The organism is Acidianus brierleyi (genome assembly GCF_003201835.2).
GTDB classification, from domain to species: Archaea; Thermoproteota; Thermoprotei_A; order Sulfolobales; family Sulfolobaceae; genus Aramenus; species Aramenus brierleyi.
In genome coordinates, this window is sequence record NZ_CP029289.2 from 1,725,875 (window position 1) to 1,783,545 (window position 57,671).

A 57,671-nucleotide genomic window follows, 5' to 3' on the forward strand; every position below is an offset into this window, starting at 1 on the left:
GGCTGATCGTGTGTTTGTCCTAATTGTGGTTGGACTGTTGATCGTGACTATAATGCTTCCCTCAACATACTGAAGAGATCGGGGTCGGAACGACCCTCACTGTGGAGCTCCGCCCTCTGGCAAGCCTCGGCTTTGAAGCAGGAAGCCACGTCCGTTAGGGCGTGGTAGGCTCCACATGCTTTGCCTCTAACATGGCTAGGCGATGGCTTGAAGAGCCGAAGGAACTACTTGATTGGGGTCAACTTGAGGGCCTTCACCACCTCCTCTCCTATACCTAGTCTTCTTAGTCTCACTCTTGTAAAGCTTGTCTTCATGTTTAAGAGTGTTGTTCGTGAAAATCGCCGTAGGAGTTCACATATTAGAATTTATAACAGTTAATATACGATTAAAAGCTAACTATAGGTTTGTAAAAAACGCTATAGATACTTTTATTTTAGGTTAAATTTAAATACAATTATTAAAAGGGGGTATATAAAGGGGGGTTAACTGTGATGGGGGTTAATTTAAGTTACGAACCAAAGGTTGTGGGAAAGCAAGTTTATGGAAGTCTCTATGATTGCGACGAAGATATGTTAAAGGATGTTGATAAGCTAAGAGAAATAGCTATAGAGGCTGCTAAAGAGGGAAAAATGACCTTGCTTGATGTTAAAGCATGGAAAATAGGGGAGGGAGTGAGCGTGGTTGCCATAGTCCTAGAGAGTCATATAACTATACATACTTGGCCTGAGTATAAGTTTGCTACAGTAGATGTATATTCATGCGGTTCCCATACAGATCCTAGAAAAGCGTTTGAATTCATAGCTATAAAGCTTGGTGCTAAAAGATATACAATGAAAGAGGCTGATAGATCATCGGACTTTTAATTATAGGAGGAGGAATAGCTGGTCTTTTAGCTGGGTACAAATTTAGGGATTACAATCCTTTAATTTTTGATAGGAGAAGAACACCAGGGAAGAAGTGTACTGGCATTATAAGTTACTCTACTTTTCTTAATTTAGGCGTATCTAAAGAATTCGTAGATAGATATTTCAAAGATATAGAAATTATTATAAATAATAAATATCACGTTTATATAAAAACAAATGTTCTAAGACTAAATAGAGAAAAGCTTGAAATCTGGTTATCTAACGAATTGACAGTTAAACGCCCAGTAAATGCTTCTATTAACGGGAATATTGTATACTACAATAATGAAAAATTTACTGGAGATATAATTGACGCATCTGGCTGGAAAGGAAAGGCTAAGTGGATAAGAGCAATAGAGTACGAGTTATCTCCAATAAATGAAGAAAAGATAACTGTATACATTGATAATAATAATCCAGGAGGATTCTCGTGGATAGTACCGTTACCAGAAAAAACATTGGTAGGTAGTATAAGTTATTCAGATCCTTTAAGATATATACCTAAGGTTAACTCTAAGGTATTAGGAATACATGGAGGAGCTATACCTAGGGTAAAACCGAAATTTTCTAAGAACGCCATAGGCGATTCTACTGGGTTAATAAAAACTTTTACTGGAGGAGGTATATTTGGAATTTCAGAAATACTTCAAGTTCTTCTAACTGATAAATATGATGAGAAATTTAAGAAATTATCTAAGGAAGTTAGTAAACAATATCATCTTACAAGCTTATTAGAAAAGTCTTGGAGAATATCTCTAAATATGGGCCTATTTTATAATGAAAAAACCATTTATGCAGATAAGGAATTTGATTTTCATTCACTTCTTTTCAGATTCTCTAACTAAATTATAGCATCCTTCTCCTTTGTCAATTATTCCCATTTCTAATAATTTTGCTATTATTTTTTCTGGTTCTTTTATCCCTAATCCTTTTAGATCTCTAACAGCAGCTATTTCTCCTACGGAAACATTGGTTTTAAAATATTTTATTGCAACCTCTAAATCTCTTTCCATCTTTAAGTTTATTTACTTCTAATCATTTAACGCTATCGTGAATCCATATCTTAAACTGATAAGAATCCATAACGTTATAGGGGCAGCAATAGGTGATTTTACAGGGTATGTAGTAGCATCAGAATGGAGAATATTACCGTTAAAGTTGCTAATTTCAATCTTGGTAGTTTCATTAGTAGCTGCTGGAGGTTACGCAATAAACGACGTATATGATATAGAAATAGACAAAATAAATAAACCAGATAGACCATTACCATCTGGGAGAATTACCCTAAGAAACGCCGTATTCTTATCATATGCTACAATGATTCTAGGAATATTACTTTCTGTATTTTTAGGTTATATACAAATATTCGTAGCTTTCATAACTTCATTATTACTCTATTTGTATGCAAAATCGTTAAAAAGAACTGGCCTTACGGGAAATTTCGTAGTAGCATTAACTACTGGTCTTTCGATATTTTATGGAGGTCTGGCATATTTTAAGGGAAACTGGTTAGAGATGGTGTTAATACCAACTATATACTCATTCTTCTTAACATTAACTAGAGAAATAGTGAAAGGTATAGAAGATTATGAAGGAGATAAAAAATATAGTGTCAGAACTCTAGCTACTACAATAGGAATATCAAAATCTTGGAATATAGCTAAAATTATGCTAATTATTGTGCTAATCTCTTCACCAATTCCTTTCTTTTTAGGTTTTAATTTAATTTATTTGGTTCTATTAATTCCATTTTCTTATTTTACATTACTAACCATAATTCAAAACAAGAGTATAGAAGGAGGGGCAAAAGCTAGAGCACTACTAAAAGGATCCGCTTTTGTCGGAATGCTAGCTTTTGCCCTAGGGACATTACCTCTCAATTTCCTTATCAATCACTTTCCTTAAGCCTGCTTTAACACCTACAACCCTTATATTAAGATTTCCTTTCTTCTGTAATAAAGAGCTCATAGGTATTTCATATCTTATTATACTCTTTGTTTTTACATTCTCAAATGTTTTAAAATGTACCGTTACTCCATTTAACATAATGTTTACCAGTAACTTATCTAAATCTATTTCGCCGCAGTTTTCTATGTTTAACAAAATTCCCTTATCAATTACTTTTCCATCTACAGAAATATCTATTTTAGGACTCTCTGTTTTAGCAGTATAATGAAGATATATAAAAGCAGGACATTTTACTTGTCCTTCATGAATTATATCTATTTCCTTATTTTCGTTTATTTCTATTTCTTCGCTATTTTTATTATCACCTATCTCGCTTAGTAATGTACCATCGCCGTAAATCTTTAATACTGATTTATTAGGATTTTTCAAAATAATATAGCTTTTATGAAAATTTTTTAGCATTAGTCTCTCTGAAGATTTTAGCATTAGAATTCCTGCCTTAGTAGAGAATTTTGTATAAAAATTTGATATATTATAAAAAATTAAACTATTAATAAAATTAACTGTTATTGGCTCTACTGTAACTGAATTAATTACAAATTCATTTTTACCTTTCTTAACAAAATGCGATATATCAAATACATGAATATTGAAATATTTCGAGTTATATTCAAGGTTTATATTAGGTCTAAATTCCTTCGTTAAAGAGAAATTATTTATCCAGAGTCGCCATTTAGTTAATAAATTAGGTGTTTCAGTTCCTATTATCATATAGCTTTTATAAGGCTCTTTTTCTGCAAAGAAATTGTAGGAAATCTCTTTATTGTCCATTCCTAATTTTATAGACTTTAGTGAGGACGAATAGTCTATTGTACCTTGGAAATCGCCCTCGTCAAAAGTTGCTAGTTCACCAATTGGCATATATTATAAACCGATACAAAGAAAATAAAATGAATGCTAGGAAAAATCTATTCTATAATCAAGAGATCGGATCTAGTAATAGAAGTATTAGATGCTAGAGAACCAGATTTAACTAGATCAAAATCGCTAGAAAATTATGCTAGAGATCTAAATAAAAAGATTTTAATAGTAATAAACAAGGGGGACTTGGTTCCTAAAGATATTTCAGAAAAATGGAAAAAATATTTTGAATCTAAAGGATTGAGAGCTATATATATAGCGGCAACACAGCACATGGGCACTAAAATTTTACGAGATAGCATAAGAGAGTTACTTAAGGGAAGTCAAGGAACAGTATGCTTTATAGGTTATCCTAAGACTGGAAAATCATCTATAATCAATGCATTAAAAGGAAGGCATTCAGCTACAACATCATCCCACCCAATGGAAAAAGGCTTTACTAAAAATCCACAACTATTTAAAATAGACAGTAAAATATATGCATGGGACACTCCAGGTATAATTCCGCCTGACGGCAATTATCTTGAAAAAGTAATAAGAGGAAGCTCAGTAGATGAGTTAGAAGATCCAGTAAAGGCAGCAATAATGCTTATAAAAAGAATAGAGCAGTTTGATAAATCTTCTTTAGAAAATGTATATGGAGCATATTCTGATCCAAACGATTTACTGAGAAAAATAGCCATGAAGCGCGGTTGGATCTATAAAAAAGATAAAGAACCAATAATAGACGAAGCTGCTAAGGTAATAATAAGAGATTTTCACGATGGCAAAATAATTTATTTCAGTCTTCCTCCAAAAACTAATGATGAAAATAAAAGTAGTAATATTTGATGCAGACAAAACTTTATGGGATCATTACAATATTTCCGAATTTGAGGAGCCTATAAAAATCATAAATAGAGACGAAATTGAGGATATAAAGGGAAGAAAACTAAAAGTTTTTCCTGAAGTAAGATCTACATTAGAGGAGCTAAAGAGAAATAATCTAATACTAGGAATGGCTACATGGAATTATCCTGAAAAGACCGAAAGAATGCTAGGAATATTAAACTTAAGAAGATATTTTGATGTAATTGTATCAAGAGACTTTCCTTTTAAATTCATAATGATATCTGAAATAATTAATGAATTGAAGAATAGAGGAATATCAGTAAAACCAGAGAATATAATGTTTATAGATGATAGACGTGTACATTTTGGAAATGTTTGGCTATACTTAGGAAAAGTGAAATGTGTTGAAATGTGGAAAGACATTTCTTGCCACAGTCAAATTTTAAAGTTATTGGAATTGAACAGTTAGATATTTTGAAAAGCTTATTTCGATTAAAAGTTTTAAAAATTCACTCTTAGAAATGTACAAATCTATAATAAAGCTTAAAAATCATTAATGATACTTTATTGAAGTGACAAAGATGATGGGTGGCTATACCCTCCAAATTCAATAAAGTATCTAAAAGTATTCTTAAGGTATTTCCATATATATTTGAATGTGTATTCTTTAGGGGTGAGAAGTTTTGCCAAATGGTAGCAGAATATTAGTGGATTCTCTAAAAAGAGAAGGGGTAAAGGTAATCTTCGGAATACCTGGCCTATATAACATGCCATTTTACGACGAATTATACTATGACTTAGAAAATGGGGAAATGAGACATGTGCTAATGAGACATGAACAAGCTGCAGCGCATGCTGCTGATGGCTTTGCTAGAGCATCTGGATTTCCCGGTGTATGCACTGCGACTTCCGGTCCAGGAGCTACAAATTTAGTTACTGGTGTTCTGACAGCATACTGGGATAGCTCTCCTATAATAGCATTAACGGGTCAAGTAAATAGATCATCAATAGGAAAAATGGCTTTCCAAGAATCAGATACTCCTGGAATATTTAAGGATGTATCCAAATATGTTGTTCAATTGAAGACTATCGATGAGATACCAATATGGATAAAGAATTCATTCTACATTGCGACAACTGGTAGACCTGGCCCAGTAGTAGTGGATATTCCTAGAGATGTTCAATTAGAAAAGATTGAAAACGTAGAATGGCCAGAAAAACCGATAGTAAAAGGTTACAAGCCATTTAGAACTGTTATTGATCCATTAAAAATAAAGAAAGCAGCAGAACTTTTGCTAAATGCTGAAAAGCCAATAATATTATCTGGAACTGGAGTAGTATGGTCAGGAGCTACTGAGGAAGTATTACATCTAGCCGAAACAGTAGGATCTCCAATAATATCTACGCTTCCTGGTAAATCCAGTATACCGCATGATTATCCATTATTCGTAGGACCAATGGGATACTACGGAAGAGCAGAAGCTTCAATGGCAGCTTTAGAATCAGACGTAATGCTAATAGTTGGAGCTAGATTAAGCGATAGAACTTTTACATCTTACGACGAAATGACGGAGACTAAAAAGAAATTTATAATGATAAATATAGATCCTACTGATTCTGAAAGAGCTTTCAAAGTAGATGTGGCATTGTACGGTGATGCAAAAATATTGCTAAGAGAATTATTAAACGCTGTAATAAAATTGGGATTAAAGAAAGATAGAACTGCATGGTTAAATAGAATCAAAGAATTAAAAGAGTATTATTCTCAATTTTACTTCCAAGACGAAAAAGGAAAAATGAAACCATGGAAAATAATGAAAACTATAAGAAATGCTATACCTAGGGATTCCATAGTAACTACTGGAGTAGGACAGCACCAAATGTGGGCAGAAGTATTCTGGGAATCACTTGAACCTAGAACTTTCTTGTCTTCTACAGGAATGGGACAATGGGATTTGGACTTCCAGCAGCCATGGGTGCTAAGATAGCTAGACCAGATAAGGTTGTAGTAGATCTAGACGGAGATGGATCATTTATGATGACAGGAAATAATTTGGCCACTGCAGTAGACGAACATATACCAATTATTTCAGTAATATTTGATAATAGAACATTAGGATTAGTTAGACAAGTTCAAGATTTGTTCCAAAATAAGAGAATAGTAGGTGTAGATTACGGTTCATCTCCTAACTTAGTAAAATACGCAGAATCTTTCGGAGCGCTTGCGTTTAATGCAGACAGTTACGAAGAATTGGAAAAATCTGTAAAAACCGCAATTAAAGAGAACATGCCTACAGTAATAAGAGTACCTATAGATAAAGAAGAATTAGCTTTACCTACGTTACCCCCAGGAGGAAAATTGAGCCAGGTGATAGTTCGTGATCCAAGGAAAAGTACTTAAAATAACAGGATATTATAGAGATCCAGAATTACTAGAGAGAATAATGGCTAACTTTAGAAAACTATGGGTCGATATAGACTGGATAAATGCTAGAAAAGTTTCAGATGATGGTTTATATGAAATATTTATGCAAATCAAGGATACAAAGAATACGCAGCTTGCTATACTTAATTTAAGCAAGACAGTCGATATAGAAAAAGTAGAAGTACTTGAAGATGCAAAAGTAGTACAATACAAATTTAATGAAAAAGGGGAGATAGTTGATGGCAATAATTATAGCATGGTAATTTATGTACCCATTTATTCTAAAGTAACAAGTTATAGCTGGGGTGAAATAGTTGGCCAAAATATACACTGAAAAAGACGCAAATTTTGATATAATAAAAAATAAGAAAATAGCAATATTAGGCTATGGAAGTCAAGGCAGAGCATGGGCTTTAAATCTGAGAGATTCTGGATTAAATGTTACCGTGGGATTAGAAAGAGAAGGCAATTCGTGGAATCAGGCAAAAAAGGACGGGTTTAATCCAGTACATACTGAGGAAGCTGTAAAAAATGCCGATATAGTTATATTTCTTGTTCCTGATATGGTTCAAAGATATGTATATAGAGAAAAAGTGCAGCCATATTTGAAAGATGGAATGGATCTAGTCTTTGCACACGGCTTTAATATACATTACAAGCTTATAGAGCCTCCTAATAATGTAGATGTTTACATGATAGCACCTAAAGGACCCGGTCCTACAGTTAGAGAATATTTCGTTCATGGTGGAGGAGTTCCTGCATTAGTAGCTGTGCAACAAAATTATTCAGGCAAAGCAATGGAAAAAGCATTAGCAATAGCTAAAGGTATAGGTGCAACAAGACCAGGAGTAATTGAGACTACATTCAAAGAAGAAACAGAAACAGATCTAATTGGTGAACAAACAGATCTCGTTGGAGGAATAACAGAATTAATGAGAACTGCGTTTAACACATTAGTAGAAATGGGATATCAACCAGAAGTAGCTTATTTCGAGACTATAAACGAAATGAAGATGATCGTAGATATAATTCACGATAAAGGGTTCTATGGAATGCTTAAGGCAGTTTCAGATACTGCTAAATATGGAGGCATTACTGTGGGAAAATATGTTATAAATGAGGATGTTAAAAAGAGAGTAAGAGAAGCTGCAGAGAAAGTGAGAAGCGGAAAATTTGCTGAAGAGTGGATTGAAGAGTATAATAGAGGTAGCCCAATAGTAAAACAAGCAATGGAAGAAGTTCAAAATAGTCTTGAAGAGAAAATTGGTAATGAATTAAGAGACATGATAGAAAGAGGAAAACCTAAATCTTAATTCTTTACTATTTTAATTGTGAATAAAAGGAAAGTTAAAGGAAGTAGCGTAGAAAGACTAATTCTTTCTTTGTTAAGGGATAGAGGTTTTGCTGTTATTAGAGCACCAGCAAGCGGTAGTAAAAGAAAGGATTCTATACCAGATATTATAGCATTAAAATATGGTTATATCATGCTGATAGAAGTAAAAAGTAGAAGATCTGGAAAAGTCTATATTTCAAGAGAACAAGCAGAAGGTATATTGGAATTTAGTAGAAAAAGCGGAGGAGAATTATTTATAGGTGTAAAATTGCCAAAAATATTAAAATTCGTTCCATTTTCGAAGTTAAGAAAAACTGATGGAGGAAATTATGTTATTGACGATAATATACTAGAAGAAGGATATACCATAGATGCGCTAACAAGATATGTTGAATCTAAATTTAGTAAAACATTAGATTCATTCTTGTGATCCATTTTCACCATTATCTTCTAATCTTATTCTTATTTTAGCTCCAGTCTTCTTTTCTAATTTTCTTAATTTAGAATTTACTCTTCTATTGAACTTACTTATTTGTGATTTAGGTATATTTATTACATATTCACCGTTTTCGTATTTTACAGTAGCTCCTGGCATAGAGTCTAATACTGTTCTTTCAATTCTAGACTCTACATTATCCTTAGTTATCTTAGATACCGGAACTATCATAGCTTGTTCTCCAAATACATATATTTCATATTCTACCTTATCGTTAAGGAAGTCCTTTATTTCAACTACTGGTCTAGCCAGATCGGCCTCTTTCATTCCAGAAGGAACTTTCACAGACATCTCTAGGCTATACACCTTATCTACTGCTCCATTATTTATGAAAATAACTGTATCTAAAATACTTGGTATAGTACCTAAATCAGTTCTACTCAAGAACCTATGAATAGCATCTATTGGAGTAGTTGCATGGACTACACCAATCATACCTATACCTGCTAATCTAAGATCTATATAGAGCCTGAAATCTTCATCATTTCTCATTTCATCATATACTGTATAATCTGGTCTACTTAATAGTAATATATCATGCAATTCTCCTATTTCTGCATAATTTTTTGAATATTGTGTTATTTCTGGAGGTAAATGCATGTCTCTTGGAGACTCTATGGTCTTAACAACTTTCCCAAGCTTCATGTAATATTCAGATAAGGCTTGAGCAAAAGTTGTTTTACCCATACCTGGAGATCCTGCAATTAATATACCCTCTGCCCTATCTTCAAGTCTTTGAATTAATCTTTCATCCAAATTATACTCCTCTAATTTCTTTCTAGCTACAGGCTTTGTAATTGTAACTTCCCAACCATCGCTTAATGGGGGCCTAGTTATTACAATTCTATAGTTACCTAATTGAACAATTGTTGATCCTCTTCTTTCAATTTCTATAAAAGAACCTTTAACATATTTTATAGAATTTAATATTTCAGAGACTAGTCTCTTCAAGTAAGAAGCGTCAGTAATATCATTAGATAAAGTTACAAATTGCCAATTACCTGGCCTGCCTTTTTTAGCTTTAGGCAAAGTATCTTCTTTCAAGTGAACACTCATAGTATTTTCATCAAAAAATTTTTCAATACTTAGCTCTTCAATTGGTTTTTCAAGAAATATAGTTTCTACACCTATAAAATCACAGATTTTTTTCTGTATTTCGTCCGCAGTAACTATAACGCAGCCTTGATCTGCACAATATTGTCTTATCGCTTCATCAACGTTTCCTCCATAATTTTTACCTACTATTTCAAACGAAAATAAATACTGTTCTGATAAATCTTTTAATCTATTTACTTCATCTAATGCTAGTTCTCCAGTGACTAAGCCGTCTCTAGTCTCTTTTTCAAGCTCTTCTAATAATGATCTATGAATGAGAAAATTTCCATTAATAATATTCTTCTCTACATACTTAGAAATTCCATGAAGTAAAGCACTCTTATCTGGCAAAATATTTCTAACTGACAAAAGTTTGTTCCCCACTAACGATTAATGTATAAAAATGAAGATTAAAAAATTATTTCTTTATTATTGACAGAAAGTATTCATGAACAATAGTCGTTGAAGATAATTCCGGATGAAAAGTTGTTGCTAGCATATTGTCTTCCTGAACCATTACTTTGTTGTCTCCTAAACTAAGGAGTTCTTTAGCTTTTCCCCATGTTTTTGTAATAGCTGGAGCCCTAATAAAAACAACTTTGGCAGTTGAACCTCCTATAGTCGAAAAATCTAATGTAGTCTCAAAACTTTCTCGTTGTCTACCATAATAATTTCTTATAATTGTAGTATCCATAAGTCCTATTAGAGGCTGAGATTTCTTTCCAACTTTAGCATCACTTACTTCCTTTGCCAGCATTATTGCACCTGCACATGTACCTAATACTGGAAGTCCACTAGATATCTTATCTTTTAACGTATCTAAAACTCCAAGTTTCTGTGCCATTATACCTATTGTTGTGCTCTCTCCGCCAGGTAATATTATACCATCTACAACATTGAGCTCTGAAGGTTTTTTAACTGGAACTACATCGGCATTTAAATGTAACTTGTCTATGGCCAATTTAGTTTGGAGAGCATGCTCCTCAAAACTTCCTTGATAGGCTAATATACCTACTTTCATACTCCTCTCACTTGAAGTAATTCTTCTGGTTTTAGAGTTTTTATATCAATTCCCATCATTGATTTTTCTTCGGTTATCATTTTCTGAGCCTCTAGAACTATCTCTGGATATTCCCAATTTGCCGTAGCTAATACTACAGCTTTGGCTCTTTCAGAAGGATCTTGACTCTTAAATATTCCAGAACCTACGAAAATACCATCTGAACCTAACCACATCATTAATGCAGCATCTGCTGGCGTAGCTATTCCTCCAGCAGCAAAGTTAACTATAGGCAATCTTTGTAATTTTGTTACTAATTCGACTAATTGATAAGGAACTTGATATTCTCTTGCTTTCTTTACTCTATCTTCCTCTTCCATGCCCAAAAGATTTCGTATTTCACTATTCATTATTTTCATGTGCTTTATTGCCTCACTTACATTTCCTGTACCAGGCTCACCCTTAGTTCTTATCATAGACGCACCTTCATTAATTCTTCTCAAAGCTTCTCCTAGATTTCTTGCACCATTAACAAATGGCACCTTAAATTCCCACTTATTAATATGATGTTCTTCATCAGCAGGTGTTAATACTTCACTCTCGTCTATCATATCTACTCCAAGAGACTCAAGAATTTTAGCTTCGTAATAATGTCCTATTCTAACTTTTGCCATTACAGGAATAGTTATTGAATTCATTACATCTTCTATTATTTTAGGATCTGCCATTCTGGCTACTCCTCCAGATTTTCTAACATCATAAGGTAATTTATCCAGAACCATAACAGCTGTAGCTCCTGCGTCTTCAGCTATTTGAGCCTGATTTACATTAGTTACATCCATAACAACTCCGCCTTTTTGAAAAATTGGAAAAGCGTGCTTTACTCTTGCTGTCCCTTCCTTAGTTCCTGATACTGATCTTTCTAATTCTGGTACAAAAGTTAGTAATCCTTCATCCTTTATAATATCACGAAATTCAGATAACTTATAAAAGAACTCTTCTATTTCATTGAATGTTAATTCATACAGTCTCATAAAAAATGAGAATGAATCACAAGGTTAAAAATATATATTAATATACTGCTGGCCTAGACTTCCTTTCATTTTCTGCTCTTATTTTAACTATACCAAAGTGTATAGCACAATTTATACAGTAACATTTCCTCATTGCATATCTAGGTATTATAGCGCCTTTTTTCTCTAACTCAGAAGCTAATGTAGCATCTACTGGACTATACATTCTTGTAACGCATATTGCCTTATCTTCTGGAACTCTTGCCCCACAGTTGTCACATGTTATATATCCAACGTGACCTTTATCGCCTTTCCTTCTACCTCTGTTCTCCCTCTTCTTTGGCAAATCAACACCCTATAATTCTGACTCGTTTGTTTCTAATAAGTTTTTGCTATTCTCAAAACATTAGAAGCGGGTTTTTTACATATAACGCAACTATCATTGATTTTTTTACTCTCCAATGGAATTCCCTTTACTTTAGCATTAGTTAATTCTTCTATTTTCAATCCACAACTATTATCCCCACACCAAGGTAATTCTACAACTCCTCCTTTTTCTAAGATTTTGTTTGCGTCTTCTACAGTTTTCGCGTAAAATATTTTTTTGTTAAAAGATTCCCATGCTTTAGATTTAAGATTATTTTCAATATCTTCAAGCAATTTTCTAATCTCTGTAATTAGCTCACTTAACTTTACTGCTTTTGACTCTAATGTATCTCTTCTTTTAAGAGTTACAGAAGAATTTTGAACTTCTCTAAGACCTATTTCTACTCTAATAGGAACTCCCTTTATTTCCCAGATGTAGAACTTCTCTCCAGGAGTTTTTTCTGTGTCTTTATCTATATTAGCTCTTATTCCTGCAGATATAAGTTGTGATTTTACATTTTCACTATATTCTAAGATTTTATTAGTATCATCTGTGTTTTTGGAAGGAATAGGTATAATTATTACTTGTATTGGAGCTACTAAAGGAAATAGTACAGAACCTCTATCATCTCCATGCGAAGATATTAATGATGCTATAACCCTATCTGAAATACCATAACTAGTCTGGTGAGGATAGTCTAATGTTCCATCGGCCTTCTGTACCTTAAAATCGAAAGCCTTAGTAAAATGTTGGCCTAAATGATGTACAGTACCTATCTGTAAAGTTTTTCCATCTGGCATTATAGTATCAAATGCGTACGTCTTCACAGCACCAGGGAACTTATCCCATTCTGGTCTTTGTGAAATCAAATAAGGAATTCCTAAGATATCGAAAAATTTTTTATAGATCTCTATAGCCTCTTTAACTTGATTTTCAGCATCTTCAAAGGTTGAATGTATAGTATGTGCTTCTTTAAATGTTGTAACTTCCCTAAGTCTTATCATTGGTCTTGTAGCTTTAGTTTCGTATCTAAATATGCTTACAATCTGATAATATTTCTTAGGCAATTGTTTATAACTTTTTATCCATAGAGATTCCATGAATGTTATAGCAGCTTCAGAAGTAGGTCTTAATGATAATTTAACATCTAAATCTTCACTTCCGCCTTTAGTTACCCAATAGACTTCTTCTTCGAATCCTTTTATATGTTCTGATTCTTTTTTAAGAAGGCCTTCTGGAATTAACATAGGAAATAGTACTTCTTCATGACCAGTGTTATTAAGTAATTGTCTTATTATGTCTATTATGGCCTGTCTTAACTTGAATCCATAAGGAAGCCAGATTCCTACTCCTTTTAATGGATATCTTCCATAGTCATAAAATTCTCCTTCAGATATTACCCAATCAAACCATTCACTAAAATTATTGCTCCACTTTTCTCTTTTTATATTCATAGAAGAAGGAAAAATATTGGGGTTAAAAATTCTTTTTACCTTTTAAATCTTCGCGAATAGCATTAATAGACCAAATAATATCCCATAGACCGCTAATCCTTCTCCTATAATTACGAATATTAGCACAGTGCCGAACATATCACGTCTTTCTGTAAGTACTCCTATACCAGCCGCTGCTGCCATACCTACTGCTACACCTGCACCTACTACTGCTAGTCCTATTGCTAATCCTGCTCCTATATTTATTCCTTCAAATCCTTGTGCTGTAGATGCTGGAGTTACTGCTCCGACTAAAATACTAGAAAGTATTAGTGGTAAAATTGATAACAAAACGTATTTTCTCTCCATTTGAATCTCACCACCTATTTACTTTGATAAATCCTTTAAAGCCTTTCTCTTTATATCTTCTAGTTCTTTTTCCTTATTTTTCATTATGTTATTATATTCGTTTGTGAGTTGTTCTAGTATCTCTGCTTTTTTCTGATCTAATTTTATCTTTATTATGTCTATATATTTCTCAGCTTGCATTTTCTCTCTTCCTCTGCAATATTCTTCTTGTAATCTTAAGTCTTACGAAATCATCTCTTGATCTATCACTTAATATTCCTCTAATATATTTTATAGAACTTGTGTAAAATGGCAAAATAGAAGAATCTATAGCATTAATTAGACGCTGAGTTTTCATTAATTCGGAAGTTAAAGATCTTATTGTGGACTCAAGTTCTACTAGCTTAATAACCTTTATTAATGCATCTCTCATTTCATCATATGACTTTGAAAGATAAGGAGAAACTTCTATTTCGTTAAACGGTTTTTCTGGAATTGAGTTCTTATCTAGCTCTGTAACAGGTATCTTAACTCCGAAAATTACTTTAGTTGAACTCTTGACAATAAGTTTATCAGACTGAGAATTAGCAATATTTTGAACATTCGTTATACCCTCATCAACTACTGCTTGTAAAAATGAATTGTAAACTTCTTTTAGTGTAGAGTTAACTTCTTCATATAATTTTTCGTATTCTGTTGAATATGACCTAAGATATATAAGTAGAACTTCCCTTTTACTTTCTAATAACCTTTTTATAACTCTTACTAGCTTTAATTGATTCCTTAACTGTATAAGATTTATTTTAGTTGGTAATACTTTCTGTGAGCTCATTGTTTACCACGATATATTGGAAGATATTTCTTTATATATGAGGACTTTATATTAGTCAATTCGCTTTCAGGTAAAATCGAAAGAATATCCCAACCTATATCTAAAGTAGTTTCTATACTTCTATTTTCATTAACGCCTTGGCTAACAAATTTTCTTTCAAAAGCTTCCCCAAACAATAAATACTTTTTATCTATATCTGAAAGACTATCTTCGCCTATTATAGCTGCTAAACCTCTAGTATCAACTGCTTTAGCGTAAGCAGCAAATAACTGGTTCGCTACATCTTTATGATCTTCTCTAGTTTTTCCTTCGCCTATTCCATCTTTCATAAGCCTCGAAAGACTCATAAGTACGTTTATAGGAGGATAAATTCCCTTATTATATAATGTCCTATCTAATACAATCTGTCCTTCTGTTATATACCCAGTAAGGTCAGGTATCGGATGAGTCATATCATCATTTGGCATTGTAAGTATAGGCATTTGAGTTATTGATCCTTTCTTTCCTTTTACTTTTCCAGCTCTTTCATATATTGTTGCTAAATCAGTATACATATAGCCTGGATAACCTCCTCTTCCAGGTATTTCCTCCTTTGATGCGCTGATTTCTCTTAGAGCTTCACAATAGTTTGTCATATCAATTAAAATTGCTAATATATGCATATCCTTTTCAAAAGCAAGGTATTCAGCTAAAGTTAATGCAGTTCTAGGCGTTAGGATCTTTAACATAGAAGGTTCATTAGCTAGACTCATTATCATGGCCACTCTATTTATAGCTCCAGTCTCTTCAAAGAATTGCTTGAAATATAATGCTTCATCATATCTTATTCCAATAGCACCAAACACTACGGCAAAATTACTCTCTTCACCTCTTACTGTAGCTTGCTTAGCAATCTGTGCTGCTAATGCATTTGCTGGTAGGCCGCTTCCACTGTATATAGGTAATTTTTGACCTCTAATTAACGAATTTAATCCGTCTATAGCGGAAATTCCTGTCTGAACAAATTCTTCTGGATACTCTCTTACTGCTGGATTAATAGGAGAACCGTTTATATCCCTTTTTTCTCCAGAAATTACTGGAGGACCGTTATCTAAAGGATCTCCTAGTGGATTAAATATTCTACCTAACATTTCATCAGATATCTTTACTTCTAATCCTCTCCCAAGAAATCTTATTGTTGACCCTGATGGAGATATTCCTGTAGTACCTTCGAATATTTGAACTATAGCAGAACCCATTAAACTATCTACTACTATACCTCTTCTTTTCTCTCCGTTTTCCATCTCTACCTCTACTAGCTCGTTGTACGAGGCGTCTGTTACACCTTGAACTATTACTAGAGGACCTCTAATGCTAGAAATATTTGAATATTCTCTTACGTTTAACATGTTCTCCATATCAAGCACCTTGCTTAGATATTTGATCAAACTGGCTTTTTAATATATTCTCTAATTCATCGAACTTCTTCAGATCGTCGTTTTTAATAGTAGATTTAGCTCTTATTATATCCGAAACTACTGTTACTTTTTCCGATATTTGCTTTACTGATATTCCTTTTTCTACTAAAGCCTGAGCATATTGATTATAAGTATATATAAGTTTCATTATTCTGTCTTGTTTTTGAGGAGTCGAGAATGCATCAATGTCATCAAAGGCATTCTGCTTTAAAAACGCCTCTTTTATTATTCTAGCTTCTTCTAGAACTAACTTGTCTTTCTCTGCTAAAGATTCTGGTCCTACTAATCTAACAATTTGTTTTAATTCGTCCTCTCTTATTAGAGTCTTTACAATAAAATCTCTCATTATTTTCCAATCGGGGTCCACGGTGCTATTCCACCATTTAGCAACTAAATCTACATATGCAGAAAATCCTTGAATCCAGTTTACTGCTGGAAAATGCCTTGCATGAGCTAAATTGACATCCAATGGCCAGAATACTCTAACGAATCTTAATGTATTACTAGTTACAGGTTCCGTAAAGTCACCTCCAGGTGGCGATACGGCAGAAGCTAAAGTTACTGAACCTATTCTTTCCGGATTTCCTAGTGTTTTAACTCTCCCGGCTCTCTCATAATATTCCGCTAACCTAGAAGCTAAATAACTAGGGAATCCCTCTTCAGCTGGCATTTCTTCCATTCTTCCACCAAGATCTCTTAAAGCCTCGGCCCATCTTGTGGTACTATCAGCTACTGTTAGTACATCATATCCTTGGTCTCTAAAATATTCTCCAATGTTACACCTACATAAATACTTGCCTCACGTGCAGCTACTGGCATATTACTCGTATTAGCTACTAGAATCGTTCTTTCAAGTAATGGCCTTCCAGTCCATGGATCTTTAAGTGTAGGGAAAGATCTTAATTCGTCGGTCATTTCATTTCCTCTTTCTCCACAACCTACATAGATTATTATCTTAGCTGAACTCCATTTAGCTAAACTCTGCAAAGTAACAGTTTTTCCAGCACCAAAAGGACCTGGAATCGCTGCTGTTCCACCTTTGGCTAAAGGAAATACTGTATCTAAAACTCTTACTCCTGTTAGCAAAGGTTCTGAAGGTTCTAATTTTTCTTTAAACGGCCTCGGTACTCTAACAGGCCATTTCTGTATCATATTAAGTGGCACTTCATCACCATTCATATCAAGCGTAGCAATTGTCTCCTCAACAGTATAGTCTCCCTCTGGTAATATTTCTTTAATCTTACCGTATCTATCTGGAGGTATTATTATTCTATGCTCAACTAAAGCTGTCTCTTCTACTGTTCCAATTATGTCTCCAGGAGATACCTTGTCTCCTTTATTTAGCTTTGGAACAAAGTGCCACTTCTTTTGCCTATCTATTGCTGGAATTTTTACACCTCTGGCTACAAATGCTGAATTAGTATCCTCGGCTATTTTGCCTAATGGTCTTTGTAAACCATCGTATAATTGCCCTATCAAACCTGGACCTAATTCTATTGATAAAGGAGACCCAGTACCATAAACTGGCTCTCCAGGCTTTACACCACTTGTATCTTCATAAACTTGAATATAAGCCCTATCTCCTTCTATTCTTGTTATTTCACCAGTTAATCTAAGGTCTCCTACTTCAACTACTTCATACATTTGAGAAGCTCTCATATTATCTGCTACTACTAATGGACCATTCACTCTTACAATTCTCCCTTTTTCCATCATTCCTCACCAAATAGTATCTGAGCTATTCTAGGTTTTTCTGATTCAAAAACTTGATTTAAAATAAGATCTAGTGAATAATCTCTTACTAATCCTTGATCTGGATATTCTATTCTTATGCCACCCAATAAATTCTGTTCTTTAACTTCGGCATTTATCTTAAGCTTATTCAGTATTGTTTTAACCTTGTTTACATCGCCAGAATTACAGAAAATTATTGAACCATTTTTTGATTCCCTAGAAATTATATTTTCTAATCCTTTTTGGTAGCTCTCAGAATCTATAAATAAACCGATTTTGTTTTTGACTTCATCAAAAACTTTTTGTATCCAGAAATTCTTTTCACTAGATATTAATCTTTTATTCTCTACATCTAATTTAGCCTTTTCTCCTTCTATTTCTTCTTGATACTTAGAAAGAAGTTCATTAACTTTAACAGAATATGAATTAAATGTATCATTATATGCATGCTCGACTATTTTCTTTGATTCATTAAAACTTTGATCTACATTTGATTTTATTTCTTCGAGTACTTTCTGTATTACATTATTTAATAAGTCTTCTAAGCTTGCCATTTTACTCACCCAAAACCTAAAGCCCTTAAAATCATTTTCCTTACATCCATAGGTTTAGATTCACTAAATGGAGAAGGAATTATCGTAATTAAAGGTTTTGCTTGTGTTGAAATCAACGAATCTATCTTTTCTCTTACTGGTTCATAGATATCTCTTGTTATTAGAATTAGATCAATATCTTCTCTTTTTCGAGCCTTTTCTATTTCACTATTTAAATTAAAAGGATCTTCAATAACCTCAGCTTCAGAACCCATCATTCTGAACAAAGAAGCCGTATACCTATCACCCATTAGCAAAATTTTACCCATAATTTTCAGTCTGTAATGTAGATTAAATATTTTAAAGTTTAAAGTATAGATAGAATCGAGTTCATATTGATTTTCCCAGAAACTATGTCAAAAGCAGAGATTATATCTCTCAAAGAAAACACTGACAAGATAGTAACAGAAATTCTAAAGTTCGGTATGTTTGAACCAAGAGATCCTTCTATTCCTATTTCTCAAGGTCGTATAGAAGGAGCTAGAAGACTTATCGGAGAAATCCAAGAACATATATCAAAACTGAAGATAATAATGGATTTAGCAGGACTTATTTTAGAACCTGCTGGAAAGCTAAAAATTAATGAAGACTGGATAACTACGAGTGAAAGGATATCTAAAGAGGCAGAAGACGAGGAAACTAGATACAAGGAGCTTTTAGAAGAAATAGGAAAAATAAGAGGTGAAATAGATCTTTATAAATCACAAATGGAAACACTAGCTCCATTCAGTGAGATTACAGTATCTCTAGAAAATCTAGGGAAATTAGATTATTTCGACGTTATTTTCTCCATAGTAACTATAACGCAACTTGAAGAATTAAAAAATAATAAGAACATATTTGTGGCTTATAGACTATTAAAGAACGGTAACTATGCTGCAATAATTATTTCCCTAAAAGGGACTCAAGAGGAATACTTAACAAAACTAGGAATAAGAAAATTTGAGACGCCAGCAGGAGAATCTCCTTATGATGCATATAATGAGGCATTACAAAAGGTAAAAAGTTTAGAAGAAATATTAACTACTACTAGATCTCAACTCTCACAAAAGGTTAGAGATAACTCATCTAGTTTTAGAGAATTATTAGGAAAATTAATGACTATAAGAGATGCACTAAATATATTATCTAAAGTCAGAGTATCCGATAATTTTATTCAACTAGAAGGCTATGTTCCAGAAAAGAAAGTTAAAGAACTTAAGAATAAGCTAGATAAAATAGAAGCATTTATAGATTTTGTATATCCAAAACGATATGGAGAAACGGATGAACCTCCTACATACATAAATCTACCAAAGAGAATAAAGGCTATAGAGTCAATAATAGATATTTACGGGACTCCTTCATATTGGGAAGTTTCTCCAGCTATATTCCTTATAGTTACATTTCCAATTCTTTTTGGATTAATGTTTCCAGATGCAGGAGATGCTATAGTAGTGTTTTTATTTTCTATATGGTTTTATAAATACGGCGTAAGAAAAGGTAGTTATAATATAAGAAATCTTTCACTAGTTTTAATATACTCTAGCGTAGTGGCTATTGTAACTGGATTATTGGCTAGAGAATTTTTTGGTCCATTGCTAGTAGGTGGATTAGAAGAACTAAATCCGTCAAAATTTCCAGGTAATATAGGCCCATTATACTATGTGTGGCCAGTTCCATTAAGTATATCAAAATCTCTAGCTTTTCTCTTACCGTTTGGAGAATACGCAACGGCTTCATCAATAGAAAATACTATGATATTTTCAGTGTTTATAGGAAGTTTAGCACTCTTTGTAAGCTCTTTAGTAGGTGTTATAAACGCATTAAGAAAGAAAGATATGGAATTTTTAATTTATGAAAAACTACCATTATTACTAATTTATATTGCGCCGTTCCTAATATTTGCTTATGGAATACCTGCTGGAGTTTCTAATGGAGTAGCATACTTTAATACTGAAAAAGCAATTTTAGGCTACATACTTACTGATATTACAAATCCTACTTCTCCAGTATTGTATAATTCAACTGCTATATTTAGTTATATAATGATATTATGGATAGAATTGTCGATAATATTTAACTGGATTTCTAGAGTAATCCTTTTGAAAAGATATGAGAAAGTAAGTATAGGTTCGGCAATAGGCTTAGGATTTATGGAAGGAGGATTTGAAGCAGGATTATTACTATTGTCAAACACTATATCGTTTATAAGAATTCTAGTATTTGCACTAGCACATTATTATTTACTCTATGCGTTTTCATATATGGCATATCTAGTAGTAGGAGTACCTAGTCTTTATGCAATCTTTACTAGCCCAGCGTCAATAGCTTTAATTTTAGTAGGTAACCTATTGGCAATAGGCTTAGAAGGATTAATAGTTTTCATACAAGATATGAGGCTTCACTTCTACGAAATGTTTAGCAAATTCTATGATGGAAGAGGAAAAGAATTTGAACCAGCTACTACATACGTAGAACTTATCTAAGTAAAGAAGGTCTAGTTTTTTCTAATTCTTTTCTAATTTTTTCTAGAGTCATTGGTAGATCTTTTTCAAATGTGTCAGGAAGTTTCTTAAATATTGGTATAGCTTTCTTTATTTCATGACCTGACTGTAAATTAATCTTCTTGGAATTATCCCACATCTCATTTTCTATATTACCTAGATTAAGTAAATCATATATAATTTGGGAATGCTCAGGAATAACAGGATATAAAAGAATAGCTAAAGACTTTGTTAAATTAGCTGAAAGATATAAGGTATTTATAGCGTCTCTAGGATTTTTCTTTATAGAATCCCAAGGTGCCTTAAGATTTAAGTACGAATTACCTTCTCTAGCTAACTTTATTATCTCTTCAGTTCCCGCTTTTAATTTCCCTTTTTCAAATAAGGAAGATACCATATCTGGAGTTTCTGAAATTAGCTTTATTATTTTAACATCATTTTCATCTATAATTGATTCATCGAAATTAGGAATTTTTGCAGAATTATATCTATTTATCATTGTTAAAGTTCTATTTATATAATTACCTATATCATCGTTTAATTCAGTATTGACTATTCTTATTGCCTCTTTCCATAGAAAGTTCATGTCCTTTTCTTCTGGTCTCAGTCTAATTAGGACATATCTCCAGTAATCTATATCCATTATTTTAGGTGCTTCATCAATCCATATTCCTATTCTTCTGCTCTTACTAAATTTTTGGCCCTCATACAATAAATATTCAGTAGAAGAAATTACTGTAGGTAATGTATACCCTTTACCTGATGCCATAAGCATTGCAGGAAATATTACTGCATGAAATGGAATATTGTCTTTACCTATAAAATAATAGCTTCTAGCATCATTCAACCAAAACTCTTCCCATTTCTTTGAATCCCCATTTTTTTCAAAAAACTCTATAGTAGCGGAAATATAGCCTAATAAAGCTTCGAACCAAACATATATAGTTTTACCTTCAGCTCCTTCAAAAGGTGCGGGTATTCCCCAAGAGTTATCTCTAGTAAGACTTCTAGGTTTTAGTCCTTCAGATATCCAACTTAATGCAACAGATTTGACATTATCTGGCATATCTTTAGAACTCTCTAACCATTTTCTAAGATCATCAGAAAACTTACTTAAATCAAAAAACCAATGTTTAGTCTTTTTAAAGACTGGTTTACTACCGCATATTGCACATCTAGGATTTATAAGCAATTCCGGTGAAAGAAGTCTTCCACACTTATCGCACTGATCTCCTCTTGCGTCTTCAAATCCACAATATGGACACGTACCTTTTATAAATCTATCTGGCAAGAATATCTTATCAGTTTCACAATAAGGCATTGTCTCTTCTTGAACAAAAATGTATTTTTGAATGCCTAAAATAAATTCTTTAACGAATTTTTTATGCGTTTCGGACTCTGTTCTTGAATAATTATCATAACTTATTTTCCATACATTTAAAAAGAGATCCTTTACATACTCATGAGCTTGATCTGTAAGGTTTTTAGGATTAATTTTTCTTTTTATTGCCTCTATTTCTATAGGAGTTCCGTGTTCATCGCTACCGCTTACAAATACTACATTTTCTTTTCCATATTTTAATCTAGCATATCTAGCGAAAACATCTGCAGATAATACGGAGCCTATTAAATTTCCTAAATGAGGAACAGTCTCTACGTATGGCCATGCTGAGGCAACAAATACCTTCATAAATGGTAATGATATCATCTAACTTATAAAGGCTGTTGAATAAGCTTAATTCTGAATGAGTTTAATCAGTACCGACAAATATCCGTTCTTAAAATCGTTTGATGAAGCAATAAAAGATTATGGCGGAATAAAATTCTACGATATAATAGCTACTAATGGTCAAGTATTAAATGATGCAAAAGAAAGAATTAAAAAGATTCTCGAAGATTCTCCAGTAGAGTCTTTCAAAAGATATAGGTATTCTTCACTTGTCTTCTATACTGAGTTGTTAATCCTTGCCATAATGAACGATAGGAGAATAATAGAAAAAGTGCTTAAGAGAGAAGCTGAAAATTTTAGCAAAGAGATATCAGAAGAAAGTGAAGATCAATTTAAAGAATTATTAAAAAGATTGAAAGTGCCTATAGAATACAAGAAAATCTCATATCATAATGGTAACAGAAAAATTGAATTAAGTTATGCTATAAACTTTATAAGTTATTTAACGCTTATAAGAAATTTAACAAATTCATCTCTATCCCTTTCTCAAAATATATTAAATAAAGGATATGTATATCTAGATAAAAATAAAGTATTGGAAATTTTAAAAAATACAATATATAATAAATTATATCAAAATATTAAACCAATTTCACTTTCAGAAATACCAGAAACTTTAAAGGATTTAATAATAGTTAAAAATGGCAAAACACCTCCTTGTATAGATGGACTGATAAGAAAGCAAAATAAGACTCCAGAAGAAATAAAAATTCTTATAGTGTATAAACTAGATATAAATACAGATTTAAATTCTATTATAACTTTTCTAAAAGAAAACGGTGTTCAAGAAGCAGAGAACTATATTAATGAAATACTTAGAAAGAAAGAAAAATACATTTTATACTCATGTAAACAAATGAAGGAAAAAAATTTATGTATTTCTGAATGCGGAGTAAAAAATCCATTACAGCTCTATTTCGGTAAACTAGACGATACTAAGAAAAATCTTTGAATAACCGTAATTGCAGATAATATTATAAAAATATAAAATATATATGTGGAAATCTGAAAATAAAACATTGATATTAAAAGTATTATCATAATAAATATTAATCTTTCTCCTCTCTCGATTATCCCCTTACCTTCAGCTTTTATTCCTAATGACTCAGCTTTAGCTCTTAAATATGGTATAATTAATGATAATCCTACTAGGATAGCTACTAAATAGGATTGAAAACCCAAAAAACATAATGCTGATAAGAATAATGTGTCTTCTATTCTGTCTAAGGAAGAATCAAGAAAACTACCTAAAACACCAGCCTTTCCAGTTATTCTTGCTATTTCACCGTCTAACGCATCAGCCAAAGACGAAAATATAATTAATACTAAACCATATAAAGGATTTCTAAACAGCATAATAATAATAAAATAAAGCAAAGCTAGAACTAAACCTATTATAGTCATTAAATTAGCAGATATTCCTAATTTTGATAAAGCAGAAGCTATAGGTCTTAAAATTTTTTTAGATTCTTTCCTTAGTCTAGTAATCATTCAGACCACTACTGTTTTAAACTTAAAAATTGACATGAGTCTGAGAGAGGATAATAATGAAAGCTAAAAAATTAATCCTCGTAACTTCAGATTCGCATCCTATGAATAAATCGTTTATAACTATTACTGAAGACTTGTCAAAAGAGCTAGGAATTGATAAGGAAATAAAAAATGAAGATTATAGTTTTCTATCAGATTACGGTGAGAAAGACGATTTTGGTATGAGTTGGCTTCCCCAATTATTTATAGAAACGGATGACGGAAAAATTACTCCTATACTTACACAAATGCCGTTTGGAAAAGATCTAAAGCCAGATGAAGAAGAAGCCAAAAGAGAAGCTCTTAATAAAATTAAAAATCTAATATCATAACTAATCATAAGTGAGAAAATTGAGCTATACACCTCACGTACCATACGTTCCAACACCAGATAAAGTAGTAAAGAAAATGCTAGAAATAGCAAAAGTAGGACCAGAAGACGTAGTATATGATTTAGGCTGTGGAGATGGAAGAATAGTTATAACAGCAGTTAAAGATTTTAATGCAAAAAAAGCAGTAGGCATTGATATAAACGATGAAAGAATTCAAGAAGCTACTAAAAATGTAAAAGAAAACGGCGTAGAAGGCAAAGTATTTATTAGAAAAGGCAATTTCTTCGAAGAGAATATTTCTGAAGCCACTGTAGTAACAATGTTCTTATTAACAAACGTCAACGAAATGTTAAGACCCAAGCTAGAAACGGAATTAAAACCAGGAACCAGAGTAGTTTCACATGAGTTCGAGATGAGAGGATGGACTCCAAAAGAAGTAGTTAAGGTAGAAGATGGCAACATGAACCATATAGTTTACCTTTACGTTATAGGTGAAAATAAGTGAAAGTATTAATATTAAAGAGCGAAACAGGAAAAATAACATCAGAAAAGACTATAGATGGAAATATAGGAGACGTAGTAAAGCAAGTTGCTTCAGACGCGCTCAAAGAATGGAATGAGATGACTTCAGATTTTACTATAATGAAGGATACGCAAGAAGCTAGAATACCGTTACCTCTAAAACCAGATGTATACGAAGCAGTAAAGAGCTTTCTAAGTGGGAAAGATAAAACATCGGCTATCTTAAGAATACCAATTTATATTATAAGTTTTGACAATATGTGGAAAGAAGACGATTATCAAGATAATAAGGTATATGTTGTATCTTACTATCTTGACGATAATCTAAAGAACGAACTATTAGAATATGCAAAACAAGCTACTTCTGCTCAAAAAATAGAAGAACAAGGAGAAGAAGAGGAAGAATAGTCCTAATAATATATTTCCCTAATTAAAAAATATTTGTAAGCTATTATTAACCTCCCTTAATTTTTAAAAAATGAATCTATTGAAATTGTGGACTCTATTTCATCCCAATTGATTCCTAATGATCTCAATAACTGTTCAAAGGTACTCCTTACTGCATCATAATATTTATCTATGTCGACTTCTGAAAGTTTAGCAAGTTGAACTGGTTTAACTCCTTCTTTACTTTTAACTTTTACAAATGATATTATGTCTCTGGGTAATACTTGGACTCCAAAAGCTCTTAATTGCGCTGCTGCTTTAACATGTTGTGGAGTATTTTTAGTATAGGATTCTACACTCTTAGACAACATCACCCTAAATGCTAATTGATCTAGGTTGAATCCTTTATTTCTTAACTTATCATATATATCCTTGATCTTCTCTTTAACTTCTTTCTTCGCTTCTTCTAAATCACTTGGAGAATTAATAGTCATCATAAGATCTTTAACTTCTTTAAATGATTCTTTTAGAAATTCTGGAGTATTTCTCTTTTTCACTAACATACCTTTTATGTCAACAGTAGAATCTGTAAATATTCCAAAATAGTTCTTCTTTAGTCCAGAAAATGCTACAAATTTATAACTTTTATCAAGCTCCAAATCTAGTTTAAAAGTCTGTTTTACCCAACTTACAACTTCTTGCATTTTTTCAGGAGTAGGTTGATATATAAATAAAGAATCAGTATCACCATACAAAACTCTCATACCTAAGTCTTGAGCTTTTTTAACCGTACTAGTAATAACGTATCTTCCTAAAGCTGTTACGCTCTCTGCCACTGCTGGTGCATATAATGGGAATGTCTCGGCTCCAAAAACTCCATATGTAGCATTTATAAATACTTTCATGCCTCTTTGAACAACATCGTAAAGCATCTTGTGCTCTTGATCGGCGTTAGAATGCTTTGCTTTTTTCTTATATATCTTTACTCTAAAATCTCTGAGTAATCCAGTCATTACGGCTGTGATTCCTGGTTTATCCATGCATACTACATGCAAAACTTCCCCAGTTTCGTCCTTCACTTCATATGGTTTCTTGCACTCTTCAAGATCTACAGTCTCATAACTTAAATTCCAATTCCGTATGATAGACGGGTACAGAGAAGCAAAATCAAGTACTGTTACGTTAAAGAATACGCCTACTGGAGGATTTATCACTACTGCGCCCTTGTATCCTTTACCTTTTATGACAGCAGCTGTTTTTAATCTCGATGTTCTTTCCAAAATTTCCTCTTTTAGAGGGATTAACCAATTTCTTCTCCTATGTTCCCAATAATAGAGATTCTTTACCCATGCCGATATCTCAGTTCTCGTTAGCTCCTCTATACCTAATTTAGATATTCTTGAGAATAGTACTATTAATTTCCAGACTATTTCATTATTAAATGTAGTTAATTTTAATGTTATTTCAGAATCTCTAAAGTTATACTGAATTAATTTAGTTAAATTCAGATCGCTTATATTAGAATCTATTTTAACTTTAGATAAACCTAATAAAGCTGATGCAACTGCGTCTAAACTATATTCACTGTATTTTCCTTCAAATGCATAATTCCTTACAGCTTTATTGAAGAAAAATCTATAAAGATCTATATGAAAGCCTGCCAAAAATTTGGTTTCTCTATTTCCTATTTCAAAAGGTATCTCTTCAGGGAAGAAACCCAATTTCAATGCTCTAAAATATATATATGGAATATCGAAGTCGTCCCCATTAAATGTTAAAATCAATGGAAAATCCACTATAATATCAAAAAATCGTTTAAGTAATTCTTCTTCAGTTTTAAAATACTCTACAGATATGCCTTCGTTAGAAGTATTTCCTTGCTCAACATCTGGTCTCTCTATTAATAAGACTTTCTTAGTCCCATCAGTACCTGCAATAGAGATGCTTATAATAGGAAATTCTGCCTTGATTGGATCTGGTACTCTACCCTTCATTGGTGTAAAAACTTCTATATCTATAGCTGCACGCTTAATAGAAGGCACGTCAGATTCAAAAAGTGGTGCCCACGTTAATGCTGTTTCTTTAGTCATCTCATCGGAATCAGCAAATGCTTGTTTAACTTCCTCTACATCAACACTTGGAGAAAGAGCGTTTAATTTACCTTTATTTATAGCATATGGCATCCCTGGAATAAGGTTCAGATCATAGATATAGTTATTATAATATTTTATATGGGCTTCATAAGCTCTAGGCACATGATTCCTCATTCTTTTTACTGCTAGAGGATCTTTAACTACTATTTTTGTGAGCCTTACTTTCTTTCCAGTATATGGATCTATCTTATATACAACTTCTAAATGATCAAACGATGAATCTTTTACTATCTTAGCGATCTTTCTTACTTGTTCTGGATCTAAATCTACTAAAAAGTAAGATTTATGTCCAGTATTATCGTAAAAACTATGCACATCCTTTTTTTCAGGATCATATAATTTACAGAAAGCTTTCCCTTTTTTTCCATCATAATCTACAGCCAACAAGTAATATGTTCTCCCATCCTCTGCTTCAGGCAACCAAACTTTTCCTTTCTGTCTATAGTTTTCTACATTCTCAGTATCTTCATTAGATTTAACAGACTTAGCATTTCCTTTTTCAGCACTTTGCATTGAAAAATCAAAGAGAGTTATCTGTTTAGCCACAATATAACTATTATACTAAAAAACTCTATAAGCGTTAATGCGCGTTTGCTTTAATAATTTAGTATTCAAATATTGAAATAATGGACCCATAGCTCAGCCAGGATAGAGTGTCGGCCTGCGAAGCCGATGGTCCCGGGTTCGAATCCCGGTGGGTCCGTGACTATTACTTAAATTGAAAGAATTTCTCTATTTATGCAATGACAACGTTGGTAACGAGTAAAAAGCGCAAAAATATTTCTACTACATATATGGAAAAATGACTATGAAAGTAGAATTAACAATAAATCTTATAATACTAATAAAAGCAATAGAATTATATGGTAATTTTTAGTTTCGATATAGACCTAGAATCCATTTTTCGATATTATATAGATACTAAATGAACCCTATTGGAACGTATTAGCAATATAGTATCGAATTTTCATTTCATAGTTAATATTTTTATATTATATATTTTCCTATTAAAAATATTTGAAACTAAATTTGGGTAAATGCTTATAAATACTTCATCCCTTACAAACTTGAGAAAAAATGGCAGATACAAAAATTATAGGTTTCGCAGTAGTTATTATAATATTGTTAATAGCTGCATCAATAGGTTTTTATGAATATTCTTCTGTTTCTTCAAAATATGCTAGTCTACAGAGCTCATATACATCATTAAGTTCTAGTCTTTCGGCTGCTCAGGCTAATGCTACTTATTATAAAACACTAGCAAAAGATAACTATACCCAATACCTAAGAATAATGTCTAACTATACAAGCTTGAAAAGTATGTATGCAGCTCTTGAACATAACTACACTATGCTTCAAGAGATGTACAAGCAACTTGAAGCTAACTACTCTAAATTAATCTCAGAAAAAGTATCTCAAGAATATCTTCAAGGCGCAGCGTTAGATACTGCATTTGAGTTCTGGGATGGAATAGCTATAGAATCTCCGTCTGATGTTTTACCTTTCCTAGCCTCTAACTTTACTGCGACGATTACAGGTGTACCATTTTCAGGAACTTACAATCTTCAATCATTTAACTCAACGTGGCTATCTAATTTCTTCAGTAATTATGAAACTGTATACTTCTACACTACAGCCTTACCTACAATAACTATGATAAATAATACTACATATGAAATAACAGCTGTAGCACAATATTTTGTAGCACCTACAAATGATCCAGTCTATCTTCAAGTATTTAACGCATCAATATCTCTATATATTCAAATAATAAGTGGAAAGCCAGAAATAACTAGTATGAATTGGACAGGAAATGAAGTAGCCCCATCAGAAGTAATAGCAGGATATCCATCTCAGCATTTAATGCAAGCTAATCAAGTTACTGATGAAGTTCTATCAGAAGTAAATGGACTTGGAGCTGAATTTGCTCCGTCTACAATAGCTATGTACTTTAGTCCTAATGCTGAATTAAAGATACAAGGAACTTTACCTCCTGGTCTAAAGAATGGAACATATACTGGTATATCAAATATTGAAGGATTCTTTAGTAACTGGGATAGCTACTTTATATTCGCAGCAGAGTACGCTCAGAATTTATTACCAAATGGGACAGCCATACCTCCATCAGTAAATGTAACGTTATCGCCAACTGGGACTAGTGCAGTAGTAGTTGCAAATGTAACACCATTCATAGGTTTTGTGAATCAAGGAGAACCAGGTTTTCCAGGAATATATGACATTCATGTAGATCTTATAGCATATTTACAATATAATTCAACTACAGCATCATGGCAAATAACTAACGAAACATGGAACGTTATGAATATCCCAATATCCCAAGATACAATATATTATAATCTTAATCAACCAATATTTAAGGTAATTAAAGAAGATACTACTCTAGTTAATGCAACCCAAGGAGCTATACTACAAGCAGGTAACATTATAACTATAATTCAGCCAGGAACTTATGCCGCATTGCCTAACGGGACTATGCTATCTGAATACAATTTCTCATTGATAATATTTAGTCTACAAGCAGTATATCCACCTGCGTTAGATTTCTTCAATTTGACACCTACATATGCGTTCGCATTTGCAATAAATGGACACATATCCCCACAATATTCTTTAGTGACTCCTTCTAAACTAGCTTCTCCTGCAATAACTATAGTATATGGCTCAGATACCTGGACAAGCTGGACATGGTTTGGCGGAACATTCAATGGTACTGCATACATAGGTGGAAGCTATAAGTTTGCAGACAACTGGATATATGGAGATAATGTATTAGTAAATATTCAGTTCTTTAAGCCAGTATTATGGATATTCGAGGCATCACAGACACCTATAAAGACTCCACCAATGCCAGTAAATGTTTCTGTATCTCAAGCATACGGATTAACTCCAATAAACGCATATTCCTATGAAATAAACGCAACACAGGGAGGAGTAGTAACTGCAGGAAATACTTTAGTAGTAATCAAACCAGGAACAATAATAAAGACTCCAACAGCAAATCTTACTGAATATAACTTCTCAATAGTATATTATGCTACAAGTAACTTACCAAGCCCTGGTGATAATCAAGAACCTTTCATAGCTTTTGCATATGCTATAAATGGAAACGTAACATTTAGTTATACTGCAACTCAACCATTCATTACAGTTATAACTACACCAAGCCATAATGCCGAAATGTGGACATGGAACTCTAAAGGATATATCTTTAGAGACCCCATTATAATAGGCAACGGAATATTAGTAAATCTAACATTTATTAAACCAGTACCATGGATAATAACATTGCCTGAGATCACAACATCAACTACTTCTACTACGTCAACTACTTCAACAACTTCTTCAGCCTATTGGGCATAAAAATACAATTTATTTTTTTATCTCTCTTTTTTATTTAAAATAATTTCCTTTCAGTTCTCACACGGAAAGCATCACAGCTCAGTCCGGGGTTCAGTCATCATTTCAATTTAATTAAAAAAGTTTTCTTATAAAATCTGTAAGATCCTTTTTAACTTCTTCTATACTACCGTATTTATATGAGTTCTTAAAATAATATCCACATATTGACTGTATAGGACCTCCAATTCCTTTATTTCTAGTTAGTTTAGCTAATCTTATTAAGTCTATGAGCGGCTGAACCGCGTTTGGTGCATCATGAGTCTTTAGAGAAATATCTACTCTAATAGTCTCGCCTAATGCATATTCTCCTTCAATGACCATGTAACTAACTCTTCTATCCCCCAAAAATTCTACATAATCAGAAGTCCCTGCTACGACCTGGGCACCGTTAGTTTTTGAGGATATGTATGAGGACTTAATATCTTTTTTAAGGTCTTTTCTCCAATCTTCTAGAGTTATTAAAGTCTCTGTATTTCCTGCTATGTCTATTTGATAAGACCTATTTATTTTCACTCCTCTATTTTTTAAAAATTCAATAATTCCAGTATGGAATATTGTTCCTCCTATTTGACTTATTAAATCATCTCCAAATAAAGGAACTTTTTTACTTTCAAAGTCTTTACCTAATTGTCTAACTACTTCTGTCGGTGAAGCGTTAATAAAAGCTGTAGAAGACTCTAAAGACGATTTTGCGTAGAATAGTGTAGCTTCATTAACTCCAGTAGGAAGAAGATTAACGACCACATCTATTCTTTCTTCTCTAAGAATAGAAGAAACGTCTACTGGAAGTTCCTCAGATTCTTCTATTATGTTAGATAGGCTGCCTTTATTTCCATCTAATGTAGGTCCTCTTAAAACAGTAACATCATTAAAAACCTTAGTATATTGTGGAACTACGTTAGGTTTTGCAAATATTGCCTCAGATAAAGTTTTGCCTACTTTTCTCCTATCTATATCAAACGCTGCAGATATTTCTATATCTTGTGGAGAAAAAGGTAGATCTAAAATTCCAGGTATTTCTTTACCATGTTTTACCTCTTCTAATGATTGGACTAATGCAGAAGCTACGTTACCTACTCCAACTAAGGCTACTCTTATCATATGACCACCAACAATAATGGGGCTATTAAACCCACTGCTATACTTATAGCTGACGCAAATATAACACTGTCTCTTTCGTCACTTCTTACATATGTGAAATTACCTTCTCTGTACATTTCTCGTATTAAGGGAACATAATACCCCGCAGATATTGCGCTATTTATCACACCTATAACTATAAGCCATGGTATATAGAATGCAGATTCAAATAAGAACAACTTACCCCAAAATCCTAAGATAGGGGGTATACCCAGTAAACTTAATAAAAGTATAGTAGATGCTACGGCCAAACCCCTATCGGAGGATGCTAAACCCCTTAATCCTCTAATATCAGTTGTACCAGAAACTTTCTCGACATGGTTAGCAAAGTTAAAAAGTCCTGCTTGTGCTATTACATATGCCATCATCTGTATTATTATCCCAGCCTCCGCTATAGTTTGACTTAAAAATATAGTAGTAAATCCTATGAGTACAAATCCCATTTGTGCTATACTACTGAACGAGAAAATAGAAGTAATGTCTTTCCTGGAGAATGCCACTATATTTCCTATAGTCATACTTAATATTGAAATAGTAGCAAAAATAGCTAAGACAGATATTTCCTCTACACCCGTTGGATCTCCAGATATCAATATCTTTAGCAATGGAACTATGCCTACCATTTTCCCTACGCTTGAAACAAAAGATACGGATATTCTGTCTGCATCGATATAAACGTCTGGTAACCATCCTTGGAATGGAAAAGCTCCTATCTTGAAAAGAAAAGCTACTGAAACAAATACAATACCTAATGTAAATAGATCGGGATATTGTATATTTTGAAATGAAAAATATAGTGTACCTATTCCTAATGCATATAATGCAAATCCAAATATCATGAAAGAAGATGAGATTAATCCCATAACTAAATATTTCATACCTGAAATAACTGAACCAAAATCTTTTCTAAGCATTGTTATAGCATAAGAAGCAGCAGATGATATTCCCCAACCCGTTAGAATTACAATTATATTATTAGAGAATGCCATATAGATAATTCCTAACATAGTCAACATCATTAAGGATAACATTGAAGATCTTGTTCTCCATATTTCCATATGATCTTTAGCACCTAGTAACGCTACAAGTCCTCCTAACACGGCTACAATAGATAATAGATAACCTATATTACTTATGTACAGCGAATACGAGAAAATGTAGTAATTATCTGGACCAATAGTCAGAAAATAAAGCAATACAATTAAAACTACTATAAATGAGGATAATGTCAAGAAATATCCTGTAGAATATCCTTTCTTTTCTCCTTTATCTATAAAAAGTACACTTATTGAAGAAAAAAGTAATAATACAGATATTAAAACTATAGGTATATAATCTATATACATCTAAATCACCCCAAATATTATTAGTACTATAATTAAAAATAGGATTATTCCACCAATATAATAACCAATATAACTTCTTAATACACCATTTTGTATCCTTAAAAATAATAAAGAACCGTATTTTAATACGCCTTGAGGTATTCTTACATTTAATGTCGTATCAATAATGCGTGTCTCTACTTTTTCGAAAATTTCGTTATAAAACTTGAAAGAATATAATCCTAATTTATCTAATAAAGGATATATGTACCAGCCGTAATATAAGAAGTCTATAAATGGCCTTAACATACTATATTTGTAAAAATCTAGGTTCGAAGTATATAATGTGAATGCAATAAATACACCAACAAGAGATGCTACAAAGTCTATAGCATTAAAATAAAATTCGTTTCTAGGAACTAGTATATAATTTGAGAAGAATGTAGTAATATTAGGTATTAAGATTCCTAATATTATAGTAGCTAGAACTAAGATAAATGGTGAAATTAATAAACTAGAGTCTTTATGATGTTCGACTTCTTTCTCTCCCTTACCCCACAAGAAAGTTTTTGAAACATATCTAATTATATAGATAGAACCTATAAATTCCAATATGATATAAATATAAGATAAATATCCTCCTGTTAAACTCGAAATAAAGGAATGTGCCCAGAATCCTATTAATGGTGGTATATTAGCTAAATTCAAAGCTGCTATTAATTGAAGATAAAATACTGTCTTTAAATTCTTATACAAATTAGGAAATTCTCCAATATATCTTGAATTTATGGCATGAATGACCGCTCCTGCATTCATAAATAATGATGCCTTATATAAGCCATGTGCTATCATCTGAATTATTCCTATGCCTATTCCTGCATACAGGAATAACGGATTTTTGTATACTATGGAGAGTAAGGCACCTAAAGACGATGCAAATATCATCAATGAAATCTGATCTGCAGTAGAATTTGCTAAAATTACTTTTTGCTCATTCGATACAAGTGCATTAAGGCTAGTATATATGGCAGTGAATAGGGAGATACCAGTAATTATAGATAGGAATTCAACTATAGTTGGATTTGAAGCTGTTACCAAAAATGGATAAGTTAGAAAAGTAAACATTGCTCCAAGATTAACCATGGTAGCTGCATGTATTAGTGCACTAACTGGAGTAGGCCCAGTCATTGCAGTAACTAACCACTGAGTAAATGGAAATTGTGCACTTTTGGATAATCCTCCTAAGTACAAGAAAATAAGTAGTATTAAAGCCAAAGGTACTGTTGAAATGAGATGTAAATATGAGAATATACCATTATTATAGATTATGGTATTTGCTCTATATGTAGAATAAGAAGTTATATACAGCAAGTAACCTAAGCCTAAAAATAGACCTACATCTCCTATTCTAGTGAATATCATAGCTCGTATTCCGCTTGTTGTCGGCCTACTTAGAAATTGTAATCCCATTACATACCTTTTGAAATCTCCTACAACATTCCTTTCATTGTCGTCTAACCAATATCCTATTAAACCATAAGATGCTAAACTAGTACCTTCCCAACCTGCCATAAATAAAATAATATTATCTGAAAGAACTACGGCTAGCATGGAAGTAACGAAAAATCCAAAAAATCCCCAGTATCTTCTTAGCACATTATCTTCCTTCATATATCCTATACTATATAATGCGATAAAGAAAGAAAGAGTTGAAACGAAAATCGCTAATATAGCTTGTAATAAAGAAGAACTAAACTGAAAATATCCAAATAACTGATAATGCAAAACTGGCTCATAAAATATTTTATTTAAAGATAATGCATTAATTAAATTAAAAACTGATAATATCATGGAAAGAGCTATAGTCGATACTACAATAGAGCCTCTAATATTTTGATTTAATGATTTGGGAAGTATTATTGCCAATAATGAGCCTAGGATAGGAAATATGACTATAAGGAAAATACTATAATCATTTCCAGAAATTTGAGGGATGAAATTATTTAAAGCACTTACAAAGTATTGTGGAACAAAAAATAATATTATGCTAATACCTGCTAGTACTCCCATCGGAATACTATATTCTAATATTCTATCTATTGACTGTCTAGTAGAGGTTCCAGCGAATACTTTCTTATAAAGATAAGTTACATATCCAGAAGATATGCCTATACCCAAAAATATAGCAAGCGCAATTATTATCCAATATGCTCCTAAATAGTTTACTAACTGCCCAGCAGAAAATAACAACAGAGCTTCACTTATTAACCCTATAGATGGTGGCAATCCTAATATATTCAAAATTCCAAAAAAAGCTAATGTAGAATGCAAAGGAGAGGATAAATAGATTCCGCCTAAATTGTAAATATTCCTCTCTTTAAATTCTGTTATAGAAGCACCTGCACTCATAAACAGTATAGCTTTTCCAAATCCATGAGATACATAAACTAAAATTGATGCTATCATACCTAATGGTAATTCGTATACGGAAGAACCTAATCCTAAAAGATAGGCAATTGAAGCCCCTAATAACATGTAACCCATTTGCGAAACGCTAGAATATGCTAGAAACCTCTTAAAATCCTTTTGAGCTATTGCGTTTATTCCTCCATATATCATTGTAATTAAAGACCATCCTATGAAAATAACGGCTAAATAGCTAAATGAAGGAAAGAGATAATAATATAGAATTATAACAAAAACCCCTAAACCAACCATATTTGGGCTTAATAATACAGATATTGGAGTAGGAGCTTCACCATGAGCATATGGTAACCATATATTGAATCCGGCTTGCGCGCTTTTGACCATCATACCTATAATTGCTAGGAAGAATACAAGAATTGCATAACTAACAGTAGAATAATTAGCAAAAACACCGTAAGAGCTATATATATCCATTGATCCTGTACTTATCCCAATTATTATTATAGATGATAATAATATTATAGTGCCTATATGAGTCCAAATAAAGTATAATAAACTTATTCTTCTTCTGTCTCCATATCCATATAGCATTATAAGTAAAAATGATGTAATCAAAGCTATTTCGAGAAATATGTATAATTCCAATAAGTTTACTGATATTACAACATATAGCATAGATATTGCAAATAAAGAAAATAACCCAAAGTATAGTCCCCAATTTTCTCCTACTTCTTCAAATCTATCTTTCATATAATGTAAAGAATATACTAGCGAAGATAATGATACGGCTAATATAGTAAAGATAAATGCTAAATTAAGGTCATTAACAGTAAATCCAAAATATCCGATAGAATTGCTAACATAGAAATTATCGAAAAGTCCTATTTTTGCTATAAAATAGGAATTTAAACCTATTGATATAAATGAAATTATAGATGCTAAGGTTTTTCTCTTTGTTAAAAAAACTAATGAAGCTAAGACAAACGATACAATAAATACTATATATGTTATCATTTCATTCCACCTCCAAAGATCCCTTCTGCCTAAAATACAATATTATTGCAGCAAACGCTACTATTACTTCAGTTAACGCCATACCTATGGCGAAAATGGAAAATATTATTGGTAGATATGTTCTACCCATTATACTAGATACCGCGAAAACAAACAATATGGACGCGTTGAGTATAATTTCAGATGATAATAGAATTCTTATTATATTTTTACTATTAGTTAGTCCATATATGCCAATCCCTACAAGAATTATTGATAGAGTTATGCCAAGATATGATACCAACATATCTAATCCCTCCTAGCTAGAGAAATTGCCTCTATCATGGTTGTTAAAAGCCCTATAATAAGGATTACTGCTGGGAACCAGTACTTTTGCAGAATATCTAGTCCAAGTTGCTCTAAATTTATTGGAGAAGGAAGTTTAGATGGAATATTATTAATTGAAATAAGCACAACTGAAAAAATTACTACAGACACTAACATAGCGATAACTGGAGCCCATGATATTTTTATCTCCTTTACGCCTATGCCTCTAAACATAACTAAGGAGATTGACATAAAAACTACTGTAGCTCCCACATATAACAATAAATGAAAAGCAGAATACAAGGAGTAAGCTACTGGCGAAATATCGGCTATAAGTACAGCAATACTTATTCCTAAAAATGCCAAAGATATTGCAGAATAGAATACATTCTTAGATTTTACGATAAAAATGGAAAAAGCAATAGTAATTATTGAGAAGAATATAAAAATTCCAATCTGAAAGTCAGCTGTCAGAGACATATTTAATCCCTCTATTTTCGTCTATTACAGCCTTTACTTTCCTTACTACCTTCCCTACTGGAGGAGCTTCATCAAAATCTTTATTGAATTTATCTGGCATGAATACTAAATCTCTTCTATTAGTGAACGCAGCATCATGAACACTGGTTTCCTTCAATGCATCAACTGGGCATATATCTACACAAAAAGCACAGAAAACACATCTTCCATAATTTATAGTAGGCAATTTCTTACCTTCCTGAGTTACCATCTTCATAGCATCTGCAGGACATACCATTGCACATAAAGTACATCCTATACATACATCCTTATAGAGTCTTATCATTCCCCTATATCCTACTGGCAACGACAAAGCTTCTTCAGGATACTTTAATGTAACTCTTTGAGGCTCTACAAAATATTTTATACCCGTACCTACTGCTTCTAAGTGTTCTGCAAATAATCTAAATGGATTCGATTTTTTATATTCTTTTACTTTATCCATAAGTAACCCACCACCATTCCTAAAAATATAGAAACTAGAGCTAGCGGAAATAAATATTTCCAGCTACCTCTTAAAGCTTGATCTATTCTATACCTACCATATACTCCCCTTAAAAATACTGAGAAAAATAGTACTATAACTGCTTTGAACACTGTTAGAACTGCACCTGGAAATCCGGATAAAGGATACCAACCAGATAAGAAGACGTCCGAGAAAACTAGTGCGTAAACAAAATTACCTAAATAAGAGCCTGCCATTGTAAGGACAAATAAAAATCCACTATATTCTGTATAAGGACCAATAACTAACTCAGTATCTGCCTCAGTTATATCAAAAGGAAATCTAGAGGTACCTAAAAGCATTGCGACAAAAAATAGAAAACCTGCTATTGGATTAACTACAAATCCCGGAATACCGTAAGAAACTATCTTTGCAATATCAAGCGTATGAAATTCTATAGCCATAGCTAATGTAGACATTAACAATATTACATCATAACTTACTGAAAGATAAGTTTCTCTAACTGCCCCTACTAATGCAAACCTATTATTAGTAACCCATGCAAGAAATATTATGAAAATAGGGTAAATGGACTCGAGAGCTAAAATCAGCAAAATATTATAATTAACAAAAATTCCAGTTAAAACACCTTGTGAGATATTGGGATCATAAAAATCTTTGAAATATATGGAAAATACAGAACCTGATGCTGGAATACTAGATATAGGGATAACTGCTATAGGAATAAAGGAAACGGCTAACATTAAAACAGGAGCCAAAGTATAGAGAGTCTGATTAACTTCTGATGGTATTATCATCTCAGAAAAAACAAATTTAATAGCATCTGCTACTAATTGCAGAAAACCGCCTATTCTCTTCGAAGCATAATATGGGCCAATTCTCATTTGAAGTCTGGCTGCAGATTTTCTTTCAAACCAAATTGTAGTTAGCAATAAAATTGAAGCAAATATTAATCCAGGGAAAATTATTGTAACAAAAAATGAAGGATAGAGAATATAGAATCTTAAAATACCTAGCGCGTCCATTATCTATCAGCCTCTGGTGGAAAATAATCTAAACTTCCATATATAGAGACTAAGTCTGCAAATCTGCTTCCTATAGATAAATTTTTCAATACATTTATTAATCTATAAGATGGCGTAATCATTCTTAACCTATAAGGCTTTGCTGATCCATCACTCACTACATAGTATACTAATTCCCCTCTTCCAGCTTCTACTCTAGATATTGCTTCCCCTTTGGGAGGCCTAAATGAAGCATAATAACCTGGCATAACTATTCTATGTTGACCTTCCCACCATTTCTTTAGCCTTGTAGGTGGAATTTGTTTAAGAAATCTATCACTTAAAATATTTCCTTGTGGTATTTCCTTTATTATCTGTTCAAGTATTCTAAGACTCTGTTCTACTTCGTCAAATCTTACCATAGTTCTAGCATATCCGTCTCCTTCTTTATATACTGGAATATCAAAATCCAATTTAGAATATGCTGCATATGGTTCTATTTTTCTTACATCGTAATATACTCCTGAAGCTCTTAAATTAGGACCTACAGCTCCCCATTTTATAGCGTTTTCTTTTGACATTACACCTACATTCTCTAATCTGGCTCTAATTGTTGGATTATTCAAAAATATTCTTTTCCAATCAATTAATTTCTTTCTCATATAAACTATAGCTTTTTTTGTCATTTCAGCTATTTCTGGCGTTAGATCTCTCCTTACTCCTCCAGGTATTATATAAGAATTAGTAACTCTTGCCCCAGTAAGTGACTCAAGAATATGAACCCAAACTTCTCTATCACCAAATCCCCACATGAATGCAGTAGAATGACCTAAAAATATCCCTAGTATGCCTAAACCATACAAATGGCTTGCTATTCTATTTATTTCTGCAGAGAAACTTCGTAAATAAAGCGCTCTTTCGGGAACGTCTACATTTAGTATTTTCTCTACTGCCATTATATATCCTAGATTCATATGTATTGAATCCAAGATAGCAGGGCGTTCAACTAAAGGAATCAAATGTATATAGTTTCTATTTTCGCTAAGTTTTTCGACTGCTCTATGAACATAACCTACATCTAAATCTACATCCTCTATTATGTCACCGTTTAATTTAACCAAAAGGCGCATGTGGCCTGAGCCTGGGTGTTGAGGACCTACGTTTAATTCTCCTTGAACAGGCACAATTTCAACTTCCATCCCTGAACTTGCTAATACTTCATTAGCTTGATTTATCAACAAACAACCCCTCCAATTTTATTTTATAGTTCTTTCTTAATGGATATACATCTTCAAAATCCTCAGGTAAAAACAGTCTTCTTAAATCTGGATGCCCATCAAAATATACACCTAGCATTTCAAATGTTTCTCTTTCTCCAGTCCATACGCTATTCCATATTGGATATAAACTCGTAATATGAGGATCTTTATATGTTACAAAACTTTTTAGAGCTAAAATGATTTTCGCCAGCTCCTCATTAGAATATGAAGATATATGATACACTATTTGTATTTTCTCTTGATCTGGATAGTCTATTCCAGTTACAGACTTAACATGATCAAATCCTTGCTCTTTAAGGAAATTGGCTACATCAAATAACTTGTTTTTATCGACTTCAATATATCCTCTATTATCACTCTCAGCTTTTACATTAACATTAAATTTAGATTTGATAGTTGTTAATATATTATCAATTTGGCGCTGCATTTTTATCTCCTCAACTCCCAATTTAGTATCATATTTATTTGATTTACAGAATAAACTAATATTGGATATAAAATTGCTATAAAAGACGATATAATTATCAGAATATTTCTAAATAATAATGAGGATAGATAAAATGGCACAGAAGCCACAGTAAAAAGTAAAACCAAAATTGGTTCCAATGATGTATATATTAAAAGATATCCATAATATTGTAATGGAAACCAAAGTCTTCCTTCTCCAGTAGGTATATTACCAGCCTCAAATCTGCTAGTTTTTACAGGAGACGGCTCATTAGGAACAATAAGTGAAAGTAACTTGTATCCACCATATCCTGCTATTAAAACTAATATTGAAGGAAGACCAAAAGCAACTATAGCTTGTGTGAATGACATCAATCTAATTAACGTGGTAAAGTGCTTAAAATATTTTTCTTAACAGAATATGAACCTACTTATATAATTTAAACTTTTAAATCGAAAGAAAAATATGTTTATTTTAACTTTTCGAGAATAGACTTTGAATTCAAAATACATTTTATTATACCTTCTCTTGGGACTCCCTCAATACAACGTTGAGATAAGAATTCCACACTCAGATTATCTAAAGTTATTGGTTCTTGTCTGATAAAGTTCTCATGGATTATACAGTTAGGTCCAGCATACCTAAAGAGACGTGGATGAACTTTCTTTACTTCTTCTAACATTTTCCATGCAACTGCTCTAATTTCCCATTGTGCTCTAGAACATAACCTAAGCCCGAAGAAATTATACAACTCCCTAGCATTCATTGTCACTACGATGTTAGTATTTACACCGTTAGGTAAAACATACCTAGCATCTTCCTCAGGGACACCGTTCTGTAGGAGGTCATAATATAGATCGTAAGCGTCCTTATATGCCTTCTTTATGACTTCCTCATTTCTTTTTTCTGCAGAGGGTGGTACAACAGGTTGGTAATATTCGTCTACTGGTTTGGCAAAACGGTGACTCATTTGAGTATATGAGGCTATCCTATGTCTTACTAATTGATGAGAGGCTACCCTACTTATTCCCTCAATTGAGAATGTGTAGACACTATGCTCAAGAGGTGACCAATACCCGTGAATTACTGCGTCTCTTATCCACGTTTCTATTTCGTCCTCGGTCATGGTTTCCTCATGATGTTTCCATCCCTTCCTTGATCTGCTCATCTTAGAAGCAATAGCAACTACTTTTTCTCCATCTTTAGTATATGAAACTAGAGAAACATTCATTTTTATAACTCTTCAGAAATAAATCTTAAAAAAGTGATGTCTTAATAGTATTGATAATTATAAAATAAAAACTGTGTTTAACATAGAAGTATATAAAAATTTATTCAAGAACATTACTTAGTTTTTCTGCTAATCTAGTTAGTAAAGAAGCGTTTTTTTCTGCATCTTTTTCTGCTTGTTCCATATATTTCTTCGCCTCTTCATTAGATAAACCAGAAATTCTCTGCTTATATACTGTTATCATCTTTAATTCATCTTCTAGAGAATCTAATATGCTTTTTAGTTGGTTTTCATCTATTTTCGAAGTTTTAAGAGCTTTATCTCTAAAGCAAGTATAATGAACTACTGCTTTTTTTGATGTAAAGGTAAAAAGTTCGTCCCAATATATTGGATTTTTACATATATCGCAATTCCATTTAGTTTGTGCACGGCTCATTGAAAAGAGTAGGAATTATATACTAAATAAATATTACGGTAATTATGCTAACAGAGAAAGTTATTTCTGACGCAAAATTTTACAATAAATTAATATTAACATTTTTCAGTTCCGAAGACTGTAATATATGTGATGAGTTATTTAATAAAATAAAAGAATTAAAAATCTCTAATAGATACTACATTTTTAATATTGATTCGATAGAAAAAAGCAATTATTTTATAAGATTAACTAGAGGAATAATTCCTACTATAACAATACTTTCCCCAGATCTAAAAATTCTAGGTATTATTGAATCAACCGACATAAAATTTATTGAAGATTCATTAAGGAAAATTTTTGAGTCTTATTTGAGAGATTTTAAAGGAAACGATATTCCTAGTTTTATCCCTGAATTGGATGAACCATCTCAAGAGATTTTTTATGAAATTATCAATAGAGCTCTTGAAAATGAACCAGTAGATTACCGAAGTGTAGAATTTATAAAAATATTTTCTACCGTACATAAGGAATATGAGAAAATAATTAACGAATTGAATCCAGCTAACGATATGGCAAAATATTTAATTAATAATTCTAAAATTGATTTACAACAAAATTATGTATTTAATATCTCATTCCTAGTTAATTTTGATAAAGAAGATAAAACAAAACTATTAGACTTTATAGATAAAGACGGTGGAGTATTTAGAAGTATAAAAAAAGAAACTAAAGGTATGTTGATAGACGAGGCTAATGTAGGAAATACTCTAATTTCTCTATATAATAGAACAGGGGATAATAGGTTTTTAGAACTAGCATCGACAATTTTCAATTACATTAAAGAAAATCTTAGTCATGAAAAAGGATTTAAAGATTGCCCTCCTAATGACGCTATAACATCAGTAGTCTTTCTAGAACCATTAGCTAATTCTGAGACAGCTTTATTTTTAGCTAGGCTTTGGGCTATTACACAAAATGAGGAAGCTAGAAAACTTTCAGAATTGGCAATGAAATCTGCATATGGAGGATCAAAAGACATCAGAGTACTCTCAAGGATAGCTTTATCATTAATAGTTTTGAACGAAAGAATAAAGACGTCTGAAAAGATAAGTTATGATGATGTTAGACTGTCTTTACAAAATATATCTTGCAAATACGAGTATGATGGAAAATGTTATAATTCCTTAGAAGAAATAAAACCTAAATTCTTCTAAATCCTTTTATAATATATTTATTTAGTTGTCTAGCTCCTCCTCCTTCACAAATTGTTCTAAAAACCCTGTAATTGTCTACAGGCAATACTTTTCCTACAATCTCAAATCCGTATTTCTTTAGGGTTGCCGGAGCTTCTACAGAAGAGACGCCTGACAAAATTATGTGTTCCGCTTTTAAGTTTTTCAGAATTTTCTCGGTAACGCCTAAGACTAATGCGGACCCAAATATTACTGCAGTATCACATATTTCTCCATTGTATTCAGAAAATGGTGTTAACTCAGTGTCTTGAGAAAAATCATAAGCTATTGTTTGCTTAAAATTAGACGAATTTATATAAGGTTGATATCCAAAAATACAAAGTTTGTTTCCAGAAAATAATGTTATAGGGTCTCCTTGTTCTAAGTTCTTACTTCCAATAGAATTCAATATTGCAAGAGAAATACTCCTTTTTATTGGATTATCTATATCCTTAGCTATCTCGTAAGCATTTTTACCTATTATTTCTCCTGCATTCTCAACTTCGCCGTCAGGTATAGTATGGGAAATACCTATAGTCTGATTATCTAATATAACCGAAGTATAGGCTATTCCAACACAAAGATTAATTATTTTCCTTTGTTTTAATTCATACGAAAGTTCTTCTATTATCTCATCTAAAATCATAAGATTATCTTACCCCTCTTAAATATAGGTTCACTAACTTCTTTATTAGGTAATATTATAGTATTCTGATTAAGTAGCACTCCGTCTTTTGTTAGAACTTCCTCTCCTATTATAGTCCCTTCTCTTATGTGATTCCATTTCCCTATATTTGACTTATCAGCTATTATAGATCCTGAAATATACGAATGGTCAGCTATTTTCACATTATCCATTATAAGCGATTCCGAAACAAAAACTCCTTCGCCTATACTTACATTTTTTCCTAAAATAGTATTTGAGTCGACTATCGAACTATCAGAAATTTTAGCACCGCTTGATATAAAATACGGAGGAATTAGAGTCACGCCAGAGCATACTTTTGCATCAGAGGCTATATAGCCTTTTGGATATTTCTCTGCTAATAAAGAAAAGTTTAATTTTAGATAATCTTTAGGAACTCCTATATCTGCCCATATTCCATTATATCTGTATACTGATATACAGTTATTTTGCAAAATCACTGGCAAAAAGTTCTTACTTATGGAATTACCACTTATTAAATCAAATAATTTCTTATTAAATACATACACTCCAGCATTTATCAATTTAGAAATAGGATTTCTAGGCTTCTCTATTATTTCTATTAATGTATCACCTTCTGTAACTAATACTCCATATCTCCTAGGATCTTCAACCTCTTTACCAACCATGGTTGCTGGACAATCTCTCTTATCATGAAATGAAAGAAGATCCTTTATGTTCAATTCAGTATATATATCTCCATATATCACTATTACTGTGTCGTCTAATTTGTATTGATTAACAATATATTTAAGAGGTCCTGCATCGCCTAACGGATCTTTTTCTACTACAAACTTAATTTTTCTACCTTCTCCCTCTAAATAGTCAATTATTTTATCTCCCATAACTCTTAATGATACGTATATATCGTCTACACCTGCATCTTCTAACAAATCTAGAATATAATCTATCATAGGTTTATCTAATACAGGAAAAAGAGCTTTTGGTTTAGTTAAGCTTAAAGGTCTTAATCTTGTAGCATATCCTCCTGCTAGTACTATAGCAGATACCATAAGGTTAAAAGGTATAGTAGGAAAAAAAATTATTTATTCAGATATTTTTCAAGTTTCTTGTTAGCGTAGTCCCAGTTTACTAGATTCCACCACGCATTAACATAGTCTGCTCTCTTATTCTTATACTGCAAATAATATGCATGTTCGAACTCGTCTAATATAAGAACTATTGGTAATTCAGCTATGTGGTTCTGGAAATGATTTTCAAACGTCATAATTTGTAAATTGCCATTTTCCGTTTCATAGTATAATACTGTCCATCCTGTTCCTGGTAAAGAGTTTGCTGCTTCTGTAAATAAAGCCTTGAATTTGTCGAAGCTTCCATATTGTTTTTCAATAAGATCAGCTAATGATCCGCCAGGCTTTCCACCACCTTTTCCATTTGGAGCCATGTTTTCCCAATATAGGGAATGAAGTTTGTGTCCATTTATGTTAAATACGAGCCCTCTTAAAAGACCTTGTATGTCATATTGACCAGATAATAACTCTCCTTTAGTTACTTTTTGCATTCTATCCAAAAATGAGTTTGCTCCGTTTACATACCCTTTATGATGCCCATTGTAGTGCAAATCTATTATATCTTTACTTATGTATGGTTCTAATGCATCTAATTTATAAGGTAGTGGTGGTAGCTCGTATTTTTTGAAAGATATCGAAGAACTCATACTAACAACTAATTAATAGTCACTTTTATCTCTTTCGCTAGGAATTTCCATTACGAATTTCACCTAAGTCAAAATAATACCATTAAATTAGTTATTCTCAAAAAATCCAAATATTCAAAATTCATATTAAAATAGCTAAAGTCTAAGTATATAGCATAACAACTATCTATTTTAAATTTATATATTTCTAAAGAAGAATTATATTCAATGTCAAATAGAAACTTTCGCAGTATTGTTCTAGATAAATATTCTGATTATATAGAGAGAACCTTACTTAGCATTCTAAATTCAGTTTTAGCGTATGGATTATCAATATTTTTGGGACTAAACTCTCAATATTTATACTTAATTATACCAATAGTAGCACTAACGTCTATAGTAATCCCATTTATTGCCTCTCCAGTAATTACAGTATTATATATTGTTAATCTCATTTATGATAAAATTATAGATATAGATACAAAATCCATTAATTTTGATTTTAGTATATATATATTAATAGAAATAATCTTAGCAATAATAGTTCCACTTCTTATAGAACTAAAGTATAAATCTATCCAAGGATTTATTTCAATAAATAGTTTACTGTCCTATTCTATATTACCCTTATTTTCCATTTTTCTAATTTCTGGAATATCCGAAAAGAAAAGTAGTTTAACAAATGCTTTATCCTCATTGCCCTTACTAAGTATGATAATTTATTCAAATTTATTAGATTTCGATTTAAAAATGATGATATTAGAATCGGTATTAATAATTAGTGGAGCAATAATCTTAGGATTAAAGAAATTTTTAAGTCCTATAGGAGTAATTCTTCCCATTTTAGCATTTTATCTATATTTTGATAATTTATCAACAATATATATAGCCTCAATGGGTATTATAGGTACTCTAATAAATTTGATACCTACTATAGATATGGAATATAGTAAGAAAAATTCAACAAAAGAAAAATTCTATTCAACAAAAGAAAATCTTAGAAAAGAAATAGAAAATACTGTACTAATTCTACAGAGACTTATAGAGAATAATTTAAGTTTTGATGAGCTAAATTCAATACTTTCGCAATCAAAAAACACTCTAGCTGATATTGACGGTTATATTGACAAGTGCCAAAATATACAGTGCTTAAATGAATTAGAAAAAAAATATAGTGAAAATAAGAAAGAAATGGAAAATAGTATAAATGAGATAGTTTTTAATAATATAGTTTCATACAACGAAGTTATAGGAAAACTTAAGAGATATGGAATTAATGGCGAGGAGATACAAGTAAGCAATGCTAAATTTTCATTAGATGAAAATGGTATAGATTATATATCGAAAATATTTTTTAGTATCAATAAAAATGTAAATATAATACTTAATGATTTAAACGAGAGTATAGACGATCTACAAAAATTGGTAGGAATTAATCTAAATAAAATATTTATAACAGATTATAGAAAATTACCAGATTTAATATTGTTCATACAAGATAAGAATTTAATTACGAAATTACAAAAACTAGTAGACATAGAGAAGGAAATTATAGCAAATTTAAACGATCCTAAGATTGCTGAAGCTAAATTAGATATATCTAAAAAACTAAATTTAATAAACTTGACTAACATAACATTTTATGAAGTAAAAGAAATAGTACAAGTATCGAAAGAATTAGATAGTATAGTAAATTCTGAAATGTCTAACATAAATAGGAATTTATATAATTTAAACCTAGAAATTGGTAAAGATTTAGAACAACAACAGAAACTCATATACATGAAGTTGACAAATCAAAAAACGTTATACGATAAGTTTAGTAACTTTCTGACGTCTATAAACCTTATAAATGATTGTATTGAAATTAGTGAAAATAAAGGTGAGATAGAATCTTTATATCAATTATTAAATGATAATTCTAAGGAAATATTAAGTTCCATATATGAAAATAAATGTATAAGTATCTCAGATTTAGGTATTGATCAAAAATTCTCAAAATATGTTTCTTATTGGCTAAATAAAAAAGGTGTAAAAGCTACATATATAAAAGATAAAATATGCCTATCTTAATCTTCTTATAACTATTTCTGCATGATCTCCAACTACATCTCCTTTAAATAAATATCTTGGCGCATTTCTCAAAAGTTGATGAGTGCACATTATCCTATCAGGGTCAGCAATAACCTGTATGCTATCTCCTGGTTTTAAAGCAACAAGATATTTAGAAAGTTCTACTATAAACTCTTCACATTCTTTACCTCTCAAATCTAGAGTTGTCATAAAAATTAGTTTTTATTATTTAGATTTAAATTTATCTAGAGAATCAATTTTCTTTCAATATTATTATCTTCCAATTTTTTCTGTTCTTTTTCTATTTTATCCCATAAATTGTCATAGTTATCTAGCATATATTTGTAAACTTTCATAATTCTTTGCATTATTGTTAAATCGCTTAGCGGATATATTTTAACACCTACTCTTCCTACACTAGCACCTCTAATCATTAACCAATGTGCGAAAACTTCGAGCGGATATTTTGATTTAATGTTCTCTATACTAATTTTTGTTCTATATAACCAATAGATCTCTCTTATAAAATTAGATGATATATTTCGGATCATTTTGTCTTCCCATTGTTGAAGATATCTTTCTCCTTCTTTTATCATTATATTCCTAAGATAGGTATATTTCTCTTCAGCGTTATCGCTTAAGGCCAAACCAGTAACTGCAATAATAAAATCTTTCTGTGCCATAAATGAATCAAAGTCTCTATTAACATATATCCATGCAGTAGCTGCAAAAGAATCTACTATACCGTACATTAATTTATTTATTAGTTCTGCTTTATCTATCTTTCTACTTACTTTTTCTCCATTAAGTATTTTAGTAAATTCTTCAAAGTCTACTGTCCCTGCATATATTAATTTGCCATCTATAAAAATGGACGGTGTAGAGATAACTCCCCTTTCTATAGCTAGGAAAGGATAAAGTTCAGTATCTATAACTTGAACTCTTCCTAAGAGACTCTTTTGATCTAGGTATTCTAATAATAAATTGCATTCAGTACAATTTTTATGAGTAAATATTTCGACTTTCACAGTAATGAAATCTTATTAAGTATATTTTAAATTATAGCTTTACTTTCCTAGGATTATAGCATCTAAGTTTTGTTTTCCACATTATATTATCAAATCTTTTATCAAGTAGCCATACATTCGCTTTATCTTCCGGACTTCTTATAGCTCTACCTATAGCTTGTTTAACTGAAATGTATGCAGGTACTGAAATCAAAAGATCAATTAGATTTTCTCCGGTAATTTTTCTAATTTGCTCTGCCTTTAATTTCAGGAAATCATCTACTGAAGGATAAGGTATGCCAGCCAATATAACATCACTTATAAGACTTTTTCCTTCCATAGTAAGCTCTACACCTTCTGTCAATTTTCCTCTTGCTACTCCTGCAATTATAGTTTTGCCTTGTTTAGTTTTTTCCATTATTTCCTCAATATTTGTTTTATCTTTTTCGACAAATTTTCTTACTTCGATTAAATTCATGATTTTTTCCATAATCATATAACTAGGAAAAACTGCAAGAATGTGCTTCTCAGCTAAGTGATAAATTTTTAGTATGTAACTAGCATATTTCTTCCACATTTCTGTTGTTCTTAGAGAATAAGAGGAAGTAACATCAGTAGCTATCATGCAAGTATAATTTCCAGTTATCTTGCTCTTTACTTCCTTTTCTACATCAATATATATCATTCTTCTTTCTATCCCCATAATTTTCTTCATATATTCTATTGGTGGTAAAGTTCCAGACATTAGAATAAAACTTGTATTTGCATTAAGAATTGACAGCATATCTCTAGACGTTAAAGGTTTTGAAACTAAACTACCCTTATATGAGAAAACTTTTGCCTCAGATAATGAAGTATAAAATTTTAATATATTACCAAGATATATTCTTGAAATCTTCTTTTGCTTTACTGCTTCTTCTCTCTCTAATTCATATTCATCTTTTAATATATCTAATTCATCTTCAGTAAGCTTCGGATAATTATCCATTAGTATATATTTGTCATCTGAAAAAACAGATTTCCTTATCTCCACTTCTAATTTATCCAATATCTTTATTACTTCGGAATTTTTTACTTTATTCTTAGCTAATTGTATTATGTTTTGATTTAATTTCCTCTCCTGTAGATCGTTTAAATAATCTAAATTATGCGCTTCATCAATAATTACTGCAAAATCTTCAATGTTTATATCTAAAGACTCTCTTAAATAAGGAAGAAAAAGGTAGGGATAAGTTATAAGTACTAGATCTGAATCTTCTATACTTCCTAGTAAAGAATAATATGGGCAATACCCTTTTTCCACTCCGTCTTTCTTGATTTTTTTAATAAAAGCAAAGGGTGACTCATCTACAGTAATTTTAGCAGAGTTATATATCTCACATGACGAGCACTTTATATCTTCTGGATCCACATCACCAGAAACAAAAGGGCATGCTGAACTTTTCCCTATGATAAAAGAATATGTTTTATTAAGCTTTCTTATTTCTCTATACACTGGATAAAATTCATTATGTGTCCTAACAACATAAAGAACCTTAGGTTTAACTTGAAAAGAAACTAAAATAGAAAATAGTGTTTTTCCACTCCCTGTAGGAGCTTGTAAAGATACTAAAAATCCATTTTTTAAGTATTCTGTTACTTTATCCTTAAGAAAGGACTGCCAGTATCTTAAATCCACTCTTCTGTCTTTACAACAATTTCGTCTAACATAATATATTTTACGAACGATTTTTCTGAGAGCTTAGTAACATCCTTAGCTTTACCTTTAACTTTTATAGTCTGCATAAAATTATAGACTTTTTCGACCTTAACTAACTGTGATACGTCGTTAATTATATCTTCTGAAGGAGGAACGTCAAGAACTATAGTTGCTTTTATTTCTGTACTTGGAGAGCTATCAGATATCTCTACTATTCTATAATCAACTTTTGACCTCATAAGTTCTCTAACATTAGACATTTTACATTACACCTCTAAGTCTATAATATAGAGTTTTAACATTATAAAACATTTCTTATAATGGCTGATTATGTAGTCTAACATATATAAGTAACTTATTAACTAACTTATAATAATGACTCAAATAACTGAAGCTAAAAGTGGTAATGTTACAGAAGAGATGAAAATAGTAGCAAAAGAAGAAAATGAGGATCCAAATAAAATAAGAGATAGAATAGCTAAAGGTAAAATAGTAATACTGAAAAACAAGATTAGGAGCTTAGAAAAATATACTGGAGTTGGAGAAGGGTTAATAACTAAAGTTAATGTAAATATTGGGGCTTCCACTGATCATTATAATATAGAGGAAGAGATGGAAAAAATAGAAATAGCAAACAAATTTGGGGCGGACTCACTTATGGACCTAACTGATGGAGGAGATATAGACTATATTAGAAAACTAGTTTTACAAAGAGCTAAAATGCCAGTTGGTACAGTACCCATATATCAATTATACTATGAAATGGTTACAAAAAGAAAATATGTTATAGACTTTACAGAAGATGATTTCTTTAATGTAATTGAAAAACATTTTAAAGACGGAGTAGATTTTGTAACATTACATACTGGTGTAACCTTGGATTTAGCTAAAAAAGCTGCTGAAATGAAAAGAACTGCTGGTATAGTCAGCAGAGGAGGAACAATTTTAGCTGCTTGGGAAATATATAATGAAAAAGAAAATCCTCTCTATGCTAATTTCGACTATTTATTAGAATTGGCAAAAGAATACGATGTTACATTAAGTTTAGGAGATGCTTTAAGACCAGGTGGAATTGATGATGCACATGATGAACTGCATGTAGGAGAATTAATTGTGAATTCAAGATTAGCTAGAAAAGCAATAGAAAATGGTATACAAGTTATGATTGAAGGACCTGGACATATGCCTTTAGATCAAATAGAAATGGACATAAAATTGGAGAAACAATTAAGCGGTGGTGTTCCTTATTACGTACTAGGCATTTTACCTACAGATATAGCAGCAGGATATGATCATATTGCAGGAGCAATAGGAGGAGCAATAGCAGCTATGAATGGTGCAGATATGTTATGTTACTTAACACCCGCAGAGCATCTATCTTTACCTAATCCAGAACAAGTAAAAGAAGGATTAATAGCTTTTAAAATAGCAGCACATGCTGGAGACATAATAAAAGTTGGAGAAAAAGTAAAGAATAAAGACACTGAAATGAGTAAAGCTAGATCCAGATTAAATTGGAAAAGAATGTTTGATTTAACATTTGACCAGGATAATGCAATAAAAATCTATTTACAATACAAAAATTTTGCTGGAGGTTCATGCACAATGTGTGGAGATCTATGCGTTTATTTAGTTCTTCCAAGAGCATTAAATAAGAAAAAATATGATAAGGATAAAAAGACCAGATCTTAAAGTTGGAGAAAAAACTAAAATAAATCAAGATAATTTAGAAATTCTTTTAATTTATTTAGGTGCAGATAGATTCTTAGCGTTTGATAACAGATGTCCCCATTTAGGATGCGATTTATCAAAATACGGAGTATTAATTAGAGACGAATTAGTTTGTCAATGTCACTTTTCACATTTTTCAATATTTTCTGGAAAACCTATAAAAGGCGCAGCTAAAAAACCTATTAAAATATATAATGTAAAAATTGACGGAGACTATTTAATAATTGGCCAATAATTGAAATATTCTTTTTATATCCTTATAATGCATTTGGCCAGAAGCTGTTGGTATATCAACATATCCATAAATCAGTTTTGAACCTAAAATTGAGAAAGCAATTCTCTCTAAAGGATCTACATTCATAGGCATTACTGCTATATTCTCATATCTGAGTAATTTAATCAGAATTTCCCTATAGTTTTCTTTTCCTACTAAAGCGAATTTTATAATATATGCCTCACGATATTTTCTTATAATATCCTCTAATTCTTCAAATGAAGGAATATGATCAAAATAATGAGCAGAAACTATTTTCCCTTTATGTGGTACTAATTCTCTCTGTAAAAATGAGGCTTCTATATCGTATAAAAATCCTTTGGAATATAGCTCTTTTAAAAAAGCAGATTTTTCAGCATCTGGAATTTCCTTATAACCACCTTCACTTTTATCCCTGATAGTAAAAATTAATTTAGATCTGTATTCATTCAGAGAATCTAAATTAACCTCTAGCTTGTCCATATAATCTAGTCTTAACTCTATAAAATCCGCGTCAATACGCTTTATCTTTTCTAAATCTCCTATATTATAAACGGGTAATGAGGCTACTATAGAAGTTCTCATTTTATAGAAATTTTGCCACCTAAGAGTTTTAAATCTTCCCAGAAATTTGGATTGCTTTTGTTTACACACTCCGCATTAAGTATTTCACCGCCTGAATATGTAGCTAAGTCTGCTGCCAACATAGCGATCCTATGGTCATTAGGACAAACTACTTTCCCCCTACTAGGTTTTGATCCAAAAATTAAGATATTTCCGTCTGAGTATGATGATTTTATATTAAATGCTTTCAATGTCTCTATAATAGTTTGAACTCTATTACTTTCCTTAATTTTCAGCCTATCTATGTTTCTTAAAATAGACGTGCCCTTAGATACTGCAGATAAAGCAGAAATTGAAATAGCCATATCTGGAGAATCATTTAAATCGATTTCTATAGGATAGTACTCTTTTGAACTTTCAACAATCCATTTGTTATCGTAATAATAACTTTTCGCTCCCATTCTCCCTAATATTTCCATTATAGAGTGATCTCCGAAATAATTTGGAGGACTATATAAATTTTCTATTTCTATTCTACCACTAGTTATTAAAGAAGCTATTGCATAAAACGAAGATAAAAGATAATCTCCTGGAATTTTAGTATTATAACATGATAATTTTGATGATTTGATGTAGATTGTATTTCCTTCCATTTCTATTTTAGAACCCAGCTTGTTAAATAAATCTATTGTCATGTGGATATAACTCAAAGACGATATAGGAGGAATTATATCTATTATACCTTCGCCTAAAAGATGATAAGCGTAAATTAATCCAGTTATATACTGGCTACTTTCCCAACCTTCAATTTTAGTTTCTCTTTCTAATTCCCCGTATATTGTAACAGGAAGAAAATCTGATGAAAATGAAGCTTTTTTTAAAGCTTTTCTTATTGCGCTTATAGGTCTTTTTCTAAGAGTTTCGTCTCCATCAATAGTAACTTTCCTCTTTAATGCTACAACAATAGGAATAAGTATCCTTAGAGTTGTTGCCGAGCCTCCTACATAAATATAATTATCTCCACGTCTTATAGCTTTTACAGCATTTATTGCTGCAATAATATCATTTGAGTTCCAAAAATCTGTATTAACCTCAGTTAACAAAGATAAGAACGCTACCCTAATTGCTAAACTTTTAGATTGAGGAGCTTGAATTCTACCGTGTATTATCGATTTTTCTATATCTATCTCCAATTTCAACTGCCCTTGTTACTATAACTTTACCATATTTACTTAAACTTTCATAAATAGGACCATCATCTCCTTCCTTACATAAAGCAAATATCGACGGACCGTTACCAGAAATTCCAGAGGCTATTGCACCGTTTTTTAATGCGGATATTATTGGCTCCTTATCATAACCCAAAATTTCCGCTATAGCTAATCCGTTCAGTTTCATTGCTGTTATGATATCTCTTAATGCTATTTTGAAGATCTCCTCAAAAAGTAAATTATACTTTTTTAATATCTTAAGGTCTATATTAGGCCTATTTCCAATAGCTAAGATCAAGATAGAAATATCTTCAGGAAAATTTTCCATCTTGATTAATTTAAATTCCTTATTGTAAGTAAATGATACGCCCCCATAATACGCAGCAGTAGCATCATCATATGCACCAGTAACCGAGACTCCCGATTTAATAGAGAGAATAGCAGAAAGTTTAGGTATATCTACTTCAATTCCGAATTTTTCAGATATGGCTGCAATTAAAGCTGTAGAGACTGCGCTACTACTTTTTAATCCGCTCATTTGAGGAATTTCAGATCTTATGTTAACCTTTAATTCTGGAATATTATATGTTTCCCTAAAATAATCTAGAATAGTCTTTACAAGAGAACTTTGAAATGTACTATGTCCTTCTTCAACGTCCACATTAACTTTAAGGTCTATAGCCATTGAAGAACCGTACCATGAAGGTATAGCATTTACTATTGAGATTCCTCCAAAGGTTTGCATGCCTCTTTATACCTCAACCATCTTTCTTGAATAATCTCTGCTTCCTTATTATCTATTTTTACGCTAGGAATAACTCCAGATCTTATAGCATGATCTACTAAAACTAATGAAGTCATTGCTTCGACCACTGAAACACCTCTAATAGCTACTGCTGGATCATGTCTTCCTAAGACAGAAATTTTAGATTCATTCATTGTCCTAAGATCTATTGTCTCTTGAGGAATTCTAATAGAACTAGTAGGTTTAAATGCACAACGCAATATTATAGGTTCCCCATTAGTTATACCTCCCAATATTCCGCCAGAAGTGTTATTTTTCCATCCTAGTTTGCCATTTTTTATTATAATCTCATCATTAGCTTCACTACCTCTCATTTTAGCTAATTTAAATCCTAAACCGTATTCAAAACCTACTGCGGCGGGAATAGACATAATCGCTTTAGCTAAATCGGCCTTTATTTTATCAAAAACTGGCTCTCCTAAACCAGGAGGAGGATTTTCCACAAATATCTCAGCTATACCTCCGTAACTATCTCCCTCTGTTGTAGCCTTCTTAACTAACTCAATGAACTTATTTTCTATATCTTTATTTGAAGCTCTTACTGGACTATATTTAGAACATAAAATATCATCAAACTTTACTTCGGTATCTAGTTCAATATTACCTAGACTTTTGAGATGACCAGCAATAATAGTATTAGTAAACATCAGTAGTTTCTTTGCTATTGCTGACGCGGCTACTCTACCTACAGTTTCTCGAGCACTAGATCTCCCACCTCCTCTATAATCCCAATTCTCGTAGCCATATCTCATAATATAAGGTAGATCAGCATGTCCTGGCCTAGGCTTATATTTTATTTCCTCATATAATGAGGAAATTACATCATTATTTCTTACTAAAATAGCTATTGGAGCGCCAGTAGTCTTGCCGTTAAATATTCCGCTTAAGATTTCTGGCTCGTCTTTTTCTCTTCTACCGGAAACTAAAAATCTTCCAGGGCGTCTGAATGACAATTCGAATTGAATATCTTCTTTATCTAAAGGTAGTCCTGCAGGAACTCCGTCTATCACAGCACCTACTGCTGGTCCGTGGCTTTCTCCAAAAGTAGTTATTCTAAAAATATTACCGAACGAGTTTCCTGGCATATAGGAAATTCACCACTTCATCTTCATTAACTGTTTTTCCAAACCAAATTTTTTGAGCTTCTAAAGCTTGTCTAACGAGGATTTTAAGCCCATTTACATCTTTCATTCCATTTTTCCTTGCTTTATCCAAAAAAGTCGTAATTACTGGAGTATATACGAAGTCTATGGCTATATTACCTTTAATACAGTGTTCAGGAATAAAAGAAGGATCTGGAGTAGCGTTAGCTATTATGCCATATTCTATTGAACAGTTCTCTACAACCTTGGCTTTGTATCCTTTTGATTTTATATACTCGACTAGTTTCTCTCCTTTTTCTTTCTTTCTATCATAGATATAAACCTTGAATCCTTCTTCTGCTATTGCAAAAGAAATAGCTTTAGCAGCACCTCCTGATCCAAATATTATAGAATCATAATACCCAGTCTCGTTTAATATTGTCTTTAATGCTAAATAATCAGTGTTATAGCCCTCTTTTTCCTTTATAGTATTCACTGCACCAATTTTTTCTGCAGTAAAATCCACTTTATCTAGATACTTAATTATTTTCTCTTTATAAGGTATAGTAACATTAAAGCCTTTACCAAGTTCCAATAATGATGAGGTTAATCTTTCAAATTTTGTTTCATCTAAATCAAAAGCTAGGTACACCGCATTTATTCCTAGTTTTTGAAAAGAATAGTTATGAATAGCTGGAGAGAGAGTATAGCTTATATTTTTGCCTATTATACCAAGTAATTTTGTAGAATAGTTTATTTCAAACACTGTGACGCAAACCCTTTTAGAGTTTCTTTAGGAACATCTACTTTCTTCCATTTTCCT

Annotated in this window: 59 protein-coding genes, 1 tRNA gene and 3 pseudogenes (2 of these 63 running past the window's edge); 21 read left to right on the top strand and 42 right to left on the bottom strand. The window is 31.9% G+C overall.

What is annotated here, in order from left to right; all coding sequences use genetic code 11:
- The 3 genes and pseudogenes from DFR85_RS31695 to DFR85_RS25350 all read left to right on the top strand — a co-directional run.
- Positions 1-168 (top strand): annotated as a pseudogene (locus tag DFR85_RS31695) (RNA-guided endonuclease InsQ/TnpB family protein); it begins 1,029 nt to the left of the window's first position.
- 323 nt (positions 169-491) lie between these two features.
- Positions 492-863: an adenosylmethionine decarboxylase gene (gene speD, locus DFR85_RS25345; protein ID WP_110270681.1), complete on the top strand. Its 372-nt coding sequence runs from the start codon at positions 492-494 to the stop codon at positions 861-863.
- A gap of 14 nt (positions 864-877) precedes the next feature.
- Positions 878-1,750 carry an NAD(P)/FAD-dependent oxidoreductase gene (locus DFR85_RS25350; RefSeq protein WP_168367242.1) on the top strand — a complete coding sequence of 291 codons (873 nt, stop codon included), beginning with the start codon at positions 878-880 and terminating at the stop codon, positions 1,748-1,750.
- Here DFR85_RS25350 and DFR85_RS25355 read toward each other — a convergent pair.
- Positions 1,724-1,918 carry a PolB1-binding protein PBP2 family protein gene (locus tag DFR85_RS25355; RefSeq protein ID WP_110270683.1) on the bottom strand — a complete coding sequence of 65 codons (195 nt, stop codon included), beginning with the start codon at positions 1,916-1,918 and terminating at the stop codon, positions 1,724-1,726. The genes DFR85_RS25350 and DFR85_RS25355 overlap by 27 nt on opposite strands.
- 37 nt (positions 1,919-1,955) lie before the next feature.
- Between DFR85_RS25355 and DFR85_RS25360 the strand changes: the two genes are divergently transcribed.
- Positions 1,956-2,810, top strand: coding sequence for a UbiA family prenyltransferase (locus tag DFR85_RS25360; RefSeq protein WP_110270684.1), 855 nt, complete (start codon positions 1,956-1,958; stop codon positions 2,808-2,810).
- On the opposite strand, the gene DFR85_RS25365 is transcribed toward DFR85_RS25360, so the two are convergent.
- On the bottom strand, positions 2,775-3,734 hold the full coding sequence (locus DFR85_RS25365) for a hypothetical protein (RefSeq protein ID WP_110270685.1): 960 nt from the start codon (positions 3,732-3,734) through the stop codon (positions 2,775-2,777). The two genes, DFR85_RS25360 and DFR85_RS25365, sit on opposite strands and share 36 nt — an antisense overlap.
- A gap of 33 nt (positions 3,735-3,767) precedes the next feature.
- Between DFR85_RS25365 and DFR85_RS25370 the strand changes: the two genes are divergently transcribed.
- From DFR85_RS25370 to hjc, 6 genes and pseudogenes are all read left to right on the top strand, one after another.
- Positions 3,768-4,565 carry a GTPase gene (locus DFR85_RS25370; protein ID WP_110270686.1) on the top strand — a complete coding sequence of 266 codons (798 nt, stop codon included), beginning with the start codon at positions 3,768-3,770 and terminating at the stop codon, positions 4,563-4,565.
- Positions 4,540-5,034: a magnesium-dependent phosphatase-1 gene (locus DFR85_RS25375; protein ID WP_110270687.1), complete on the top strand. Its 495-nt coding sequence runs from the start codon at positions 4,540-4,542 to the stop codon at positions 5,032-5,034. Before DFR85_RS25370 ends, DFR85_RS25375 begins: the two co-directional genes overlap by 26 nt.
- Before the next feature lie 214 nt (positions 5,035-5,248).
- A pseudogene (locus DFR85_RS25380) lies at positions 5,249-6,966 on the top strand (acetolactate synthase large subunit).
- The gene (locus DFR85_RS25385) at positions 6,944-7,324 is read left to right on the top strand and encodes an ACT domain-containing protein (protein ID WP_110270688.1); all 381 of its coding nucleotides are present in this window, start codon (positions 6,944-6,946) and stop codon (positions 7,322-7,324) included. Before DFR85_RS25380 ends, DFR85_RS25385 begins: the two are co-directional and overlap by 23 nt.
- Positions 7,305-8,303 carry a ketol-acid reductoisomerase gene (ilvC, locus tag DFR85_RS25390; RefSeq protein ID WP_110270689.1) on the top strand — a complete coding sequence of 333 codons (999 nt, stop codon included), beginning with the start codon at positions 7,305-7,307 and terminating at the stop codon, positions 8,301-8,303. Before DFR85_RS25385 ends, ilvC begins: the two co-directional genes overlap by 20 nt.
- Before the next feature lie 18 nt (positions 8,304-8,321).
- Positions 8,322-8,753 (top strand): Holliday junction resolvase Hjc, encoded by a 432-nt coding sequence (gene hjc, locus DFR85_RS25395; RefSeq protein WP_168367158.1) that lies wholly within the window; start codon positions 8,322-8,324, stop codon positions 8,751-8,753.
- On the opposite strand, the gene DFR85_RS25400 is transcribed toward hjc, so the two are convergent.
- The 12 genes and pseudogenes from DFR85_RS25400 to DFR85_RS25455 form a co-directional block, all read right to left on the bottom strand.
- Positions 8,742-10,298 carry a holliday junction branch migration ATPase PINA gene (locus tag DFR85_RS25400; protein WP_168367159.1) on the bottom strand — a complete coding sequence of 519 codons (1,557 nt, stop codon included), beginning with the start codon at positions 10,296-10,298 and terminating at the stop codon, positions 8,742-8,744. The two genes, hjc and DFR85_RS25400, sit on opposite strands and share 12 nt — an antisense overlap.
- Positions 10,299-10,332: 34 nt before the next feature.
- Positions 10,333-10,935 (bottom strand): pyridoxal 5'-phosphate synthase glutaminase subunit PdxT, encoded by a 603-nt coding sequence (gene pdxT / locus DFR85_RS25405; RefSeq protein ID WP_168367160.1) that lies wholly within the window; start codon positions 10,933-10,935, stop codon positions 10,333-10,335.
- Positions 10,932-11,948, bottom strand: a complete 1,017-nt coding sequence (gene pdxS / locus DFR85_RS25410) for a pyridoxal 5'-phosphate synthase lyase subunit PdxS (RefSeq protein WP_110270691.1) — start codon at positions 11,946-11,948, stop codon at positions 10,932-10,934. The genes pdxT and pdxS overlap by 4 nt, the downstream gene beginning before the upstream one ends.
- 37 nt (positions 11,949-11,985) lie before the next feature.
- Positions 11,986-12,273 carry a 30S ribosomal protein S26e gene (locus DFR85_RS25415; RefSeq protein ID WP_110270692.1) on the bottom strand — a complete coding sequence of 96 codons (288 nt, stop codon included), beginning with the start codon at positions 12,271-12,273 and terminating at the stop codon, positions 11,986-11,988.
- 32 nt (positions 12,274-12,305) lie between these two features.
- Entirely contained in the window at positions 12,306-13,748 is a 1,443-nt protein-coding gene (proS, locus tag DFR85_RS25420; RefSeq protein WP_168367161.1) for a proline--tRNA ligase, read from the bottom strand.
- 42 nt (positions 13,749-13,790) lie between these two features.
- Positions 13,791-14,096, bottom strand: a complete 306-nt coding sequence (locus tag DFR85_RS25425) for an ATP synthase subunit c family protein (protein ID WP_110270694.1) — start codon at positions 14,094-14,096, stop codon at positions 13,791-13,793.
- 18 nt (positions 14,097-14,114) lie between these two features.
- Complete coding sequence (locus DFR85_RS25430; RefSeq protein ID WP_110270695.1) at positions 14,115-14,276, bottom strand: hypothetical protein; 162 nt, start codon at positions 14,274-14,276, stop codon at positions 14,115-14,117.
- The gene (locus tag DFR85_RS25435) at positions 14,266-14,907 is read right to left on the bottom strand and encodes a V-type ATP synthase subunit D (protein WP_110270696.1); all 642 of its coding nucleotides are present in this window, start codon (positions 14,905-14,907) and stop codon (positions 14,266-14,268) included. The genes DFR85_RS25430 and DFR85_RS25435 overlap by 11 nt, the downstream gene beginning before the upstream one ends.
- Positions 14,904-16,295 (bottom strand): V-type ATP synthase subunit B, encoded by a 1,392-nt coding sequence (locus DFR85_RS25440; protein ID WP_110271855.1) that lies wholly within the window; start codon positions 16,293-16,295, stop codon positions 14,904-14,906. Before DFR85_RS25440 ends, DFR85_RS25435 begins: the two co-directional genes overlap by 4 nt.
- Positions 16,296-16,305: 10 nt before the next feature.
- Positions 16,306-18,077, bottom strand: a pseudogene (locus DFR85_RS25445) (ATP synthase subunit A).
- Positions 18,077-18,652: a V-type ATP synthase subunit E gene (locus tag DFR85_RS25450; protein ID WP_168367162.1), complete on the bottom strand. Its 576-nt coding sequence runs from the start codon at positions 18,650-18,652 to the stop codon at positions 18,077-18,079. Before DFR85_RS25450 ends, DFR85_RS25445 begins: the two are co-directional and overlap by 1 nt.
- A 5-nt stretch (positions 18,653-18,657) precedes the next feature.
- Positions 18,658-18,960, bottom strand: a complete 303-nt coding sequence (locus DFR85_RS25455) for a V-type ATP synthase subunit F (protein ID WP_168367163.1) — start codon at positions 18,958-18,960, stop codon at positions 18,658-18,660.
- A 66-nt stretch (positions 18,961-19,026) separates the two neighbouring features.
- Between DFR85_RS25455 and DFR85_RS25460 the strand changes: the two genes are divergently transcribed.
- Positions 19,027-21,159 (top strand): V-type ATP synthase subunit I, encoded by a 2,133-nt coding sequence (locus DFR85_RS25460; RefSeq protein WP_210433911.1) that lies wholly within the window; start codon positions 19,027-19,029, stop codon positions 21,157-21,159.
- Here the strand turns inward: DFR85_RS25460 and metG are convergent.
- Positions 21,152-22,867 carry a methionine--tRNA ligase gene (metG, locus tag DFR85_RS25465; RefSeq protein ID WP_110271857.1) on the bottom strand — a complete coding sequence of 572 codons (1,716 nt, stop codon included), beginning with the start codon at positions 22,865-22,867 and terminating at the stop codon, positions 21,152-21,154. The genes DFR85_RS25460 and metG overlap by 8 nt on opposite strands.
- A gap of 55 nt (positions 22,868-22,922) precedes the next feature.
- Between metG and DFR85_RS25470 the strand changes: the two genes are divergently transcribed.
- A complete protein-coding gene (locus DFR85_RS25470) occupies positions 22,923-23,858 on the top strand; it encodes a hypothetical protein (protein ID WP_110270699.1) in 936 nt (311 codons plus the stop codon).
- Here the strand turns inward: DFR85_RS25470 and pgsA are convergent.
- Complete coding sequence (gene pgsA, locus DFR85_RS25475; protein WP_110270700.1) at positions 23,819-24,397, bottom strand: archaetidylinositol phosphate synthase; 579 nt, start codon at positions 24,395-24,397, stop codon at positions 23,819-23,821. The genes DFR85_RS25470 and pgsA overlap by 40 nt on opposite strands.
- Before the next feature lie 56 nt (positions 24,398-24,453).
- Between pgsA and DFR85_RS25480 the strand changes: the two genes are divergently transcribed.
- From DFR85_RS25480 to DFR85_RS25490, 3 genes are read left to right on the top strand one after another with little or no spacing between them, the layout of a single operon-like run.
- Positions 24,454-24,768: a hypothetical protein gene (locus DFR85_RS25480; RefSeq protein ID WP_110270701.1), complete on the top strand. Its 315-nt coding sequence runs from the start codon at positions 24,454-24,456 to the stop codon at positions 24,766-24,768.
- A 19-nt stretch (positions 24,769-24,787) separates the two neighbouring features.
- Complete coding sequence (locus DFR85_RS25485) at positions 24,788-25,273, top strand: protein-lysine N-methyltransferase (RefSeq protein ID WP_110271858.1); 486 nt, start codon at positions 24,788-24,790, stop codon at positions 25,271-25,273.
- On the top strand, positions 25,270-25,698 hold the full coding sequence (locus DFR85_RS25490; RefSeq protein ID WP_110270702.1) for a DUF2286 domain-containing protein: 429 nt from the start codon (positions 25,270-25,272) through the stop codon (positions 25,696-25,698). Before DFR85_RS25485 ends, DFR85_RS25490 begins: the two co-directional genes overlap by 4 nt.
- A gap of 56 nt (positions 25,699-25,754) precedes the next feature.
- On the opposite strand, the gene DFR85_RS25495 is transcribed toward DFR85_RS25490, so the two are convergent.
- Complete coding sequence (locus DFR85_RS25495; RefSeq protein ID WP_168367164.1) at positions 25,755-28,376, bottom strand: DNA-directed DNA polymerase I; 2,622 nt, start codon at positions 28,374-28,376, stop codon at positions 25,755-25,757.
- Positions 28,377-28,458: 82 nt separating this feature from the next.
- Between DFR85_RS25495 and DFR85_RS25500 the strand changes: the two genes are divergently transcribed.
- Together DFR85_RS25500 and DFR85_RS25505 are read left to right on the top strand one after the other, a co-directional pair.
- Positions 28,459-28,533, top strand: a tRNA-Arg gene (locus DFR85_RS25500).
- 374 nt (positions 28,534-28,907) lie between these two features.
- The gene (locus tag DFR85_RS25505; protein WP_110270703.1) at positions 28,908-31,211 is read left to right on the top strand and encodes a hypothetical protein; all 2,304 of its coding nucleotides are present in this window, start codon (positions 28,908-28,910) and stop codon (positions 31,209-31,211) included.
- A 111-nt stretch (positions 31,212-31,322) separates the two neighbouring features.
- On the opposite strand, the gene DFR85_RS25510 is transcribed toward DFR85_RS25505, so the two are convergent.
- From DFR85_RS25510 to DFR85_RS25565, 12 genes are all read right to left on the bottom strand, one after another.
- Positions 31,323-32,351: an inositol-3-phosphate synthase gene (locus DFR85_RS25510; protein ID WP_110270704.1), complete on the bottom strand. Its 1,029-nt coding sequence runs from the start codon at positions 32,349-32,351 to the stop codon at positions 31,323-31,325.
- Positions 32,348-33,736 carry an NADH-quinone oxidoreductase subunit NuoN gene (gene nuoN, locus DFR85_RS25515; protein WP_168367165.1) on the bottom strand — a complete coding sequence of 463 codons (1,389 nt, stop codon included), beginning with the start codon at positions 33,734-33,736 and terminating at the stop codon, positions 32,348-32,350. The genes DFR85_RS25510 and nuoN overlap by 4 nt, the downstream gene beginning before the upstream one ends.
- The gene (locus DFR85_RS25520) at positions 33,737-37,156 is read right to left on the bottom strand and encodes a proton-conducting transporter transmembrane domain-containing protein (protein WP_110270705.1); all 3,420 of its coding nucleotides are present in this window, start codon (positions 37,154-37,156) and stop codon (positions 33,737-33,739) included. It abuts the gene before it with no gap.
- Position 37,157: 1 nt separating this feature from the next.
- A complete protein-coding gene (locus DFR85_RS25525; protein ID WP_110270706.1) occupies positions 37,158-37,442 on the bottom strand; it encodes an NADH-quinone oxidoreductase subunit NuoK in 285 nt (94 codons plus the stop codon).
- A 2-nt stretch (positions 37,443-37,444) separates the two neighbouring features.
- Positions 37,445-37,942 carry an NADH-quinone oxidoreductase subunit J gene (locus tag DFR85_RS25530; RefSeq protein WP_110270707.1) on the bottom strand — a complete coding sequence of 166 codons (498 nt, stop codon included), beginning with the start codon at positions 37,940-37,942 and terminating at the stop codon, positions 37,445-37,447.
- Positions 37,926-38,426 (bottom strand): NADH-quinone oxidoreductase subunit NuoI, encoded by a 501-nt coding sequence (gene nuoI, locus DFR85_RS25535; RefSeq protein WP_168367166.1) that lies wholly within the window; start codon positions 38,424-38,426, stop codon positions 37,926-37,928. Before nuoI ends, DFR85_RS25530 begins: the two co-directional genes overlap by 17 nt.
- Entirely contained in the window at positions 38,414-39,472 is a 1,059-nt protein-coding gene (gene nuoH / locus DFR85_RS25540; RefSeq protein WP_110270708.1) for an NADH-quinone oxidoreductase subunit NuoH, read from the bottom strand. Before nuoH ends, nuoI begins: the two co-directional genes overlap by 13 nt.
- Entirely contained in the window at positions 39,472-40,650 is a 1,179-nt protein-coding gene (locus DFR85_RS25545; RefSeq protein WP_110271859.1) for an NADH-quinone oxidoreductase subunit D, read from the bottom strand. The genes nuoH and DFR85_RS25545 overlap by 1 nt, the downstream gene beginning before the upstream one ends.
- 22 nt (positions 40,651-40,672) lie before the next feature.
- Positions 40,673-41,158, bottom strand: a complete 486-nt coding sequence (locus DFR85_RS25550; RefSeq protein ID WP_110270709.1) for an NADH-quinone oxidoreductase subunit C — start codon at positions 41,156-41,158, stop codon at positions 40,673-40,675.
- 2 nt (positions 41,159-41,160) lie between these two features.
- Positions 41,161-41,550 (bottom strand): NADH dehydrogenase subunit 3, encoded by a 390-nt coding sequence (locus DFR85_RS25555; RefSeq protein WP_110270710.1) that lies wholly within the window; start codon positions 41,548-41,550, stop codon positions 41,161-41,163.
- A 98-nt stretch (positions 41,551-41,648) separates the two neighbouring features.
- On the bottom strand, positions 41,649-42,410 hold the full coding sequence (gene thyX / locus DFR85_RS25560) for an FAD-dependent thymidylate synthase (protein ID WP_110270711.1): 762 nt from the start codon (positions 42,408-42,410) through the stop codon (positions 41,649-41,651).
- 100 nt (positions 42,411-42,510) lie between these two features.
- Positions 42,511-42,846, bottom strand: a complete 336-nt coding sequence (locus tag DFR85_RS25565) for a DUF2175 domain-containing protein (RefSeq protein ID WP_110270712.1) — start codon at positions 42,844-42,846, stop codon at positions 42,511-42,513.
- A gap of 44 nt (positions 42,847-42,890) precedes the next feature.
- Here DFR85_RS25565 and DFR85_RS25570 point away from each other — a divergent pair, with 44 nt between their 5' ends.
- Positions 42,891-44,042: a hypothetical protein gene (locus tag DFR85_RS25570; RefSeq protein ID WP_168367167.1), complete on the top strand. Its 1,152-nt coding sequence runs from the start codon at positions 42,891-42,893 to the stop codon at positions 44,040-44,042.
- Here the strand turns inward: DFR85_RS25570 and DFR85_RS25575 are convergent.
- The 3 genes from DFR85_RS25575 to DFR85_RS25585 are packed head-to-tail and all read right to left on the bottom strand — an operon-like array spanning position 44,029 to position 46,444.
- Positions 44,029-44,706, bottom strand: coding sequence for a Rossmann-like domain-containing protein (locus DFR85_RS25575; RefSeq protein WP_110270714.1), 678 nt, complete (start codon positions 44,704-44,706; stop codon positions 44,029-44,031). The two genes, DFR85_RS25570 and DFR85_RS25575, sit on opposite strands and share 14 nt — an antisense overlap.
- Positions 44,703-45,779, bottom strand: a complete 1,077-nt coding sequence (locus DFR85_RS25580) for a nucleotidyltransferase family protein (RefSeq protein ID WP_110270715.1) — start codon at positions 45,777-45,779, stop codon at positions 44,703-44,705. The genes DFR85_RS25575 and DFR85_RS25580 overlap by 4 nt, the downstream gene beginning before the upstream one ends.
- A 29-nt stretch (positions 45,780-45,808) precedes the next feature.
- A complete protein-coding gene (locus tag DFR85_RS25585; protein WP_168367168.1) occupies positions 45,809-46,444 on the bottom strand; it encodes a superoxide dismutase in 636 nt (211 codons plus the stop codon).
- A gap of 207 nt (positions 46,445-46,651) precedes the next feature.
- On the opposite strand from DFR85_RS25585, the gene DFR85_RS25590 reads away from it, so the two are divergent.
- Positions 46,652-48,496: a hypothetical protein gene (locus DFR85_RS25590; RefSeq protein WP_168367169.1), complete on the top strand. Its 1,845-nt coding sequence runs from the start codon at positions 46,652-46,654 to the stop codon at positions 48,494-48,496.
- On the opposite strand, the gene DFR85_RS25595 is transcribed toward DFR85_RS25590, so the two are convergent.
- The 4 genes from DFR85_RS25595 to DFR85_RS25610 are packed head-to-tail and all read right to left on the bottom strand — an operon-like array spanning position 48,488 to position 51,462.
- Positions 48,488-48,706, bottom strand: coding sequence for a sulfurtransferase TusA family protein (locus tag DFR85_RS25595; protein WP_110270720.1), 219 nt, complete (start codon positions 48,704-48,706; stop codon positions 48,488-48,490). The genes DFR85_RS25590 and DFR85_RS25595 overlap by 9 nt on opposite strands.
- 35 nt (positions 48,707-48,741) lie before the next feature.
- Positions 48,742-49,524 carry a thioredoxin family protein gene (locus DFR85_RS25600; RefSeq protein ID WP_168367170.1) on the bottom strand — a complete coding sequence of 261 codons (783 nt, stop codon included), beginning with the start codon at positions 49,522-49,524 and terminating at the stop codon, positions 48,742-48,744.
- A gap of 31 nt (positions 49,525-49,555) precedes the next feature.
- Positions 49,556-51,181 carry a helicase C-terminal domain-containing protein gene (locus DFR85_RS25605; RefSeq protein ID WP_110270722.1) on the bottom strand — a complete coding sequence of 542 codons (1,626 nt, stop codon included), beginning with the start codon at positions 51,179-51,181 and terminating at the stop codon, positions 49,556-49,558.
- Complete coding sequence (locus DFR85_RS25610) at positions 51,172-51,462, bottom strand: hypothetical protein (RefSeq protein ID WP_110270723.1); 291 nt, start codon at positions 51,460-51,462, stop codon at positions 51,172-51,174. Before DFR85_RS25610 ends, DFR85_RS25605 begins: the two co-directional genes overlap by 10 nt.
- Before the next feature lie 115 nt (positions 51,463-51,577).
- Here DFR85_RS25610 and thiC point away from each other — a divergent pair, with 115 nt between their 5' ends.
- Together thiC and DFR85_RS25620 are read left to right on the top strand one after the other, a co-directional pair.
- Positions 51,578-52,894: a phosphomethylpyrimidine synthase ThiC gene (thiC, locus tag DFR85_RS25615; protein ID WP_168367171.1), complete on the top strand. Its 1,317-nt coding sequence runs from the start codon at positions 51,578-51,580 to the stop codon at positions 52,892-52,894.
- On the top strand, positions 52,866-53,168 hold the full coding sequence (locus DFR85_RS25620) for a Rieske (2Fe-2S) protein (protein WP_110270725.1): 303 nt from the start codon (positions 52,866-52,868) through the stop codon (positions 53,166-53,168). The genes thiC and DFR85_RS25620 overlap by 29 nt, the downstream gene beginning before the upstream one ends.
- Here the strand turns inward: DFR85_RS25620 and DFR85_RS25625 are convergent.
- The 6 genes in view from DFR85_RS25625 to aroB are tightly spaced (each overlapping or abutting the next) and all read right to left on the bottom strand, a layout consistent with a single transcriptional unit that may run on beyond the window.
- Positions 53,151-53,771: a type I 3-dehydroquinate dehydratase gene (locus tag DFR85_RS25625; RefSeq protein WP_110270726.1), complete on the bottom strand. Its 621-nt coding sequence runs from the start codon at positions 53,769-53,771 to the stop codon at positions 53,151-53,153. The genes DFR85_RS25620 and DFR85_RS25625 overlap by 18 nt on opposite strands.
- A complete protein-coding gene (locus DFR85_RS25630) occupies positions 53,768-54,943 on the bottom strand; it encodes a 3-phosphoshikimate 1-carboxyvinyltransferase (protein WP_110271860.1) in 1,176 nt (391 codons plus the stop codon). The genes DFR85_RS25625 and DFR85_RS25630 overlap by 4 nt, the downstream gene beginning before the upstream one ends.
- Complete coding sequence (locus DFR85_RS25635; protein ID WP_110270727.1) at positions 54,906-55,706, bottom strand: shikimate kinase; 801 nt, start codon at positions 55,704-55,706, stop codon at positions 54,906-54,908. The genes DFR85_RS25630 and DFR85_RS25635 overlap by 38 nt, the downstream gene beginning before the upstream one ends.
- A complete protein-coding gene (gene aroC / locus DFR85_RS25640) occupies positions 55,679-56,851 on the bottom strand; it encodes a chorismate synthase (RefSeq protein WP_110270728.1) in 1,173 nt (390 codons plus the stop codon). The genes DFR85_RS25635 and aroC overlap by 28 nt, the downstream gene beginning before the upstream one ends.
- Positions 56,829-57,614 (bottom strand): shikimate dehydrogenase family protein, encoded by a 786-nt coding sequence (locus DFR85_RS25645; protein ID WP_110270729.1) that lies wholly within the window; start codon positions 57,612-57,614, stop codon positions 56,829-56,831. The genes aroC and DFR85_RS25645 overlap by 23 nt, the downstream gene beginning before the upstream one ends.
- Positions 57,602-57,671: the final stretch of a 3-dehydroquinate synthase gene (aroB, locus tag DFR85_RS25650; RefSeq protein ID WP_110270730.1), read on the bottom strand. Its footprint extends 971 nt past the window's final position; 70 of the gene's 1,041 nt are visible here — the last part of the coding sequence; its start codon lies off the right edge, out of view; its stop codon occupies positions 57,602-57,604. The genes DFR85_RS25645 and aroB overlap by 13 nt, the downstream gene beginning before the upstream one ends.

Coding starts and splice junctions, on each gene's coding strand:
- speD (WP_110270681.1), top strand. CDS start 492: ATGGGGGTTAATTTAAGTTACGAACCAAAGGTTGTGGGAAAGCAAGTT.
- DFR85_RS25355 (WP_110270683.1), bottom strand. CDS start 1,918: ATGGAAAGAGATTTAGAGGTTGCAATAAAATATTTTAAAACCAATGTT.
- DFR85_RS25365 (WP_110270685.1), bottom strand. CDS start 3,734: ATGCCAATTGGTGAACTAGCAACTTTTGACGAGGGCGATTTCCAAGGT.
- DFR85_RS25370 (WP_110270686.1), top strand. CDS start 3,768: ATGCTAGGAAAAATCTATTCTATAATCAAGAGATCGGATCTAGTAATA.
- DFR85_RS25375 (WP_110270687.1), top strand. CDS start 4,540: ATGAAAATAAAAGTAGTAATATTTGATGCAGACAAAACTTTATGGGAT.
- pdxT (WP_168367160.1), bottom strand. CDS start 10,935: ATGAAAGTAGGTATATTAGCCTATCAAGGAAGTTTTGAGGAGCATGCT.
- pdxS (WP_110270691.1), bottom strand. CDS start 11,948: ATGAGACTGTATGAATTAACATTCAATGAAATAGAAGAGTTCTTTTAT.
- proS (WP_168367161.1), bottom strand. CDS start 13,748: ATGAATATAAAAAGAGAAAAGTGGAGCAATAATTTTAGTGAATGGTTT.
- DFR85_RS25425 (WP_110270694.1), bottom strand. CDS start 14,096: ATGGAGAGAAAATACGTTTTGTTATCAATTTTACCACTAATACTTTCT.
- DFR85_RS25430 (WP_110270695.1), bottom strand. CDS start 14,276: ATGCAAGCTGAGAAATATATAGACATAATAAAGATAAAATTAGATCAG.
- DFR85_RS25435 (WP_110270696.1), bottom strand. CDS start 14,907: ATGAGCTCACAGAAAGTATTACCAACTAAAATAAATCTTATACAGTTA.
- DFR85_RS25440 (WP_110271855.1), bottom strand. CDS start 16,295: ATGTTAAACGTAAGAGAATATTCAAATATTTCTAGCATTAGAGGTCCT.
- DFR85_RS25450 (WP_168367162.1), bottom strand. CDS start 18,652: ATGGCAAGCTTAGAAGACTTATTAAATAATGTAATACAGAAAGTACTC.
- DFR85_RS25455 (WP_168367163.1), bottom strand. CDS start 18,960: ATGGGTAAAATTTTGCTAATGGGTGATAGGTATACGGCTTCTTTGTTC.
- metG (WP_110271857.1), bottom strand. CDS start 22,867: ATGAAGGTATTTGTTGCCTCAGCATGGCCATACGTAGAGACTGTTCCT.
- DFR85_RS25470 (WP_110270699.1), top strand. CDS start 22,923: ATGAGTTTAATCAGTACCGACAAATATCCGTTCTTAAAATCGTTTGAT.
- pgsA (WP_110270700.1), bottom strand. CDS start 24,397: ATGATTACTAGACTAAGGAAAGAATCTAAAAAAATTTTAAGACCTATA.
- DFR85_RS25480 (WP_110270701.1), top strand. CDS start 24,454: ATGAAAGCTAAAAAATTAATCCTCGTAACTTCAGATTCGCATCCTATG.
- DFR85_RS25505 (WP_110270703.1), top strand. CDS start 28,908: ATGGCAGATACAAAAATTATAGGTTTCGCAGTAGTTATTATAATATTG.
- DFR85_RS25510 (WP_110270704.1), bottom strand. CDS start 32,351: ATGATAAGAGTAGCCTTAGTTGGAGTAGGTAACGTAGCTTCTGCATTA.
- nuoN (WP_168367165.1), bottom strand. CDS start 33,736: ATGTATATAGATTATATACCTATAGTTTTAATATCTGTATTATTACTT.
- DFR85_RS25520 (WP_110270705.1), bottom strand. CDS start 37,156: ATGATAACATATATAGTATTTATTGTATCGTTTGTCTTAGCTTCATTA.
- DFR85_RS25525 (WP_110270706.1), bottom strand. CDS start 37,442: ATGTTGGTATCATATCTTGGCATAACTCTATCAATAATTCTTGTAGGG.
- DFR85_RS25530 (WP_110270707.1), bottom strand. CDS start 37,942: ATGTCTCTGACAGCTGACTTTCAGATTGGAATTTTTATATTCTTCTCA.
- nuoI (WP_168367166.1), bottom strand. CDS start 38,426: ATGGATAAAGTAAAAGAATATAAAAAATCGAATCCATTTAGATTATTT.
- nuoH (WP_110270708.1), bottom strand. CDS start 39,472: ATGGACGCGCTAGGTATTTTAAGATTCTATATTCTCTATCCTTCATTT.
- DFR85_RS25545 (WP_110271859.1), bottom strand. CDS start 40,650: ATGGAAGTTGAAATTGTGCCTGTTCAAGGAGAATTAAACGTAGGTCCT.
- DFR85_RS25550 (WP_110270709.1), bottom strand. CDS start 41,158: ATGCAGCGCCAAATTGATAATATATTAACAACTATCAAATCTAAATTT.
- DFR85_RS25555 (WP_110270710.1), bottom strand. CDS start 41,550: ATGTCATTCACACAAGCTATAGTTGCTTTTGGTCTTCCTTCAATATTA.
- thyX (WP_110270711.1), bottom strand. CDS start 42,410: ATGAATGTTTCTCTAGTTTCATATACTAAAGATGGAGAAAAAGTAGTT.
- DFR85_RS25565 (WP_110270712.1), bottom strand. CDS start 42,846: ATGAGCCGTGCACAAACTAAATGGAATTGCGATATATGTAAAAATCCA.
- DFR85_RS25570 (WP_168367167.1), top strand. CDS start 42,891: ATGCTAACAGAGAAAGTTATTTCTGACGCAAAATTTTACAATAAATTA.
- DFR85_RS25575 (WP_110270714.1), bottom strand. CDS start 44,706: ATGATTTTAGATGAGATAATAGAAGAACTTTCGTATGAATTAAAACAA.
- DFR85_RS25580 (WP_110270715.1), bottom strand. CDS start 45,779: ATGGTATCTGCTATAGTACTAGCAGGAGGATATGCTACAAGATTAAGA.
- DFR85_RS25585 (WP_168367168.1), bottom strand. CDS start 46,444: ATGAGTTCTTCGATATCTTTCAAAAAATACGAGCTACCACCACTACCT.
- DFR85_RS25590 (WP_168367169.1), top strand. CDS start 46,652: ATGTCAAATAGAAACTTTCGCAGTATTGTTCTAGATAAATATTCTGAT.
- DFR85_RS25595 (WP_110270720.1), bottom strand. CDS start 48,706: ATGACAACTCTAGATTTGAGAGGTAAAGAATGTGAAGAGTTTATAGTA.
- DFR85_RS25610 (WP_110270723.1), bottom strand. CDS start 51,462: ATGTCTAATGTTAGAGAACTTATGAGGTCAAAAGTTGATTATAGAATA.
- thiC (WP_168367171.1), top strand. CDS start 51,578: ATGACTCAAATAACTGAAGCTAAAAGTGGTAATGTTACAGAAGAGATG.
- DFR85_RS25620 (WP_110270725.1), top strand. CDS start 52,866: ATGATAAGGATAAAAAGACCAGATCTTAAAGTTGGAGAAAAAACTAAA.
- DFR85_RS25625 (WP_110270726.1), bottom strand. CDS start 53,771: ATGAGAACTTCTATAGTAGCCTCATTACCCGTTTATAATATAGGAGAT.
- DFR85_RS25635 (WP_110270727.1), bottom strand. CDS start 55,706: ATGCAAACCTTTGGAGGAATCTCAATAGTAAATGCTATACCTTCATGG.
- aroC (WP_110270728.1), bottom strand. CDS start 56,851: ATGCCAGGAAACTCGTTCGGTAATATTTTTAGAATAACTACTTTTGGA.